The sequence below is a fragment of the Pseudomonas asplenii genome (assembly GCF_900105475.1).
Classification (GTDB): Bacteria; Pseudomonadota; Gammaproteobacteria; order Pseudomonadales; family Pseudomonadaceae; genus Aquipseudomonas; species Aquipseudomonas asplenii.
The window spans coordinates 5,445,032-5,501,874 of record NZ_LT629777.1 but is presented as its reverse complement, the minus strand read 5'-3'; the positions used below and the strand labels follow the sequence as shown (position 1 = coordinate 5,501,874).

General features: G+C 63.0%; 50 protein-coding genes (2 of these 50 running past the window's edge). 33 read left to right on the top strand and 17 right to left on the bottom strand.

Annotated features, from left to right (window positions below; translation table 11 throughout):
* Together BLU37_RS24325 and BLU37_RS24320 are read left to right on the top strand one after the other, a co-directional pair.
* Positions 1 to 535 carry the 3' portion of a TetR/AcrR family transcriptional regulator gene (locus BLU37_RS24325; protein WP_090209751.1) on the top strand. It extends 14 nt beyond the left edge of the window, so the window shows 535 of its 549 coding nt (coding positions 15–549); its start codon lies off the left edge, out of view; its stop codon occupies positions 533 to 535.
* Positions 536 to 682: 147 nt separating this feature from the next.
* Positions 683 to 1,282: a flavin reductase family protein gene (locus BLU37_RS24320; RefSeq protein WP_090209749.1), complete on the top strand. Its 600-nt coding sequence runs from the start codon at positions 683 to 685 to the stop codon at positions 1,280 to 1,282.
* Between the two features lie 127 nt (positions 1,283 to 1,409).
* Here the strand turns inward: BLU37_RS24320 and BLU37_RS24315 are convergent, their stop codons facing one another.
* From BLU37_RS24315 to BLU37_RS24305, 3 genes are read right to left on the bottom strand one after another with little or no spacing between them, the layout of a single operon-like run.
* Entirely contained in the window at positions 1,410 to 2,837 is a 1,428-nt protein-coding gene (locus tag BLU37_RS24315; RefSeq protein ID WP_090209747.1) for an efflux transporter outer membrane subunit, read from the bottom strand.
* Entirely contained in the window at positions 2,821 to 3,984 is a 1,164-nt protein-coding gene (locus tag BLU37_RS24310) for an efflux RND transporter periplasmic adaptor subunit (RefSeq protein ID WP_010445427.1), read from the bottom strand. The genes BLU37_RS24315 and BLU37_RS24310 overlap by 17 nt, the downstream gene beginning before the upstream one ends.
* Positions 3,977 to 7,198: an efflux RND transporter permease subunit gene (locus tag BLU37_RS24305; protein WP_090209745.1), complete on the bottom strand. Its 3,222-nt coding sequence runs from the start codon at positions 7,196 to 7,198 to the stop codon at positions 3,977 to 3,979. Before BLU37_RS24305 ends, BLU37_RS24310 begins: the two co-directional genes overlap by 8 nt.
* Before the next feature lie 220 nt (positions 7,199 to 7,418).
* Here BLU37_RS24305 and BLU37_RS24300 point away from each other — a divergent pair, with 220 nt between their 5' ends.
* Together BLU37_RS24300 and BLU37_RS24295 are read left to right on the top strand one after the other, a co-directional pair.
* A complete protein-coding gene (locus BLU37_RS24300) occupies positions 7,419 to 7,823 on the top strand; it encodes a PA0061/PA0062 family lipoprotein (protein ID WP_090209743.1) in 405 nt (134 codons plus the stop codon).
* Between the two features lie 29 nt (positions 7,824 to 7,852).
* Complete coding sequence (locus BLU37_RS24295) at positions 7,853 to 8,263, top strand: PA0061/PA0062 family lipoprotein (protein ID WP_010445421.1); 411 nt, start codon at positions 7,853 to 7,855, stop codon at positions 8,261 to 8,263.
* A 173-nt stretch (positions 8,264 to 8,436) separates the two neighbouring features.
* Here the strand turns inward: BLU37_RS24295 and BLU37_RS24285 are convergent, their stop codons facing one another.
* From BLU37_RS24285 to BLU37_RS24270, 4 genes are all read right to left on the bottom strand, one after another.
* Positions 8,437 to 10,446, bottom strand: coding sequence for a protein kinase family protein (locus BLU37_RS24285; RefSeq protein ID WP_090209741.1), 2,010 nt, complete (start codon positions 10,444 to 10,446; stop codon positions 8,437 to 8,439).
* 82 nt (positions 10,447 to 10,528) lie between these two features.
* Positions 10,529 to 12,223, bottom strand: coding sequence for an alpha-keto acid decarboxylase family protein (locus tag BLU37_RS24280; protein WP_090209738.1), 1,695 nt, complete (start codon positions 12,221 to 12,223; stop codon positions 10,529 to 10,531).
* A complete protein-coding gene (locus BLU37_RS24275; RefSeq protein WP_090209736.1) occupies positions 12,210 to 13,967 on the bottom strand; it encodes a flavin monoamine oxidase family protein in 1,758 nt (585 codons plus the stop codon). The genes BLU37_RS24280 and BLU37_RS24275 overlap by 14 nt, the downstream gene beginning before the upstream one ends.
* Before the next feature lie 179 nt (positions 13,968 to 14,146).
* Positions 14,147 to 14,839: a YoaK family protein gene (locus BLU37_RS24270; protein WP_090209732.1), complete on the bottom strand. Its 693-nt coding sequence runs from the start codon at positions 14,837 to 14,839 to the stop codon at positions 14,147 to 14,149.
* A gap of 696 nt (positions 14,840 to 15,535) precedes the next feature.
* On the opposite strand from BLU37_RS24270, the gene BLU37_RS24265 reads away from it, so the two are divergent.
* The 4 genes from BLU37_RS24265 (at position 15,536) to BLU37_RS24255 (ending at position 21,012) form a co-directional block, all read left to right on the top strand.
* Entirely contained in the window at positions 15,536 to 16,531 is a 996-nt protein-coding gene (locus BLU37_RS24265) for an MFS transporter (protein WP_232000385.1), read from the top strand.
* Positions 16,500 to 16,748, top strand: a complete 249-nt coding sequence (locus BLU37_RS29585; RefSeq protein ID WP_232000384.1) for a hypothetical protein — start codon at positions 16,500 to 16,502, stop codon at positions 16,746 to 16,748. Before BLU37_RS24265 ends, BLU37_RS29585 begins: the two co-directional genes overlap by 32 nt.
* Positions 16,749 to 16,875: 127 nt before the next feature.
* The gene (locus BLU37_RS24260) at positions 16,876 to 18,522 is read left to right on the top strand and encodes a phospholipase D-like domain-containing protein (protein ID WP_090209730.1); all 1,647 of its coding nucleotides are present in this window, start codon (positions 16,876 to 16,878) and stop codon (positions 18,520 to 18,522) included.
* 105 nt (positions 18,523 to 18,627) lie between these two features.
* Positions 18,628 to 21,012, top strand: a complete 2,385-nt coding sequence (locus BLU37_RS24255; protein ID WP_172833052.1) for a P-loop NTPase fold protein — start codon at positions 18,628 to 18,630, stop codon at positions 21,010 to 21,012.
* A gap of 8 nt (positions 21,013 to 21,020) precedes the next feature.
* Here the strand turns inward: BLU37_RS24255 and BLU37_RS24250 are convergent, their stop codons facing one another.
* On the bottom strand, positions 21,021 to 22,253 hold the full coding sequence (locus BLU37_RS24250) for an NADH:flavin oxidoreductase/NADH oxidase family protein (RefSeq protein WP_090209726.1): 1,233 nt from the start codon (positions 22,251 to 22,253) through the stop codon (positions 21,021 to 21,023).
* A gap of 78 nt (positions 22,254 to 22,331) precedes the next feature.
* On the opposite strand from BLU37_RS24250, the gene BLU37_RS24245 reads away from it, so the two are divergent.
* From BLU37_RS24245 to BLU37_RS24235, 3 genes are all read left to right on the top strand, one after another.
* Positions 22,332 to 22,748, top strand: coding sequence for a MerR family transcriptional regulator (locus BLU37_RS24245; RefSeq protein WP_090209724.1), 417 nt, complete (start codon positions 22,332 to 22,334; stop codon positions 22,746 to 22,748).
* Positions 22,749 to 23,102: 354 nt separating this feature from the next.
* A complete protein-coding gene (locus BLU37_RS24240) occupies positions 23,103 to 24,695 on the top strand; it encodes a TerC family protein (RefSeq protein ID WP_090209722.1) in 1,593 nt (530 codons plus the stop codon).
* Between the two features lie 104 nt (positions 24,696 to 24,799).
* Positions 24,800 to 26,887: a putative bifunctional diguanylate cyclase/phosphodiesterase gene (locus BLU37_RS24235; protein WP_090209720.1), complete on the top strand. Its 2,088-nt coding sequence runs from the start codon at positions 24,800 to 24,802 to the stop codon at positions 26,885 to 26,887.
* Between the two features lie 31 nt (positions 26,888 to 26,918).
* Here the strand turns inward: BLU37_RS24235 and tal are convergent, their stop codons facing one another.
* The 3 genes from tal to BLU37_RS24220 all read right to left on the bottom strand — a co-directional run bounded on the left by tal (position 26,919) and on the right by BLU37_RS24220 (position 29,052).
* The gene (gene tal, locus BLU37_RS24230) at positions 26,919 to 27,839 is read right to left on the bottom strand and encodes a transaldolase (RefSeq protein WP_010445400.1); all 921 of its coding nucleotides are present in this window, start codon (positions 27,837 to 27,839) and stop codon (positions 26,919 to 26,921) included.
* 183 nt (positions 27,840 to 28,022) lie between these two features.
* Positions 28,023 to 28,472, bottom strand: coding sequence for a hypothetical protein (locus tag BLU37_RS24225; RefSeq protein ID WP_090209718.1), 450 nt, complete (start codon positions 28,470 to 28,472; stop codon positions 28,023 to 28,025).
* Positions 28,473 to 28,731: 259 nt separating this feature from the next.
* Positions 28,732 to 29,052, bottom strand: coding sequence for a hypothetical protein (locus tag BLU37_RS24220; RefSeq protein WP_090209716.1), 321 nt, complete (start codon positions 29,050 to 29,052; stop codon positions 28,732 to 28,734).
* Positions 29,053 to 29,258: 206 nt separating this feature from the next.
* Here BLU37_RS24220 and BLU37_RS24215 point away from each other — a divergent pair, with 206 nt between their 5' ends.
* From BLU37_RS24215 to BLU37_RS24205, 3 genes are read left to right on the top strand one after another with little or no spacing between them, the layout of a single operon-like run.
* Complete coding sequence (locus tag BLU37_RS24215) at positions 29,259 to 29,933, top strand: STN domain-containing protein (protein ID WP_232000529.1); 675 nt, start codon at positions 29,259 to 29,261, stop codon at positions 29,931 to 29,933.
* Positions 29,930 to 30,475: a sigma-70 family RNA polymerase sigma factor gene (locus BLU37_RS24210; protein ID WP_090209712.1), complete on the top strand. Its 546-nt coding sequence runs from the start codon at positions 29,930 to 29,932 to the stop codon at positions 30,473 to 30,475. The genes BLU37_RS24215 and BLU37_RS24210 overlap by 4 nt, the downstream gene beginning before the upstream one ends.
* A 37-nt stretch (positions 30,476 to 30,512) precedes the next feature.
* Complete coding sequence (locus BLU37_RS24205; RefSeq protein ID WP_090209710.1) at positions 30,513 to 31,463, top strand: FecR family protein; 951 nt, start codon at positions 30,513 to 30,515, stop codon at positions 31,461 to 31,463.
* A 12-nt stretch (positions 31,464 to 31,475) separates the two neighbouring features.
* Here BLU37_RS24205 and BLU37_RS24200 read toward each other — a convergent pair whose 3' ends face one another.
* Together BLU37_RS24200 and gspH are read right to left on the bottom strand one after the other, a co-directional pair.
* Positions 31,476 to 32,084 carry a prepilin-type N-terminal cleavage/methylation domain-containing protein gene (locus BLU37_RS24200; RefSeq protein ID WP_090209708.1) on the bottom strand — a complete coding sequence of 203 codons (609 nt, stop codon included), beginning with the start codon at positions 32,082 to 32,084 and terminating at the stop codon, positions 31,476 to 31,478.
* On the bottom strand, positions 32,081 to 32,536 hold the full coding sequence (gene gspH, locus BLU37_RS24195; RefSeq protein WP_090209706.1) for a type II secretion system minor pseudopilin GspH: 456 nt from the start codon (positions 32,534 to 32,536) through the stop codon (positions 32,081 to 32,083). The genes BLU37_RS24200 and gspH overlap by 4 nt, the downstream gene beginning before the upstream one ends.
* 163 nt (positions 32,537 to 32,699) lie before the next feature.
* Between gspH and BLU37_RS24190 the strand changes: the two genes are divergently transcribed.
* A complete protein-coding gene (locus BLU37_RS24190; RefSeq protein ID WP_090209704.1) occupies positions 32,700 to 33,131 on the top strand; it encodes a general secretion pathway protein GspC in 432 nt (143 codons plus the stop codon).
* Here BLU37_RS24190 and gspI read toward each other — a convergent pair.
* Positions 33,091 to 33,504, bottom strand: coding sequence for a type II secretion system minor pseudopilin GspI (gene gspI, locus BLU37_RS24185; protein WP_090209702.1), 414 nt, complete (start codon positions 33,502 to 33,504; stop codon positions 33,091 to 33,093). The two genes, BLU37_RS24190 and gspI, sit on opposite strands and share 41 nt — an antisense overlap.
* A 148-nt stretch (positions 33,505 to 33,652) precedes the next feature.
* Here gspI and gspG point away from each other — a divergent pair, with 148 nt between their 5' ends.
* Genes gspG through gspF form a run of 7 tightly spaced genes read left to right on the top strand, consistent with a single transcriptional unit; the run spans position 33,653 to position 41,781 of the window.
* Positions 33,653 to 34,102 (top strand): type II secretion system major pseudopilin GspG, encoded by a 450-nt coding sequence (gene gspG, locus BLU37_RS24180; RefSeq protein WP_090209701.1) that lies wholly within the window; start codon positions 33,653 to 33,655, stop codon positions 34,100 to 34,102.
* 8 nt (positions 34,103 to 34,110) lie between these two features.
* A complete protein-coding gene (gspK, locus tag BLU37_RS24175) occupies positions 34,111 to 35,085 on the top strand; it encodes a type II secretion system minor pseudopilin GspK (protein ID WP_090209700.1) in 975 nt (324 codons plus the stop codon).
* Positions 35,082 to 36,242 (top strand): type II secretion system protein GspL, encoded by a 1,161-nt coding sequence (gspL, locus tag BLU37_RS24170; RefSeq protein ID WP_090209698.1) that lies wholly within the window; start codon positions 35,082 to 35,084, stop codon positions 36,240 to 36,242. Before gspK ends, gspL begins: the two co-directional genes overlap by 4 nt.
* The gene (gene gspM, locus BLU37_RS24165; RefSeq protein ID WP_090209696.1) at positions 36,235 to 36,777 is read left to right on the top strand and encodes a type II secretion system protein GspM; all 543 of its coding nucleotides are present in this window, start codon (positions 36,235 to 36,237) and stop codon (positions 36,775 to 36,777) included. The genes gspL and gspM overlap by 8 nt, the downstream gene beginning before the upstream one ends.
* Positions 36,774 to 39,167, top strand: coding sequence for a type II secretion system secretin GspD (gene gspD, locus BLU37_RS24160; protein ID WP_090209695.1), 2,394 nt, complete (start codon positions 36,774 to 36,776; stop codon positions 39,165 to 39,167). Before gspM ends, gspD begins: the two co-directional genes overlap by 4 nt.
* Positions 39,164 to 40,570 (top strand): type II secretion system ATPase GspE, encoded by a 1,407-nt coding sequence (gspE, locus tag BLU37_RS24155; RefSeq protein ID WP_090209692.1) that lies wholly within the window; start codon positions 39,164 to 39,166, stop codon positions 40,568 to 40,570. The genes gspD and gspE overlap by 4 nt, the downstream gene beginning before the upstream one ends.
* A complete protein-coding gene (gspF, locus tag BLU37_RS24150) occupies positions 40,570 to 41,781 on the top strand; it encodes a type II secretion system inner membrane protein GspF (protein WP_090209690.1) in 1,212 nt (403 codons plus the stop codon). Before gspE ends, gspF begins: the two co-directional genes overlap by 1 nt.
* A gap of 72 nt (positions 41,782 to 41,853) precedes the next feature.
* Here gspF and BLU37_RS24145 read toward each other — a convergent pair whose 3' ends face one another.
* Together BLU37_RS24145 and BLU37_RS24140 are read right to left on the bottom strand one after the other, a co-directional pair.
* Entirely contained in the window at positions 41,854 to 44,946 is a 3,093-nt protein-coding gene (locus BLU37_RS24145; protein ID WP_090209688.1) for an efflux RND transporter permease subunit, read from the bottom strand.
* A 2-nt stretch (positions 44,947 to 44,948) separates the two neighbouring features.
* Positions 44,949 to 46,106 (bottom strand): efflux RND transporter periplasmic adaptor subunit, encoded by a 1,158-nt coding sequence (locus tag BLU37_RS24140; RefSeq protein ID WP_090209687.1) that lies wholly within the window; start codon positions 46,104 to 46,106, stop codon positions 44,949 to 44,951.
* A gap of 154 nt (positions 46,107 to 46,260) precedes the next feature.
* On the opposite strand from BLU37_RS24140, the gene BLU37_RS24135 reads away from it, so the two are divergent.
* The gene (locus BLU37_RS24135) at positions 46,261 to 46,962 is read left to right on the top strand and encodes a response regulator transcription factor (protein WP_010451618.1); all 702 of its coding nucleotides are present in this window, start codon (positions 46,261 to 46,263) and stop codon (positions 46,960 to 46,962) included.
* Positions 46,963 to 46,966: 4 nt separating this feature from the next.
* Complete coding sequence (locus BLU37_RS24130; RefSeq protein ID WP_010451620.1) at positions 46,967 to 48,265, top strand: ATP-binding protein; 1,299 nt, start codon at positions 46,967 to 46,969, stop codon at positions 48,263 to 48,265.
* Positions 48,266 to 48,407: 142 nt separating this feature from the next.
* Here BLU37_RS24130 and BLU37_RS24125 read toward each other — a convergent pair whose 3' ends face one another.
* Entirely contained in the window at positions 48,408 to 49,265 is an 858-nt protein-coding gene (locus BLU37_RS24125; RefSeq protein ID WP_090209685.1) for a LysR substrate-binding domain-containing protein, read from the bottom strand.
* Between the two features lie 244 nt (positions 49,266 to 49,509).
* On the opposite strand from BLU37_RS24125, the gene BLU37_RS24120 reads away from it, so the two are divergent.
* The 9 genes from BLU37_RS24120 to metC form a co-directional block, all read left to right on the top strand.
* A complete protein-coding gene (locus BLU37_RS24120; RefSeq protein ID WP_090209683.1) occupies positions 49,510 to 50,343 on the top strand; it encodes a transporter substrate-binding domain-containing protein in 834 nt (277 codons plus the stop codon).
* A gap of 157 nt (positions 50,344 to 50,500) precedes the next feature.
* Positions 50,501 to 51,322 carry a transporter substrate-binding domain-containing protein gene (locus tag BLU37_RS24115; RefSeq protein ID WP_090209681.1) on the top strand — a complete coding sequence of 274 codons (822 nt, stop codon included), beginning with the start codon at positions 50,501 to 50,503 and terminating at the stop codon, positions 51,320 to 51,322.
* Complete coding sequence (locus BLU37_RS24110; RefSeq protein ID WP_090209679.1) at positions 51,319 to 52,728, top strand: FAD-binding oxidoreductase; 1,410 nt, start codon at positions 51,319 to 51,321, stop codon at positions 52,726 to 52,728. The genes BLU37_RS24115 and BLU37_RS24110 overlap by 4 nt, the downstream gene beginning before the upstream one ends.
* The gene (locus BLU37_RS24105) at positions 52,725 to 53,939 is read left to right on the top strand and encodes an aminotransferase class I/II-fold pyridoxal phosphate-dependent enzyme (protein ID WP_090209676.1); all 1,215 of its coding nucleotides are present in this window, start codon (positions 52,725 to 52,727) and stop codon (positions 53,937 to 53,939) included. The genes BLU37_RS24110 and BLU37_RS24105 overlap by 4 nt, the downstream gene beginning before the upstream one ends.
* A complete protein-coding gene (locus tag BLU37_RS24100; protein WP_090209674.1) occupies positions 53,939 to 54,661 on the top strand; it encodes an amino acid ABC transporter permease in 723 nt (240 codons plus the stop codon). Before BLU37_RS24105 ends, BLU37_RS24100 begins: the two co-directional genes overlap by 1 nt.
* A complete protein-coding gene (locus tag BLU37_RS24095) occupies positions 54,651 to 55,334 on the top strand; it encodes an amino acid ABC transporter permease (RefSeq protein ID WP_090209672.1) in 684 nt (227 codons plus the stop codon). Before BLU37_RS24100 ends, BLU37_RS24095 begins: the two co-directional genes overlap by 11 nt.
* Positions 55,321 to 56,139: an amino acid ABC transporter ATP-binding protein gene (locus BLU37_RS24090; RefSeq protein WP_090209670.1), complete on the top strand. Its 819-nt coding sequence runs from the start codon at positions 55,321 to 55,323 to the stop codon at positions 56,137 to 56,139. The genes BLU37_RS24095 and BLU37_RS24090 overlap by 14 nt, the downstream gene beginning before the upstream one ends.
* Positions 56,140 to 56,161: 22 nt before the next feature.
* Positions 56,162 to 56,758 carry a cysteine dioxygenase family protein gene (locus BLU37_RS24085; RefSeq protein WP_090209668.1) on the top strand — a complete coding sequence of 199 codons (597 nt, stop codon included), beginning with the start codon at positions 56,162 to 56,164 and terminating at the stop codon, positions 56,756 to 56,758.
* A gap of 71 nt (positions 56,759 to 56,829) precedes the next feature.
* Positions 56,830 to 56,843, top strand: partial view of a cystathionine beta-lyase gene (gene metC, locus BLU37_RS24080; protein ID WP_090209665.1) — the 5' portion only. It continues 2,719 nt past the right edge of the window; only the first 14 of its 2,733 coding nucleotides appear in the window; its start codon is at positions 56,830 to 56,832; the stop codon falls past the right edge of the window.

Genomic DNA, 56,843 nt, shown 5'->3' with positions numbered 1-56,843 from the left:
CGAACAGGTTGCGCAGAATCGCCTGAAGATCCTCGAGGTCGCCGGTCGGCTGTTTCGGGAGCATGGCTACGAGGCGGTCACCGTCGCCCAGGTGATGAAGGCCGCCGGCATGACCCATGGCGGTTTCTATGGCTACTTTGCCTCGAAAGATGAGTTGGTAGCCGAGGCTCTGGCCCATGTGGCGTCGACATCACCGCCAGTGGGTGACGACCTGGCCGGTTATATCGAACAGTACCTGAGCGCTGCCCATCGTGATGACTGCGCCGGTGGCTGTCCGCTGGCTGGACTGGCTGCGGAAACCCGCCGTCAGTCTGCCGAGGCACGAGCGCAGATGACCCGCAGCATAGGCCGGCAACTCGAGCGCCTGGAGCAGGGCTCATCGGGCGTTTCTGAAGAAAAACGCAGGGCGGCCACCGGCCGCCTGGCGACCATGGTCGGCGCCCTGGTGTTGGCGCGGGTCTGTGACGACCCGCAATTGGCCGAGCGGCTGCTCGACGACAGCCGTGAATGGCTGTTGACGAAGACGGCTACTTGAAGATGAGTAGGCGAATCAGCCCTATAGGCGACTGGCGCTTCGACAGGTTTTCCCGCGAGCCCAAGGTAGAGATCCGTATCGTGGGGCTGTGTTTATCCTGCGCGCTGCCCTAGGATATTTCTTTTACTCCGTCAGGTTTTTGCACTCATGTCCGCCGCCCACCGCCTTGCCGTGCCCTTGTCCAAAGCCTACCGCCTGCTCAATCACGGTCCGACCGTACTGGTCAGCGCGGCGCACGATGGTCAACGCAATATCATGGCGGCGACCTGGGCCATGCCACTGGATTTCGATCCGCCCAAGGTGGCGGTGGTGATCGACAAATCGACCTGGACCCGGCGCCTGCTGGAAGCGTCGGGGACCTTTGTGCTGAACGTGCCCTGTGTCGCCCAAGCGGATATCGTGCAGACCGTGGGCACCACCTCTGGCTTGGAACTGAGCCAGAGTCATGGTCGTGACAAGTTCGATGCCTACGGCCTGGAGACGTTCAAGGGCAAGCACCTCGCTGCACCGCTGGTGGAAGGTTGTGTGGCCTGGCTCGAATGCCGCCTGCTGCCGGAGCCGCGCAACCATGAACTGTACGACCTGTTCCTCGGCGAAGTGATTGCGGCTCAGGCCGATTCACGGGTGTTCAGTGACGGGCGCTGGCATTTCGAAGGCCACGACGCCCTGCGTACTTTGCATCATGTCGCTGGTGGGCATTTTCTCACGATCGGCGACGGGGTGGAGGGTGAGGTACTGCAAATGTGAATAGGGCTTTGTCTGGCACGGTCGCTGTGGGAGCCGGCTTGCTGGCGATAGCGGTGTATCAGGTAGCAAAGATGCTGACTGAGAGTACGCTATCGCCAGCAAGCCGGCTCCCACAAGGTTGGCTGCATCAACTCTGGTCTGGAGAAGTCCAGCCGCCGCCCAAGGCCACCATCAACCCGACACTGGCTTGCAACTGTCGTGTCTGCAGCGCCTGTAATTGTCGTTGTGCCTGCAAGGCGGCGGTCTGTGCCGTCACTACATCCAGATAGTTCACCGCACCGGCCTGGTAGCTGTTCATCGCCAGGGTCTGGGTGTGTTCTGCGGCATTCACCGCCGCCTGTTCGTCCTGGGCCTCGCGCTGCAGGTCGCGCAGTTGCGCCAGGTTGTCCTCGACCTCGCGCACCGCCCGCAACACATGGCTGCGGTACTGGGCTGAAGCTTCCTCGAACTCGGCCTTGGCCTGTTTCTCCTGGGCACTGATCCGCCCACCCTCGAAGATCGGCAGGTTGACCAGCGGCCCCAGCGCCCAGTAGCGGTTACCCGCCGAGAGCAGGTTGCCGACGCCCTGGGTCTGGCCGCCGATCAGACCCGTCAGACTGAAGTCGGGGTACCACGCCGCCTTGGCTACGCCGATCCCGGCATTGGCGGCAAACACCCGGCGCTCGGCGGCGGCGATATCCGCCCGGCGTTGCAGCAGGTTGCTCGGCAAGGCGCCCGGCACCTGGGGAATCGTCAGGATCTGCGTGGTCGGCGCCAGTTGGAAGTTGCTCGCCGACTCGCCGACCAACTCGGCAATGGCATGTTCGGCCAGGTTGCGCTGGCCATGCACTTCATCCAGTTGCGCTTGGGCTTCGGCCAGTTGGCTCTGGGCGCGGGTCAGGTCGAGTTCCGAGGCGATCTTGCCTTGGTAACGATCGCGGGTCAGTTGCAAGGCCTGGCTGTAATCGTCCAGTGAACTGGAGAGGATCCTGCTCTGGGCATCGAGGCCGTTGAGCTGGATATACAGGCTTGCCAGTTGCTGTTGCAGGCTCAGTCGGGCCACTGCCAGGTCGTCGCCCGAAGCCTGGGCCTGGGCGTCGCCGGCGGCGACCTGGTTGCGGATGCGGCCCCACAGGTCGAGGTCGAAGTTCAGCGCGAAACCGGCGGTGTTGCTGTTGTACACCGAGGGTTGGCTTGTGCCGCGCAGCGGACGGCTGTCCGATTGTCGCTGGCGTTCGGGCTGGGCGCTGGCGCTGATTTGCGGGAACAGTGCGGCATGCAACTGGCTGGCGTAGGCCTGGGCGCCGTCATAGTGGGCCAGAGCCGCAGCCAGGTCCGGGTTGGCCTGGAGCAGGCGTTGTTGCAAGTCGTTCAGGTGTGCGTCCTTGAGCAACAGCCACCACTGGCTGGACAACGTGTCGCCAGGCTTGGCCAAGTGCCAGGGACCGTCACTGGTCTGTTCGCGATAGTGTGCAGGCAGGTCGATCTGCGGCACCTTGTAGGTCGGGGCCAGCGAGCAGCCTTGCAAACCGGCGATCAACAGCAGCCAGGTACCGAGTTTAAGCTTTGGCGGCATGGGGGACTCCGGCATCGGCGAGTTTCACCAGGTCGCCTTCGCGCAGGGCGTCGGGCGGGTTGTCGATCACGGTGTCGCCGGGCTTCAGGCCCTGATCGATCACCAGGCGTTCACCCAGGTCGAGGCCGATATGGATATCGCGCAGGTGGACGTGTTTCTGCGCGTCGAGCAGTGCCACCTGGGTGCCTTTGGCCCGGAAGATCAGGGCGCTGGCAGGAATGCTCACACCATGGGTGTCGGCTGGTATCGGGATGGTCGCCTCGGCGTAGTCGCCAGGCAGCAGGGCGTTGTCCGGGTTGTCGGCGACGAACTGCGCGAGCAGGGTGCCGGAGCGTGCATCCACCGATGTCGAGTTGCCCACCAGGCGTGCGCTGAAGCTCATGCCCGGATGCTCCGGGACGCTCAACTGCACTTGCAGGCCAGGTCGGATGACGCTGGCGTAGTTCTGCGGTACCGGCACATACAGCCGCAACTGATGGGTGTCGGCGATATCGAACAGTTCCGGATCGCTGTCGCTGTCGGCCTTGACCAGTTGGCCGATGTCGGTGTTGCGGGCGGTGATCGTGCCACTGAACGGCGCGCGAATGGTCTTGTAGGCTTCCAATGCCGACAGCCGTGCGTAGTCGGCCTGTGCTGCCTCGGCATTGGCTTGGGCGGCGGCGGCGTTGGAACTCTTTTCGTCGGCTTCCTGTTGCGAGACCGAGTGGGTACTCACCAGGTTTTTCCAGCGGGTCGCGGTGGTCCGTGCCAGGCGCGCATTGGCTTGCTCCTGCAGCATATGCGCGTGAGCCTGGGCGACCTGTTGATCGAGGTCCGGGCTGTCGATCTGCGCCAGCACCTGACCGGCCTGGACCTGGCTGCCGATATCGCTTTTCCAGTCCTTGAGGTAGCCGCTGACCCGTGCATGGATCGGTGCCTTGCTCCAGGCCTCAAGACGGGCGGGCAGGCGCAGGGTGTCGCCGGCGGCGTTCTGCTTCGGTTGGAACACGCTGACCATCGGCACTGCAGCGGCCTCGGTCCAGGCCGTGACGGCCCGTTCGTGGCGGGTTCGCGCGGCAATCCCGTTGGCCACCAGCAGCGCTGCCAGGGTCAGGCCGCCGACGCCCAGGTAGAGCAGGCGTTTGCCCGAGGGTTTGCGGTCAGTCATGAGTCATTTCTCCAGCTAAGGCGCGAAGGGGTTGGCGACGACCATGCACCAGGCTGAACACCACGGGGACGAACAGCAGGGTGGCAGTGGTCGCCAGAATCAGACCGCCGATCACGGCGCGTCCGAGGGGGGCGTTCTGTTCCTGGGAGATGGCCAGCGGCAGCATGCCGATGATCATCGCCAGGGCGGTCATGCAGACCGGGCGGAAACGGGTGTAGCCGGCCTCCAGGGCAGCCTTGAGGGCATCGCCGTGTTCGGCCAGGCGTTCGCGGCAGAAGCTCACCACCAGGATCGAGTTGGCGGTGGCCACGCCCATGCACAGGATGGCCCCGGTCAGGGCCGGTACCGACAGCGAGGTGCCGCTGAGGAACAACATCCAGACGATCCCGGCCAACGCCGCAGGCAGGGCGGTAATGATCACGAACGGGTCGATCCAGGACTGGAAGTTGACCACGATCAACAGGTAGATCAGCACTACCGCGCCGAGCAGGCCGAAGCTCAGGCCGCTGAACGCTTCATGCAGCGCGTCGATCTGGCCGTGCAGGCTGACCACCGCCCCCTTGGGTCGCAGCGACGACGCATCGTCGATGACCTTCTGGATGTCATGGGCCACCGCGCCGAGGTCACGGCCCTGGACGTTGGCGTAGATATCCAGGGTCGGCTGGATGTTGTAGTGGGTCACCACCGCCGGGCTCGCTACCCGATTGATGGTGGCCAGGCCGCCAAGAATCTGCGACTGGCCGTTGCTGCCGGTCACCGGCAGGGCTTCCAGCGCCGGCAGGCTGTCGAGACGGTATTGCGGAGTCGCCGCGACCACGCCATAGGACACACCGTTGGCCGGGTTGAGCCAGAAGGTCGGGGCCACCTGCGAACTGCCGGCCAGCGAGGCGACCATGCTGTTGGTGACGTCACGTTCGGTGATCCCCAGGCCCTTGGCGCGCATCCGATCGACGTTCACTTGTAGCGACGGATAACCCTCGGACTGCTGGATACGCAGGTCGGCGATACCCGGTACGTGTTGCAGGCGGCGCTGCAGTTCCACGGCGAACAGCCGATTCTCCTCGGCACTGCGACCGGAGATCTTCACGTCCAGCGGCGCCGGAGCCCCGAAGTTGAGGATCTGGCTGCTGATGTCCGCCGGCAGGAAGGCGAAGTGGCTGCCGGGGAAACTTTCCGGCAGGGCGCTGCGCAGTTGCTTGACGTAGTTGGCGGTTGGCTGATGGCCGGGCTTGAGTGTCACCTGGATATCGCCGTCCTGCGGGCCGATGGTGCCGCTGCTGCTGTAGGCCATGTCGATGCCGCTCAACGGAATACCGATGTTGTCGACGATATGGTCCAGTTCCTCGGCGGGAATGATCTCGCGGATCCGTGACTCGATGCGGTCGAAGGCCGCCGCGCTTTCCTCGATCCGCGAACCCAGTGGCAGGCGCACATGCAAGGCCAGGGCGCCGGCGTCGGTGGCGGGGAAGAAGTCTTCACCCAGGCTCGGCAGCAGGGCGAAGGACGCCAGTACACAGCCGAGGAAGCCCAGCAGGAAGCGTCGACGGCAACCGAGGGCAAGGGTCAGCAGGCCGTGGTAGGTGTCGCGCACTGTGGAGAAGCCGCGTTCGAAAGCCTGCTGGAAATTCAGCAGGCCTTGCAGCAGCGCGTTGCGCTGGCGGCCGTGCTGGTCGCCTTCGTGGTGATTGAGGAAGGCATCTTCGGGATGGTGTCCGGCGCCGCCTTCGAGCACATGGGGCTTGAGCAGGAACATCGCCAGGGTCGGCACCAGGGTCCGCGACAGGATGAACGAGCTGGCCATGGCGAAGATCACCGCCAGGGCCATCGGCCGGAACAGGTAGCCGGCGATGCCCTGCAACATGAACATCGGTACGAACACGATGCAGATACACAGCAGCGAGACGAACGCCGGGCCGACGATCTGTTTGGCACCGTCGAGAATCGCCGTCTTTACGGCTTTGCCCTGTTCCAGGTGCCAGTTGATGTTCTCGATGGTCACCGTCGCATCGTCTACCAGGATACCGACCGCCAGCGCCAGCCCGCCGAGGGTCATGACATTGAGGGTCTGCCCGGTGGCGGCCAGCAGCGCGATGGCCGAGAGCACCGCCAGCGGAATCGAAGCGGTGATGATCAGGGTCGAGCGCCAACTGCCGAGGAACAGCAGGATCATCGCACTGGTCAGCAGCGCGGCGATGATCCCTTCACGGGCCACGCTGCCCACCGACTCCTTGACGAACACCGAGGCGTCGCCCAGCAGCGAGGTTTTCAGCTCCGGCGGCAGGGTCTCGTTGATCAGCGGCAGCATGTTGCGGATACCGTCGACGATCGACAGGGTGGAGATATTGCCGTTCTTCATCGCCGGCATCAGCACCGCCCGGCGGCCGTCGACCCGGACGATGTTGGTCTGCGGCGGCGAGCCATCACGCACGTGGGCGACCTGGCCGATGGTGATCAGCGCGCCGTCGACGGTCTTGATGGGCAGGTCGTTGAGTTCATCGATCACCTGCGGACTGTTATTGAGCAGTACGGTGTATTCATAGGGGCCGAGCTTGGCGGTACCGACCGGAATGATCTGGTTCTGTGCCGCCAGCGCGTTACCCACGTCCTGTGCCGACAGGCCCTTGGCGGCCAGCGCCTGGGGATCGAGGTCGAGGGTGATCTGGCGTTGTTTGCCGCCCATGGGTGTCGGTATTGCCAGGCCGGGTACGGAGGTCAGTGGCAGGCGGATGCTGTTCTGCACCAGGTCGCGGATCTTGGCTTCCGACAGCGTTGGGCTGGAGAACGCCATCTGCAGAATCGGCACTGTCGAAGCGCTGTAGTTGAGGATCAGCGGTGGGGTGATACCGGGTGGCATCTGTTTCAGCACGGTCTGCGAAACCGCCGTGACCTGGGCGTTGGCGGTACGGATATCGACGCCGGGCTGGAAGAAGATCTTGACGATGCCCATGCCCGGCAACGATTGCGACTCGATATGTTCGATGTCGTTGACGGTGGTGCTCAGCGAGCGTTCATAGGTGTAGATCACCCGGCCAGCCATGTCGTTGGGCGACAGGCCGTTGTATTGCCAGACCACCGCGACCACCGGGATACCGATATCGGGAAACACGTCCGTGGGCGTACGCAGGGCCGCCAGCGGCCCGATGATGCAGATGAAAATCGCCAATACGATAAATGTGTACGGCTTGAGCAGTGCGGTCTTTACCAGCCCTAGCATGCCTTGAACCTCCGGAGAGTGGAATTGCAAACCCCGGCAGTCTTGCCGTTGGAACTTAACGTTTGGCTTTCACCGACATGAAGGATCTTTTAGATAAGGACTGAAATTCTCTTCATTTCCATTCATTTGTCGAAAACGCTCTGTATCGCCACTCTTGGCGGCAATTGGACGGTGTCTCCGTCTGCCGAAGCGACAGATGAACATGAGAGGAATTCATACGATGAACCTGAAACCACTGCTGCTGATTCCGACCCTTGGCCTGGTGTGCCTGCTCTCGGCTTGCGCCGGACCCATGCCCAAGGCTGATTCGAGCGAAGCCTGGATCGGTCTGCAGGGCCAGTCGAGCGACAACCTGATGGCAGAGCGCGTGGATGGCCAGCGAGTGGGGGACGGCCGCTACTTCGAGGTGGCGCCCGGCAAGCACAACCTTGAATTGACCTTGATCCAGGGTGCCAACGGCGACTCTGATCAACCCGAATGCACCGGGCACGTCGAGTACGACCAGTTCAAGGCTGGCAAGCAGTACCACCTGGTTGAATCGGGTTCGGGATCCGACGTCGGGGCGATCCTGGTCAATGACCACGGCAAGCAGGTGGCCCAGTCCCATCTGTTCTCCTGCATCTGACCCCTTTTTCATCTTCGAGGTAACCGCGCATGACACTCAAGCCACTGATGCTGATTCCAACCCTCGGCCTGGCCGTCTTGCTCTCGGCTTGTGCCGGTCCACTGCCCAAGGCCGACCCGAGCGAGGCCTGGATCGGTTTGCAGGACGAGGCGCCAAATGATCTGCTGGCCGAGAAGGTCGATGGCAAGTCGATCAATGACGGGCGCTTTTTCGAAGTGACGCCGGGCGCGCACAAGCTGGACGTGATGCTGGTGGAGATCCCGGTGGGTGACGGCAACCAGGAAGACTGTTCCGGGCAGGTTTCCTATCAGCAGTTCCGGGCCGGTGAGCACTACAAGCTGGTGGAGTCGAGCCTGGGCCAGGAGGTCAGCGCGCGCCTGGTGGACTCCCATGGCAAGGAAGTGGCCCACACCGGCGACTTCCAGTGCATGCCGGGTTGAGGTGCCAGGTCTTGGACCGTCTATCCCATCAGGGGACGCGTTCACGGTAAGTTGATGTCACGGGGCGATCTTTTCTCTGGCAAGGATGCGCCCCGTGAATCTACTGCACCGGGCCCCGTGGCGGGGTCTACTGTCTGAGACCCGGTGGCAGCAAGCGCTACAAGCGCAAGTAGTCAGTACGGTGCGGCACTGATGGTCGCGTTACGCCAGGCGGTTTGCAGTTGCTCGTCGAGCAGTGCCGGTACGCTCTTGCCCGGCTGTTTCTCCAGGCTCAGTTTCAGCCCGTTGAGCGAGCGGCCGCTGAGGCGGTTCTGGGCCAGGTCCTCACGGAACACCTGTTCGGCGTCGGCGTACTGGTTCTGCTCCAGCAGTGCATAGCCGAGGGATTCACGCAGGGTGTAGTACCAGTCCGGCGGTTCGTTGTAGGCCAGTTGGTCCTGGATCTCGACCGCCTTGCGCCAGGCGGCGATCACCTGAGTCGGGTTGTCGCCCTGCAGGGCCTTCAGGTCGGTGAGCAGTTCTGGTGGTGATTCCTTGCTGAACACCTGGGCGGCATTTTCCTTGAGGGCCATAAGGTCCAGCTTGCCCTGGCTGCTGGCCTGGGCCTTGTTCAGCAGGATCAGGTTGGCGATCCGGAACAACTGGACGGCATCGTTGTTGCCGTATTTGAGGGGGGTATCGCCCTTGAGTGTCTCGTTGGCTGCCTGCCAGTAGCGCTTGAGGGCCTCGCCGATTGCTGCGTTGTCGAGCCCCGGCCGGGCCAGTTCTTTATAGGCGTTGGCGTAGGCCCTCATGACCTGCGTGTAGGGGGCGGTCAGTTCCACCCAGGGCGTCTTGCTGTCCTTGGTCGCAGCGGTGCAGGTGTCGTTGATGGTCTTGAGACCTGCGATGATTTTCGGTTCGATCCGATTCAGTGCGTCCCAGTCCTGGAATCGCACCGCGAAGTAATAGGGCACGGCGTAGAAATAGTCGGACTTGGTGGCGATCTCGTCCGGGTACTGCTTGCAGAGAAATTCCAGCGCGGCGTAGCGGGTGGTGTTTTCCACCAGTTCCTCGGCCATGTTCATCGTTTCGTTCTGCCTGCCCTCGATGGACAGGGTCCAGGTCAGGAAGTGGATATTGTGCCCCAGGTAGTGCAGCGGGTAGGGGCTCTGCGGGTTGACCTGATGGGTGTAGGCGCGGTCGACCGAAACGGCGGTGTAGTTGGTGACACTGGCCAGGGCGTTATTGCCCGTGCGCTGGTAGATGTGCGAGGCCATGTGCACCAGGTGGCCGATCGCCGGGTTCTGCTCGCGAAAGCGCTCGGCCATGGGCAGGCCGCTGGCGGGGAAGGGCGATTCTTCGATGGCATGGATGTAGAAGTGGTTGGCACCGGTGTGGAGCTGGTCCTGTACCAGCACCCTGTTGAGCACCTGCAACGCCTCGTAGGCGTTCTTGGTTGGCTCGACGTTATTGGAGGTCGCTGCGGAGCCCTTCCACCATTTCCAGGGTTCCAGGTTGAGCAGCGCATCGGCATACAGGGTCGCGGCATCGAGGTCGTCGGAGTAGGTCTGCGACAGTGTCTTCATGGCCTGGGCATAACGTTCGTTGCCTGCCTTGTCCAGGAACACCCTGCCGTCCTTGGGCGTATACAGGGCCATGAAGGCGTTGGCGTAGTCGACCTCGCGCTGCAATTGCTGTGGGCTGAACCTGTCCTTGGCGGACTGATCGTTCTGGCGTGCCTTGGCGTTGTCCAGCGCAATCTGTGCCGAGCGATAGGCCAGGCGATCACAGCCGGCGGTGGCGTCGCTGTTGATGTTGGAGTTGGCCGACAGGGCGATGCCCCAGTACGGCATTGCCGAACCTTCGTCAGCACGGCTGGCCTGGTAAAAGGCGCGGATGGCCTCGGAGAAGTTGAAGCCGTACTGCAGGGCAATACCCTGGCTGTAGAAGGCCTCGACCTTGTCGGCGTCCTTGAGCGCGACCATTGGGTAGCGGGTGCCGCCCAGGCCCGAGAGCAGTTGGGCGGGGCGGGTGTCCTGCTCGCTGACACACTCAAGCAGGCTTTGCTCGTAGGACTCACCGGGCGGGGCCGGGATGAAACTCTTGGATTCCTCGGCGGCGCCGTGGACATGCGCCTGGGCGGTGCCAGACAGCAGGCACAGAGCGACCAGCGATGGTTGGAACAGGTGGCGTACATCCATGCAGCGGTTACTCCAAAAGGTACTTCAATTGAGTGTGTGGCGATGCGGCTGACCGCTGAAACGAGCGCCAGGGTCAGGCCTGTCAGCTGGCGAGGGCCTTGATCTGCGGTGCCAGGTCCTTCTGTGGAATGATCACCTGTACCAATGTGGTCTTGCGGCTATCGTTCAGTTTCGGTAGCAGCTCGTCCAATTCGGCCTGGGTCGACACTTGGTAGCCCTCGGCGCCGAAGCCTTTGGCCAGCGCCAGGTAATCCCAGGTGGGCAAGATGTCGAACGGAGCGAACTTGCCGTCTTCATCGAACGCATGGATATCCACGAACGCCTGTTCGATGGCATACACCTCGTTGCTCACGACGAACACCACGGCGTTCACCTGATTGCGTACCAGGGTCGACAATGACTGACACATCATCATGAAGCCGCCATCGCCAGCTACCACGAAGGGACGGCGACCGCTGCCCAGGGCAACGCCCAATGCACAACCGGTTTCATGACCCAGCGAGCCCCAGATCGCATCGGCGACGAAGCTGTCGCGGGGCATGTCCATCAGGTTGCTCGCGACATACAGGGATGAGCTTTCGCCGAGAATCAGGCTGCCGTTTTCCCACCAGTGATGCTCACGGGCAAACTGGTCGAGGCTGTTGAACAGGCGGGTGTAGCTCAGCGGTTCGCTGCCGTCCTGGGTACCTTGCAATAGCGCAGGCAAGGGTTCGCGGGGGACCCGTGGTTGCGGGAAGTGCTTGTCCAGGCGCAGCGCCTGCGTCAAGCCCTCCATATAGTTCGGCAGCGGCACGCGAGGGTGGTAATACTGCAGGCCGGTGCGAGTCAGTTGGGAGGTGACCAGGGTAATCTTGTCGAACTTCTGGTCATCCACCAGCAACGGCAGGTAGTCGTCGGTGAAGATCACCCCCAGGGCCAGAATGCACTCGGCATCGTTCATCAATGCCTGGGTCTGGGGTAGCGAGGCATCACCGGCGTAGGTGCCGATGAACTGCGGATGTTTTTCATCGAGAACGGTCTTGGCTTCCAGCGAGGTGGTAAAGGGCAGGCCGCTGGCCTCGATCAGATGCAGGGCCTGTTGTTGCAGACCGAGGCGGGCTATCTCGATACCGAGCATGATGATCGGCTGCTTTTTCGCTGCCCGCAGGCGCTGCACCGTGGTTTCGATCGCCGCTTTCAGCGAGCCTTTGTCGAACCGTGCGGGTATCGCTGACAGCCTGCCGACCGGCGGCTGACAGGGCTCGCCCCAGACGTTCTGCCAGGCTTCCAGATAGATCGGCCGACGCTCGGTAATGGCGGCCGTCAGTGCCTTGTCGATCAGCGCAGGTGCCGCGCAGCAGTTCCCCAGCAGTTCGCAGGCGACCGTGACGTTCTCGAAAACCTTGCGGCCGACCTCCAGGTCGCCGGTGGAGTGATGAAACAGGATGTCCCTGCTCCAGATCAGATCGCGATTTTTCTTGTTGGGGCTGGCGCTGATCACCACCACCGGATTGCGTTCTACATAGGAGCCGGCGATGGCGTTCAGCGCGCTGAAGGTGCCCACGCCATATTGCAGCGAAACCGCGCCGATCCCTGTGTAGCGGGCATAGCCATCGGCGGCGTAGGCGGCGCTCATTTCATTGACTTCACCGACTGCATCGATCTCCGGGTCTTGTTCCAACGCATTCATGAAGTTCGTGACATAGTCGCCGGGCACCTGGAAGACCTTTTTCACGCCCAACTCCTTGAGTCGGGCGAGCAGGTAGTCGGCGACGGTGAAGCCGTTAGGTGTTGCCATGATCAATCCCCTTGTAGGCAAACTCGGTCACTTCATTGAGGGTCGCTGCGCAATTCTTGACGGGCGGGCGCTGGCCCGGTTCGAGGCTGCAGCCGTCGGGGGTGGGGATTGGCAGGAGGTGGTAGTCCTTGGGCAGCCAGTTCGGGCGCTTGAGGCCGAAGAAATCCTGCAGTGTCGATTCGGCCACGGTCACCGCGCCTTCGACCCAGCCCTGGCCAATGGAATAGGCTTCGCCGACGATATAGATCTGTTGTTTTTCCACCGGGTGACGCATGCGGCAGATGATCTGGTCGATCCGGTAGTTGGCCTTCCACTCATGCCAGCCGCCACCGTACGGGTCACTGTCCCAGGCGTGATAGACCGCCGAGTAGGGACGGGGCAGTTCGACCTGATCGTGGACCTGGGTGACCTGCATCTGCGCGACCCGGACCATCTCGTCGCTGACCTGGAACTGGGTCCTGGGCACCACCGGCTCGGCCTTGAGCTTGCCGGCCAGGCTGGCCGGGGTGAAGCCGACGAAAGGCGCGCCATCCTCCAGGCCTTTCCAGAACGGGACGGTACCGATGTCGTTGTAGGAGGCCATCAACAGTGAGTTGAGCGTTGGTTCGCCGCCTTTCTGCTCGCCCTCGGTGCCCATGTAGTAGATCTGCCGCACCGGCAGGTCGGTGACCGAACGCCCGGCCACCAGGCCCAGCGCCCGCCACCAGGGTTGCTCGTAGGCGAGGAACAGCTTGAACGCCGATTGCACCAGCACCGAGCCGAGGTTCTCCTGCAGCCATGGGTCCTTGAAGAAGGGCGACTCGATCAGCTCCAGTGAGCGGCGTGGCATGGCCAGGATGATTTTCCTGGCCTTGACCACCTGGCCGCCGCTGCTGTCGCGGGTGGTCCCGTCGACGCTGACGGTATTCTGGAAGTGCAGGCGATAGGGAAACTCGGTGTCCTTGGCATAGCTGATACTCGCCAGGCGCTGGTTCATCTGCACCCGCTGCTTGCCGGGCAGTTTGCCCGGCAACTTGGCGAACTTCTCGGCCAGGGTCAGCGGCAGGCTCTGGAAACCCTTGGTCAACGTCAGGAACTCGGTGGTGTCCTTGTATTCGGTGGCCGGCAGTTGCGTCAGGGCGCTGGCGTTGGCGACGTTGGCTTCATAGCCGCCGGCGTCCTTCATGAACTGGTAGCCTTCGTTGCTCATCACCCGGTACAGCAGGTCCCAGAAACCGTACTTCCAGATTTCCTTGCCAAACACCTTGACCTGCATCTGCTGGCACAGGCTGAGCTTGTCGAAGCCTGGGTAGACGTAGTTCATCACCTTGACCTGCAGGTCTTCGGGGCAGAAACCGCGCTCCGACCAGGCCATGTCATAAGGGATTTTTTCCGGCGCTTCGACGAAGTCGCGATAACGGAAACGCTTGCCACGCAGATAGAACAGGTTGTTCTTCGAGTACACCGGCTTGGGCGCGCCCATGGGGAAATCCTGGCTGGGCAGCTTGAGGTGCTTGACCAGGTTGTCCACCAGCACGTGGCCGTCCTTGCCGGGGATGTAGCGCATGCCGCCGACCTCGGCGACCACGTTCGGCAGTCCTGGCAGGTTGATGCTGAAGAGCCGCCCGCCGATGCGGTCACTGTATTCGAAGAGGGCGATGTGCTGCGTGTCGCCGTGGGTCTGTTGCAGACGCCAGGCGCTGTAGGCACCCGAGACTCCGCCGCCGACCACGGCAACGTCCAGTTCCAGTTCTTGCGATTTCATGAAGAACTCCATTTCGGGGGGGAGGGGTACCGCGTTTTCCAATCGCGACCAAGTATTGTTGAGTTTTGGCGGAATGCCAGTTTGCCACTACGGTATTCGCTGACGGCCAGTGGCCTGACCGTCAGGGTGGCGAAAAACAGGCGAGGGAGTGCCAGACAATCAGCGCGTCGAGCGGCGGTTCAGGGCTGCAGTGTGTCCTTGCGATGGGTATTGAGGCAGACCCCGATGGCGATGACCAGCGGCAGCAAAAGCCCCCACAGGCCTGTCACCAGATAGAGCAGCGCGGCGCTGATACAGCCGCTGGCAAAGGCCAGCAGGGTGATGCAGACGGGTTTCAGACGCAGGCGGATCGTGGCCCGCTGCGCCGGGTCGCGCTCACCCCACAGGGCAAACACGTCGATGGCGAACTGGGTGACATTCCCGGTCATCAGGGTGGTGGGGGGCGCCCCTTTGAGGTGTTGGCGGGAAATCGCATTCTGAATCGCCATGGCGGCGACACCCGTCATTCCGGTGATCAGCGCTTTGGTGCTGTCGCTATCGGCGAAGGGGCCCCAATAGATCGCCAGTCCGGCGAAGGCGGCGAGCATCAGCGTGTGCGCTACCAGCAGCAGACGCAGAGGCACCAGGCCACGGCGATGAATCGCCACGGCGGCCAGGTGCGTCAGGCCCACCACCAGGACGAACACCGGCAAGGCGATCAGTTTGGACAATGCGCCGGAGGCTCCATTAACGATGCTGACCCCCAGGGTCACGAAGTTGCCGGTGACATGGGCGGTAAACAGACCTTGCAGGGCAAGAAAGCCCAGGGTGTCGACGAAACCGCCATTGAAGCTCAGGGCCGGGGCCACGCTGGGGTGCAAGGGAGATTCCATGGAAGGTCCTTTTGGGTTCGGGTAGGAAAACAGCAGATCGCGCTCGAAGTCAGTTCGCCGTGGATCATCGATCAGGGTAGGGGCTTACGCGACCATATGCTTGTGTCTGGGTGCTGAAAGTTAAATTTCGTAGCAACGGATGCAGAACATCGAAGGCTGCCAGTGTGGCAGGGGTCTTACTGCACTGGGCACCAGGGCGGGGTGGTCGCTACCCGCACTGGTTTCTCTTTTTGTATCTGGCGAGCCCGTTCTATTCCGGAGCCTGAGCTCGGGACGGTATTGCTTAATAATCGCGCTGGTTTTCATGCCCTGTTACTCGTGTGGGGCTACTGCATGTCTTTGTACATATTTTGTTGCAGATTGGGTGGAATCTATATCTTTCGTTATTTTGAAGGAATAATCCTACTTGTTGTGTGGAGGCTTCGTGAGTGATTGGGCGTTAGTGGAATATTTCCGGACGCTACCGTGTTGCAGGTGTTGGGGAATGGCTTCGAGGTCAGGGAGGGTTTTGTCAGTTAATACTGACGCAGTATGTATGCTGTTGTCGGTTTTAAAGTTGGAATTCCCGGTAGTCGCGGTAAAGGCTATGGGCTATCGCGCATAGCGTTAACTTGCACTGGCTAGGATTGCCTGCTAATTGTTGATCTGTCGTTGTTCAGGTGGTTTGAAAGAAAAGATGCATGATGAGCCCTCAGGATGAGTACTCTATTTTTCAGCTTTTTGTTCCTGGTACTGACCGCTGACGCCTTGATGACCTTCATGGTGCCTGTAGTCGTCTATCTGTTGACTGGCAGCATTGAGTACTCTGGATTGTCGTATGCGGTGTGGTGGCTGCCGAGGCTGTTACTCATTCCCATGATCGGCCAATGTATCGATAACGTCGGGATCAGGCCTCTGTCAATTATTTCAGACATCATAAAGACTGCAGGGTGCCTGTTTCTCATATTTCAGAACTCTGCCGATCCCTTGGTCATTTCCATCACGTTTGGTGTAATAGGCAGTCTTGTTTCCATAGGCAATTCGCAGACACTGATTGCCTATGAGAAAATTATTGCAACCTTGAGTCGTGCCAGGGAACATCACATCAACCTGATGTCCAGGATGGATTTTCTTGCGATGGTCATCGGTCCTGTTGTTGGTATATTGTTGATAGATTTTGGTTATAAATATCTGCTGATCATTCCTTGTCTTCTCTATTTCCTCAATGCCGGCTATTTTTCCTGGGTGAGGCTGAATCCTATTAAAAAGGTAAACAGCAAGAACTCTGGCTCGGCCGTGGGTCGGCAGGCTGTTTCATCTATGGGGTTTATTGCTTCGGTGCCCGTCCTTCTTGGTGTGATTTTCCTGTCTATGGGGAATAACATGTTTGATGGCTTGATAGAGTCGTCAGGGGCGGCGCTTGTCGAATTGAACATGAATATGCCCGTGAAATATTTTGGTGTGATTGATATCGTGGCAGGTGTTTTTTGGGGTGCTGGGTACTTATGCCTATGGTGCCACGCGTATCAGGATGAAGCGCCCTCGGCTCTTGCTGATGGGGCTATTCTTTGTGGTTTTTCCTTCGCTTTTTTTGATTGCCTTTCCTGCGTCGTTCGTGATCTTTGTCCTGTGTTATGCCATGAGCATATTTGGCAAGGTTGTATGTGGAAATGTCGGTCGAATGATAAGAATCGAAGTGATTCCTTTGCATAGACTTGCAAGCACCTCTTCAGTCATCGTGATGCTTAACCAGTCGGTTTTGCCTATTGTCGGTATGTCGCTTTTCTTCTGGGGTAAAAGCACCGACGTGGTTTATTTCCTGATGATGTTTTCTGTCATGGTGACGTTGGCTTCAGGCTGTTTTCTGGTCAGGGAACTGAGCAAGGCAGTGGGCCAGCCTGGTCGGTTTCCAGGTGACGCACCGGGTTAGGGAGGCCGCCACGTGTATCAAGGGTTTCATGGAAGATTTCATCAAGGAAATCGGTGCGTGATGCTCTCGGCGGCATGAAAGTTCGCTACGCTCGACCATCACGATCAATCGCTCAAGGATGTGATGCATGCGCGTACTTCAAAGCAATGCCCAGGACGATTTCCGGGTCAAGGCGTATGCCGGCACCAGCGGGGTGCTGCTGGCAATGGATCTGGCCGAGTCGAAACGCGCCGGTCTGCTCGGTTTTGCCATCGAGCGCCAGACAGGAACCAAGCCCTGGCGGTTTCTGTTCAACAGCCTGACCTTTCCCGGCAAGGAGCACACCTTTCCCCAGTATCACGCCACCCCCAGCGACTTGGCGCCACTGCAGAAATTCCGCTGGGCCGACTACAACGTCGAACCCGGCACCACCTGCAACTACCGCGTGCACCTGGCCTATGGCTCGGCCGATGCGCCGCAACTGGGCGAGTCGCTGGCGATCAGCGTGACCACCGATAATGGCCTGCCGAAGAACCAGCGGGTCATCTTCAATCGCGCGGTGGCAGCGAGTCAGGGTTTCGAACGCAAGTTTCCCGAGCTGAACCAACTGCTTACCCAGCAGAACGACCTGTCTATCGAGGACTGGCCGCAAGCTGCCCGTCTGTGGCTGGAAAACGGCCTGCTGGAAGAGCTGCTCGGTTTCATTGCGCGTGCCAAGGATGGGCAATGGGGCCTGGATATCGCTATCTACGAGTACCAGTTGCCGGCTATCGTCAGTGCGGTGAGTGCGGCCAAGGACCGCGGCGCGCGAATTCGTGTGCTGTATCACGCCAAGGTCGGCGACGAGGACACCGCCTACAACGAACGGAGCCTGGCGGCGATTCCTGCCGAGAGCAAACGCGGGCGTGTGACCAGCAAGATTTTCCATGACAAGTTCATCGTCCTCAGTCAGCGTGACGGCGCTGGCCAGTACCAGCCTGAGGCGGTGCTGTGCGGCAGTACCAACTTCACCGCCAATGGCGTGTACCGTCAGGCCAATGTGATTCATGTGCTCGACGACAGCCGTCTGGCTGCCGAGTACACCCAGGTCTTCGAGCAGATCTGGGCCAGCCCGACGGACGTGTCGGCGACCCGCAAGTGGATCACCCGGAACAACCCCATGGACCCCGGTCAGCCGCTGTTCGCCGGATTTTCCCCGCGTAGCGGCCAGGGCGATCTCGAGGCTTTCGTGCAGATCATCACGGCCGCGCGCAAGGATGTGCTGTTCGCCACGGCCTTTGCCTTGCCCGAGTCGATTCTCGAGGCTCTGCTCGGCCAACCCCATGACGACGTGCTGCGTTTTGGCCTGCAGAACACCGCCAGCAGCATCTCCGGGATTCATGCCGACCGTACCGACGACTTCGTCGCCACGGCGTTGCTCGGTACCGGCCTGGAAGGCTGGATCAAGGAGGGTCTCAAGGGGCAGAAGGGGCGCCTGCTGGTGCACACCAAGGCGGTCGTGACCGACTTCACCAGCGACACCCCCACGATCATCAGCGGCAGCCATAACCTCAGCGTCGGCGCCAGTGAAGGCAACGACGAAAACTACCTGGTGATTCGCGGCGATACCGACCTGGCGGATCGCTATGGCCTGGAGATCCTGCGCTTCTACGAGCACTATCGGTTCCGTTATTACGCGAAGAAGCTGGCGCTCAAGGAAGTGCAGCCGCTGGCACCGAATGACAGCTGGAGCGATGGGTACTACAAGGCAGGCGATCTGAAAATGCTCTCGCGGCTGCGGTTTGCAGGGCGGTGAGCGCGGAGCTGTTACAAAACCGGGGTGCTTGATGTTAAATGGCTACCTTTGTTCGCGCATCCCGGTGATCTGATCGTTACAGTCGCCCATACAGGAATGGAATCAGTGCTGAAAGACGACAAGGGCGACCCGCTGAAGCTGTCTGGTTATGCCACGCAATTGGGTACCTCCTCATTTCCTCATGACCCCTACAGCTCGCCGGGAGAGGGGGAGCCCTCCGGGCCAATCATTCACCTTGATAGCATTCAGATTGCAACCACCCACAGCGACGACCCCTGGGCGGTTGGGCTTGATGACCAGTTGGATGTCGCAGACGAGGCCAAGGCCTTTGCTCGAATGGCGGCTTCCAAAGCCTTCGTGCCGCCGTTGGCGGTCGGCATCTTTGGTGATTGGGGTAGCGGCAAGTCTTTCTTCATGAGACTGGTTCACGAACATATCGAGCGCCTGTGCGCAGGTCTCCCGCAAAGCGGAGCTTCAGAGGCCGGATCGCCTGACTTTCACACACAGATCGTACAGATTCGTTTTAATGCCTGGCACTATGCGGAGACCAATCTCTGGGCCAGCCTGGTCAATCACCTGTTCACGGAGTTGGACCGCTGGTATGGCGAGCACAATCCCGGGAGTCCCGACGGGTTGCTGGACACCCTGTCCACTGCCCGCACGCTGACGCTCGAGGCTGCCCAGGAGTTGGTTGACCGTCGTAAGGAACAGCGAAACGCTGCCAATGATTTGCAACTGGCTGAGCAGCAACTGACCGATGCGCGCGAGGCGCTTGGTACATCACCCCGGTTTTACTGGAATGTACTGACGTCGGTTATATCCGAGGCCAAACCGGGCAGTGACCTGGCCAAGAGTGAAGAGCAGTTGAAGAGCGCTGCACAGGAACTCGGCATGACCGATCTTGTGGGGAGTGCCGACTCGCTTCGTCAAGTGATGACCGACCTTGAGAACGAGTCCAGGCGAGCAGGCTTGTTGGCCAGGGGATGGAAGCGCCAGCTTCAAGGTTGGCCTTTTGTCATATCCACAATGCTGGTCATCCTGTTTGCGCCGGTGGTGGCCACGTATGCACAGAAATTGCTGGCCAACTGGTTGCCCACGCTTGGAGGTCTGCACCAGGCGATCATTTCCGTAAGCGTAGGCTTGGCAAGCATTAGCGGTTTAATGGGGTTGTTTCTAGCAAAGACCAGGAAAATCCTGGGGCGACTGGAGGCAGCCAAGAGCGTCATGGACAGGGCAGTGGATGGCAGGTTGAGTGCTCAGGCCGATACCCTGAAACGCACACAGGAAAGCCTGTCCCAGGCCAATGCCCATGTCGAGGAAGCGCAGGCGCGGGTCAAGGCCAGCAGTGAGCGGTTGGCAGAGGCCTCGCATAATTACTCCCAGGGAACCGGGGCGAGTCGTCTGAAAACATTTGTCCGGGCTCGTGCCGTCGATGGCGATTATGCAAAGCATTTGGGACTGATCGAGACTATTCGCAAGGACTTTGAGGAGCTGTCTTCATGTGTCATGGCTGATGGACGCTCCGATGAGCGAGTCCAGCAGGAACGAGAGGCGTTTGGTAAACGCTTGCAGCAGTTTCTGGGTGACCATGAGGGGCTGTTGACAGATGGCGAGGTCAGCGAGCTGAAACGGACTTTGACTCACCTTTCAAATGACAAGGGCAGTGGAGGGGAAGAGCCTGAGTCTTTCAAGCGGATTGTTCTTTACATTGACGACCTGGACCGTTGCCCACCGGAAAAGGTTGTTGACGTCTTGCAGGCGGTTCATCTGCTTCTGACGTTCCCGATCTTTGTTGTCATGGTGGCGGTGGATGCTCGCTGGGTCCGCAATGCACTCCTGAAAGTGTATCCCGGCTTGATCGGCACAGCAGGTAATACGGCTGAGAAGATGGCCTCGGCGAATGATTATCTGGAGAAGATTTTCCAGATACCTTATTGGATGAGCCCAATGAAGGGTTATGCCAGCGTAAACTTCCTGGCTGATCATGTTCAGCGCCTCGATCCCCGGCCTGCTGCAGCAGTACCAGAAAAGGCCTTGATCAAACTGCCTATCGACAGGCTGTCGATAACGCCAGAAGAAGAGGCATTTCTCAAACAACTGGCGCCTTTTCTCGGGGGCTCGCCGAGGCGTGCATTGCGTTTTCTCAATACCTACCGCCTGATCAAGGCAAGTCTCAGTCTACGAGACTTGTCGAAATTGGAGGGCGGCAGGTTCAGGCATCTCCTGGTGCTGCTGGCATTGGCAACCGCCTCTCCAGCCATTTTCAGCAAATCGGCCACTTTGCTGGAGATGAACGATAACGGGGGGACGCTGGAAGGCCTCATTGCCCAGGTGATCGATGGTCAGAAGGATTCACCTGAGCTCCAGCGAGGCAAGCGCATCCTCAGCGCTTATCAAAATGAATTCCCATCAGGGCAAGCCATCTCTCTTTCCGGGCTTGGACGGTACGTTTCCATTGCTCGTCGGTACTCCTTCGCTGGCTGGTCATAGTTGGCGCATCAGCGCTGACTGGAGGCCATCTCCCGACGATACTGTCGTGTCCGCTTCCCTATGAACAGACGGTCCAGCACCAATGCCCAGGCAGGCGAAACCTCAGGTTTCGTCCGCCGTCCCTCGCTCAGGCGCTTCAACTGGAATTTGACCACTGCCATGGTCGCCAGGGCCGCCAGCGGCTTTTTCTTCCAGCGGATCGGTGGCAACTGAGGGTGGCTATCGCGGCCTTCGCGCCAGTGGCGGGGCAGGTTGGGCTCCACGGCCAGTGCGGTAGCGATACCGGCCATGGCGACGCCGCTGTCCAGTACCTGTTCGACGACGGGCAGTCGACGGATGCCGCCAGTGACCATCAGCGGCATCTGCGCCACTTTCGCCAGGTCAGCGGCCATCTCCAGGAAATACGCCTCCCGCGCCAGCGTCCGACCATCGCGCGCCTCGCCCTGCATGGCAGGCGCCTCGTAGCTGCCACCGGACAGTTCCACCAGATCCACCGCCTGTGTGTTGAGCCATTCGATCACCTGGCGGGCATCGTCGGCATCGAAGCCACCTCGCTGGAAGTCCGCCGAGTTGAGCTTGACCGCCACGCAGAACCCCGGTGCCACCACCGTGCGAATGGCCTTCACCACCGCCAGCAGCAGGCGGGCACGATTTTCCAGGCTGCCACCCCAGCGGTCACTGCGTCGGTTGCTCAGCGGCGAGAGGAACTGGCTGAGCAGATAACCATGCGCGGCATGGATCTGCACGCCGCTGAAACCCGCCTGTTCGGCCAGTTGGGCGCTGCGGGCAAACCGTGCGATCACGGCTTCGATATCGGCTTCACTCATGGGCCGCGGCTCGGCGAACAGCTTCGAGAACTCGCCCATCTCCAGTGCGACTGCCGAAGGCGCCAGGCTGGTCTGGCCAAGGTTGGCCAGGGTCTGGCGACCGGGGTGGTTGAGCTGCATCCAGACTTGCGCACCCTTGGCCTTGCCGATGGCCGCCCACTGGCGGAATTTCTCCAGATGGCGCTCATCTTCCAGCACCACGCCGCCGGGGCCGGTCATTGCGCGGCGGTCGATCATCACGTTGCCGGTCAGCAGTAGGCCCGCCTCGCCGTCGGCCCAGGCGCGATAAAGCTCCATCAGTTGGCGGGACGGTGCGTTGTCCTGATCGGCCATGTTCTCCTCCATGGCAGCCTTGGCAATGCGGTTGGGGATCAGTACGCCGTTGGGTAGCGACAGGGCCTGGAAGGGTGACATGCTTGACTCCGGGGTAGTGGGGAGTTCAGGCTAAGGTTAAAGTAAGGTTTAATGTCAATAGTCGTGGCGAGGATTTCCATGAAGATCGGTGAACTGGCCCTGCGCAGTGGCCTGGCAGCTTCGAAGATCAGGTTTTACGAGGCGCAGGGGCTGATCCGCAAGGTTCATCGCCAGGCAAACGGTTACCGTGAATACCCGCCCGAGGTACTGCAGACGCTGTCGATCATCCAGTGTGCGCAGCAGGCCGGTTTCAGCCTGGAGGAGTTGCGTGCACTGGTGCCAGCGACCGAGTCCGAAGTCTGGGATCATGCTGAAATGATTGCCAGTCTGGAGCGCAAGATCGGCCAGATCGAGACCATGCAGGCGCGTCTGGCCCAGAGCAAGTTGCAGTTGCTCGGGGTGGTGAACAGCATCCGGAACAAGCCGGCGGAGGTCTCGTGCCGGGAAAATGCCGAACGCATGATGGCGTCGCTGGGTGGCCAGATAGAGGATTGAACGGCTTGTCCCCTCGTCCTGTGGAGCGCTAGGGACAGGCGGTCGAACGGGTGGCGATATTCGTCGAATTTCCGCGTTTTCATGATTTGAAATAGTTTGTCTGTCGGTCAGATTCTGGCGGTCATGTAGGATTTATCTCCCTACTAGCCACTCAGGTTGTTCATGAACACCCTCGCGGAACCTCCCGGTCGTCCCCTCACGCTTTTCTTCACGCACGTGCCGCTCTCGTGCGATCAGCCCGGCAATCCCCCTGTCGAGCTTCTTTTCAAGTCTTGCCGCGCTGTCTCCGTGCCGTTTTCCGGCCTGGTATTGCCGTGCGCGCGTGTTCGAATTCATTAAGGGAGCGCATTTTTCATGGAATGGTTGGCTGACCCCACGGCCTGGCTTGGCCTGTTGACCCTGATTTTCCTGGAACTGGTACTGGGTATCGACAACCTGGTGTTCATCGCGATCCTGGCGGACAAACTGCCGCCCGCACAGCGCGATCGCGCGCGGGTTATCGGCTTGTCCCTGGCATTGCTGATGCGCCTGGGCCTGCTGGCGAGCATCGCCTGGATGGTGACCCTGACCCAGCCGCTGTTCGAGGTTCTGGGCAAGAGCTTCTCCGGGCGGGACCTGATCATGCTGTTCGGCGGCATATTCCTGCTGTTCAAGGCCACCATGGAGCTGCATGAACGGCTGGAGGGCCACGTCAGCCAGCGTTCGGCCAACGGTACTTATGCGCTGTTCTGGCCCATCGTCGCGCAGATCGTGGTGCTCGATGCAGTGTTTTCCCTGGACGCGGTGATTACCGCTGTCGGCATGGTCGAAGAACTGTCGATCATGATGATCGCGGTGATCGTTTCCATTGGCCTGATGATCGTTGCCAGCAAGCCGCTGACGCGCTTCGTCAACGAGCGGCCGACGGTGATCATGTTGTGCCTGGGTTTCCTGATGATGATCGGCTTCAGCCTGACCGCCGAAGGGCTGGGGTTGCATATTCCCAAGGGTTACCTGTACGCGGCCATCGGTTTCTCGGTGTTGATCGAATTGTTCAATCAGGTGGCCCGGGCCCGGCGCAAGCAGTCGGCCCACGGCGAGCGGCCGCTGCGTGAACGCACCGCCCATGCGGTGCTGCGCATGCTGGGCGGACGCCGGTTGTCCAGCGAGGAGGTGGGAGAGGAGATTGCCGATCTGCTGGAACCTTCGGCGGATGACGCCGAAGTGCCGTTCGAGCGTAGCGAGCGGGTGATGATCAGCGGCGTGCTGCAACTGGCCGAGCGGCCGATCCGCACGCTGATGACGGTGCGTACGCAGGTCGACACCCTGGATGTCGCCGACAGCCCTGCGGTCATTCGGCAGAAACTGATCCGTTCGTCCTACTCGCGCCTGCCGCTGATTCGCCAGGGCGCGGTCGACGAGCCTCTGGGCTTCGTACACAAGAAGGAACTGCTCAAAGCGTACCTGGACGGCAGTGAACCGGGACTGGAATTTCTCGCTCGGCGGGCGATAAACCTGTTAGACAGCTACTCTGTGCTCAACGCGCTGGAACAGATGCGCCAGGCTTCGACCCATATCGCTTTTGTGGTCAACGAGTTCGGCGATTTCGTCGGCCTGCTGACCATGACCGACATCCTCGAATCGATAGCCGGCGAGTTGCCGGATGCCAGCGAGGTCGAAGGTCCCGAGGTAGTCGAGCACGGCAATGGTTTTCAGGTCAGCGGTGCCATGACCCTCAGTCGCGCACGTCAGCGCCTCGGGATCGAGGCCAAGGCCACCGAGGACTACCAGACGTTGGCCGGGCTGGTGATGAGCCTGTTGGACCGGCTGCCGATGATTGGCGACCAGGTGCAATGGGCCGGCTGGCGAATGAACGTCGTCGCGGTACAGGAGCGGCGGGTGACCCGCTTGTTCCTGGAGCGGTTGCAGGACGGTGTCAGAGCGGCGGCCCACGATTCGTCGCAATGATGGCCATTGGCCAATTTTTCCCGTGCGTTCGCTGATGGAGCGGGTAGAATCGGCGCCTTCTGGTAGGCTGGGAGTAGTTCCGGCGTGGGTTTCAGGGTATTTCGATGCTTATTGGCAGTTACTCGTCGTCGCTGGTCTTCATCTCTCTGTGTGTGGCGATCCTCGCGTCCTATACCGCCCTCGACCTCGCTGGACGGATCGCCACGGCCAGGGGGCGGGCGGTCTACCTGTGGATCGGCGGAGGTGCCCTGGCCATGGGCGTGGGCATCTGGTCGATGCACTTCGTCGGCATGCTCGCGTTCCGCCTGCCAATCGAACTGGGCTACGACGGGCTGATCACGGCCTTGTCACTGCTGATTGCCATCCTGTCCAGTGGTTTCGCCCTGTGGCTGGTCAGCCAACCCAGCCTGCCGCTGACGCAACTGGCGTTCGGTGCGCTGATCATGGGCGCCGGCATCAGCGCCATGCACTACACCGGCATGGCGGCATTGAGGATGCAGCCCGGTATCGACTACGACCCGACCCTGTTCTCGGCTTCGCTGCTGATCGCCGTCAGTGCCTCGGCGGCAGCGCTGTGGATTGCCTTTCACCTGCGCCACAACACGCCGCATATCCGCCTGGCCCGCAGTGGTGCGGCGGTGATCATGGGGGGGGCGATCGTTGGCATGCACTACACCGGCATGGCCGCGGCGAACTTCGCCGAGGGCAGTTTCTGTGGCGCGGCGGCCAGCGGTCTGGCGGTCAAGGGCCTGGACAACCTGGTACTGGTGACCAGCCTGGCAGTACTGTCGATCGCCTTGCTGACGTCGGTGCTCGATGCGCGGCTGGAAGAACGTACCGCCGATCTGGCCGACTCGCTGACCCTGGCCAATCGGGAGCTGACCCAGCTGGCGTTGCACGACAACCTCACCGGTCTGCCGAACCGGATGTTGCTGGCTGACCGTATCGACCAGGCGATACACAAGGTGAGTGCCGAGGGTGGCTGCTTTGCACTGATGTTCATAGATCTGGACGGTTTCAAACCGGTCAACGATGCGTTCGGCCACCATGTGGGCGACCAGTTGCTGCGTGCCGTTGCCCATCGCCTGCGTGATGAACTGCGTTCTCAGGACACCCTGGCCCGGATCGGCGGTGACGAGTTCGTTCTGCTGACGCAGTTGGCCGAGCCGGATGATGCGCTGCAGGTGGCCTCGCATCAGGTCAGCCTGATGGCCCAGTCGTTCCAGGTGGCCGAGCAGGATCTGCAGATCTCCGCCAGCATCGGCATCGTGTTGTATCCCGGCAGTGGCCGGACCGCTGAAGAACTGTTGATGAACGCCGATGCGGCGATGTACTACGCCAAGAGCGCGGGCAAGAACGGCCACTGTTTCTTCGATGCTTCCATGAATGGCGATGCGCGCAGGAAACTCAAGCTGCAGCAGGATCTGCGCCAGGCGCTGGAGAGTGGCGAACAGTTCCATCTGCATTACCAGCCCAAGTTCGATGCCCTGAGCGGCCAGCCGATTGGCGCCGAGGCTCTGGTGCGTTGGCAGCATCCCGAACAGGGGCTGATGATGCCGGACACCTTCATCAACCTGGCGGAGAAGAGCGGGCTGATCATCCCGCTCGGTGAGTGGGTGCTGAACGAAGCCTGCCGGCAGATGCGCGAATGGTGTGATCATGGCTACCAGCACTGGCGTATCGCCGTGAACCTGTCGGCCCAGCAGTTCTGCCATTTCGGCCTGGTGGACAGCGTCGCCAGTGCTTTGGCCCGGCATGATTTGCCGGCCAACAACCTGACATTGGAAATCACCGAGAGCACTACCATGAGCGATGCCGATGCGAGCATGACGGTATTGCGCCGGCTCTCGGAAATGGGCGTGGATTTGTCCATCGATGACTTCGGTACCGGCTATTCGAGCCTGATGTACCTCAAGCGGCTGCCGGCCAAGGAGTTGAAGATCGACCGGGGGTTTGTCCGTGACCTGGAGCACGACTCCGATGATGCCGCGATTGTCTCGGCAATTGTCGCGTTAGGTCAGGCATTGGGGCTGCGGATCGTTGCCGAGGGGGTCGAGACCGAAAAGCAGCGTGACTTCCTCACCCACCTGGGCTGCGACTCGTTGCAAGGTTATCTGCTGGGACGGCCGATGCCGGCCGATCGGTTCATGGCGGATATCCGCGAGGCAGAGGCGCAACAGGCAATCTGCTGAAAAGGGGGCAAAGCTGCCCCCTCGGCAGGATTTAGCGGGTCAGCAGGGCTTCCAGTTTTTCCTGGTCGCGGGCGAACTGACGGATGCCCTCGGCCAGTTTCTCGGTGGCCATAGCGTCTTCGTTGGAAGCCCAGCGGAACTGTGCTTCGTTCAGGCTCTGGCGTGCTTCACCGGCGGTGCCCGGGGTCAGTTGGCGCACCAGGCTGCCCTGGTCCTGGGAGAGTTTTTCCAGCAGGTCGGGGCTGATGGTCAGGCGGTCGCAGCCTGCCAGGTGCTCGATCTGGTTGAGGTTACGGAAGCTGGCGCCCATGACCACGGTCTTGTAGTCATTGGACTTGTAGTAGTTGTAGATGCGGGTTACCGATTGCACGCCCGGATCGTCGGCACCGGTGTATTCGTTGCCGGTGGACTTCTTGTACCAGTCGTAGATACGGCCCACGAACGGCGAGATCAGGAACACCCCGGCGTCGGCACAGGCCACGGCCTGAGCGAAGGAGAACAGCAGGGTCAGGTTGGTCTGGATCCCGGCCTTCTCCAGTTTCTCGGCGGCGCGGATACCTTCCCAGGTGGACGCCAGCTTGATCAGCACGCGATCACGACCGACGCCGGCCTTGTCGTACAGCTCGATCAACTGGTTGGCCTTGGCCAGCAGCGCGGCCTCGTCGAACGACAGGCGTGCATCGACTTCAGTGGAAATCCGCCCCGGAATCGCCTTGAGAATACCGCTGCCGACCGACACCGCGAAGTGGTCGCAGGCCAGGCCGACGTCGCCCTTGGCGTGGGCCACAGCGCTCTTGAGCAGCTCGGCATAGCCTGGCAGGGCGGCGGCCTTGAGCAGCAGCGACGGGTTGGTGGTGGCGTCGACGGGCTTGAGGCGGGTGATGGCCTCAAGGTCGCCGGTGTCCGCGACCACGGTGGTGAACTGCTTGAGTTGTTCCAGCTTCGAAGTCATGAGCGTCTCTATCGGGAAGGGCATGGATCAATGCACTGATTGAGTGCCTGGGGCATAAAAAGTTCTGTCGCAGGAATCACTCAAGGATGCCGCGCCAGCGGGTGTTGTGCAACCCGCAACACGGGCTGATGCATGCCGCAGACATCGGCATCGGTGCGCGGCCGGTGCCGTGTGAACGTACGGTCAGTACTCTCCCCTGAGTTCAAATTTATTGATCGTTACCGAGTAGGCGGTGTTGTCGACTGCATCGGTTTCGAATTTGAAGTTGCCCGCCATGTAAAGTTCTTGTGGGCGATTGATCAGTACGAATTGGCCGCTCTTGGCGTAATAGGTCTTGATTGCATCATCACCTGGCCACTTAATTGCGTAGAGGACGTTTTTTATTTTGTCACTGGGAAGGGGGTAGGTGCCAGATGGCAGGTTTGCTTCAGCCAGGCTGAACTCCACTTTGGAATGTATGGCCGGCTCTGGGCCTTGCATATTCGCGTACACGTGGACTGGACTGCGATAAAGGAATGTGCTTTCAAAATGGAGCGCAAGGCCCTGCCTCATGGGAATGGCAAGACCGACCATTTCTCCGGTTGTTGCATGCAGCTCGCTTTCGCCTGGTTCAAAATCCTTGATGTCTGGCATGTCGGCTCACCCTTTCGTTGAAATAGTGAAGGTGCAGGTTTTCAGTCGTTGCTGAACTGCATGGGCGGACCCCCATGGCGTTGCCACTTGGACCGATAAACCAGTCTCTACCTACTCGGAAAGTGATGGCTACTGTCAGAAATGACAGTTCGAAGGACCTCTGGTCGGGAAACCGGCCGAGCCGCACGAGGGGCTTTTCTGGCTGGAGCCGGTTTCATGGGCTGAGGTCGGGATTGACTATCGGGTATCGGGTATCGGGCTAGGGCGTCGGCCGTTGCGGTTTCACCGAGGTGCCGAAGGTATTGCCCATGCGAATGCTGGTGGTCGCTGGCGTGGCGAGGCCGGCCTGGTTCGGTGCCTTTCTGCTGATATCCGGATTCAGTGCCTGCTGGTTGCGGCGCTTGGTTTCGCTGTTTGGCGGGCCGCTCATCTGTTGGCTCAGACAGTGGTAGTCCGCAGCCTTGTAGCCGTCGACGCTGACTTCGACGCAGCCGGAAGGCTCGCTCTCCTGAGCGGCGTGACCGAGGCCGGGCAGGGTGGCGAAGAGAAGGATACCGGCAAGACGCGAAAGGGCTTTCATGGGGGCCTCCTGGCTGGCCTCGCGATGGGGGGCGGGTGCCCTGCAGTCTAGTGCAAGGCCCGCCCCGCCTGGGTGATGGTTTTTTTGCAGGGCCCGTAACACCAGATTCATAAACAGCCCTCAGGATGACGGTTTTCGTGGATACGTCAGCAGTGCAGGGACTTCGATCCGTGGCCGTGCGTCTGTCGTTTTTTCGCCTTGGGCCGATGCTGGTAGCACTGGCTGTGCTGCTGGCGGGTCAGCCGTGCGCGGGCCTCGCGGCCGAGCCGCTGAAGGTCGACCCGCAGGCCCGCGTCGAGCTGGATATTGCCGCCCAGGACCTGGCGGGTGCGCTGGATGCCTTCAGTCGCCAGACCGGGATGGCGGTGCTGGTCGACCGTGACCTGACCCGCGCCCGCCGCTCCCTGGAGGTGCACGGACGCTACCGGGCTGGCGAAGCCCTGGAGCTGTTGCTCACCGGCAGTGGATTGATGGCGCGGTATGCCCGAGCCGATGCCTTCACCTTGCAGGTGGCCCAGGTCAGCGAACCGTCGGCCCACGGGCTGGCCGGCAAGGGTGGGGCGTTGGCCGGCAGCTACGCGCAGGCGCTCCAGCAGGCGATCGAACAGGCCCTGTGCGCCGTGCCCTTGACCCGTCCCGGCACCTACCGGGCGGTATTGCAGGTGTGGATCGGCGCTGATGGCGGTTTGCAGCACAGCCGTCTGGTCAGTTCGACCGGGGACGTTCAGCGCGATGGGGCGCTGGTCGAGCGTTTGCGCACGGTGCGGGTCGAGCGCTCGGCCCCTTCGTCGCTGCGCCAGCCCGTAACCCTTCTTTTAACGCCGGATTCAGCAGGAGCGAGCATGGATTGCACAGAACGTAAGGGAGCCTCCGGAGCATGAAGAATGTCGGGCACAGTCCGATGGTCCGGTTGTTCCTGACCTCCTACGACGATTTCAAGCTGCGCCTGCGTCGCCGCCTGGGGTCGGAGGAATTGGCCAATGACGTTCTGCATGAAACCTACCTGCGGGTCGACCGCATGGAAACGCCGCTGAACCTGACCCAGCCCAACGCCTACCTGTACCGCATGGCCCTGAACATCGCCGCCGACCGACGCCAGGCCGATGCGCGGTTGCTGACAGGCGAGGAGGTCGAAGAGCTGCTGCAGATCGGTAGCGAGGCCCTTGATCCGGAACGTGTCGTCGGGGGCCAGAAGGAAATCCAGTCGTTGCTCAAAGCGTTGTACGAACTGCCGGCCCGGCGTCGGCGGATCTTCATCGCCGCGCGTCTGGAAGAGGCGCCCCATCTGGAGATCTCCCAGCGTTTCGGGATTTCCACGCGCATGGTCGAGAAGGAACTGAAGGCTGCCCTGGGACACTGTGCGGCGCGTCTGGAAAGAAAAGTGATTCAGCGGTTCGGTCCCGGTGCGGGAAAACCGTCTTAGTAATACATCAGCGAAATCTTCGTGAGTACCTGTACGCTTGAACACGACTTCCATCACCGATTTGCCGGTCGGCCCAGCCGCCCGCTTGCAGAGCGAAGCCCGGGATTGGCTGATTCTCCTGACCTCCGGCCAGGCTACCGTCGCCGATGCGCGGGCCTTGCGCCATTGGTGCGAACAGAGCCCCGAGCACGCCCGGGCCTTTGAACAGGCCAAGCTGTTGTGGCAGTCCCTCAAACCGGCCCTCGAACAACTGCAGCACCCGCCACGCGCCCGGCATTTCGGGCGTCGGGCCTTTCTGGGCGGAGCCATTGCCGCGTCGGCGGCGTTTTTCCTGATTCGCGGCACCGTGCCGGGTGGCTTCTCCGGCCTGGACGCCGACTACCGTACCGATGTCGGTGAACAACGACGGATCGAACTGGGCGAGGGCATCAGCCTGGAACTCAATACCCAGACCCGTATCAACCGTCTGCCGTCGGTCAATGGCGATTCGCGCATCGAACTGGTCACGGGTGAAGTGGAAGTGCTGGCGCGGACCCAGGCACCGGTCCAGGTCCAGGCTGGCGGCGGGTTATTGACTGCCGAACAGGCCCGCTTCAATTTGCGTAACCTTGACCAGAGTGTCTGCGTCACCTGTATCGAAGGGGTGTTGACGGTGGATGTGCTCGGGCGCCATTTCCGTCTGGAAAGTGGTCGCCAACTGGTCTACGACACCCGCCAGGCCAGCGAACCGCAGGCCGTTGACCCGACGGCGGTGATCGCCTGGCGCAACAAGATGCTGGTATTCAACGATGCGACCCTGGCCAGCGTGATCAGCGAGATCAACCGCTATCGTCCGGGCATGCTGGTGCTGCTCAACAGCGAGCTGGGCAAGCGCAAGGTCCAGGCGCGGTTCAGCCTGGATCAGTTGGCGGGCGTGGCACTGCTGATTCGCGATGCCTATGGGGCCAAGTGCACCGAGTTGCCGGGTGGGGTAGTGCTGCTCAGCTAAAAATCCCCAGGTTCACTCCAGTGGCCCCAACACCTGGCGATAGTGTTCCACCCCCTGCGGTGTATTGCGCACCAGATTGATCTCCAGCCCCAGCGGATTATCCTGGCGATCACCGCTCAGTCGCCGCCAGCCCTTGCCCGCTTGCCACACCCGCAAGTCCATCGAGGTGATTTGCTCCAGTACCGCCACGCCGCCCTTCGGTGCCGGCAGCGGAAACTGCGTGCGCGCCGCCGCCACTGCCCGATACAGGGTGCCGCCCTGCAACCACCAGCGTACCCGCTGCAGGCTGCCGTCTTGCTGGGGCGATGTGCGAATCAGGTCCAGCCGAAACCCTTTGCCCTCGGCACTGCGTACACTGATCGCCACCGGTCCAACGGCCGGCCGTTGCTCCTGATCGGCAGGTGCTGGTTCGACCAGCTCGATGCCGCCGCGCAGGGCCACGTCGCGCTCCAGTTGGCCGAGTGCCGCCAGCAACTGGTGGGTCTGCGCGGTGCTGCGCCTGAGGTGTTCGTCGGTGCGGTTGACGCTGTCCAGGCCGCGCCAGGCAATGATGCTGACCACCGCCATCAGCATCAGCGCAATCATCACTTCGATCAGGGTGAAACCGGCCTGGCGTTTCATTGCACGCGAACCTCGCCGGTGCTGTCACGGACCACGCCAATGCTGTGCTGCCCATCGGAGAGCGACAGGTGCAACGGGGGAGCGATCCATTCGGCGTCGAGCAGCAGGGTCTTGCCACGCTCCAATTGCACCTGCATCGGTGTACTTTGCCAACGGGTCGGGCGCAGTTGCGGGTCGTTGTTGAACTGCTCGCTGCCACCCTGGCCGTCGGCTCGACTGAAGCGGTAACCCTGGCTGTCGCTCAACCAGCGGATCGGCCGCCCATCGGCCCGGGCCTCGGCCTGGGCCACCTGGAGGGCCTGGGCCAGGCGCTCGGCATCCTTGCGCAGCTGTTGCAGCGGGTCGGGCTTGATGCTGAGGCTGATGGCTGCACTGGCGATGCCGACGATCACCAGCACCACCATCAGTTCGATCAGGGTAAAACCCGCCTGGGCGGGACGTAGGGCATCCATTCGACAAGACTCCGGGGGACTGGCTCCATGCTGCATGGTGAAGATGATGGGCGTGTGAAATAAAAACGTGAGAATTGCCCGGTAGGCTGGTTGGGCATGTCCTGGCGGACTGCCGCCGATCATTCATCCCTGTTGCGTAGATAGACCCAAAGGAGCCTCAAGCATGCAATGGACCTCGCGCTTTTCCCCGGTACAGATCGTTCAGTCGGCGGCCTTGCTTGCCGCCCTGGCCGGTGTGCTGGTCTGGTCTACTCTGCTGCTGACCCCGGCCATCTCCCAGGTGCCCGAGGGCCAGCCGCCAGTGGCCCTCGGGCGCACTGACAATCCGGCCTTGCAGTGGTTTTCCAACCAACCGGCACGGCTCGACATCAAGGTGTCCGGGGTCATGGCCGCAGGGCATGGCGCGGTGGCGATTCTCAGTCTCAACGATGGCCCGCCGCGCAGCTTTCTGGCCGGTGAACGACTGGGGCAGGGCGTCCGGTTGTTGGCGATCGAGCGCGACGGCATCCTGATCGAGCAGGGCGCGCAGAAGCAGCGCCTGGCGGTGACTCGGCTCAGCGAAGCGCCGTTCCTGCCGTCGCTGACCCGACCTTGAATTCCGGCGCACTCATCAGGGTTTCCAGGCGCGCCAGCGGCGGTGCTTCGTGGCGCCGGTCCAGTACCCGGATCTCGACCCGAAACAGTTGCGAGCTGTTCCCCGGTCCGATCGACTGGTCGCAGCGCAGGGCCAGCCGGCCCTGATCGCACTCGAACGACTTGCGCCCCGTGACCAGCCGACCTTCCAGGCGCAACTCGGCCAGCCGGCTCTGGGCGGCCAGCAGGGCCACGGAACGGTCGCGCAACATGCCGTTGCTCTGGGTCATCAACCCGGCCACTCGCACCGCCGCCGACATCGCCACGGCGATGATCGCCAGCGCCACCAGCACTTCGATCAGGGTGAAACCCGGTTGGCGGGAAGGTCGCTGCATGGGGTGTCTCGAAGCCGGGAACCGAGTCAGGACTCTAGCGCGGCTTTTTGACCGCTTGCTGACCAAAGCACCCGAGGATTTTCCATATCGGTGACATATCTTCTTGCAACAATCCGCCGCGAACCGAATCAAGCCAAGGATTGTCGAGATGGATATCGCGCGCCGCAATTCCCGTTCCAGAGGTCGTCAGACACAGCAGGGATTTACGCTGATCGAGATCATGGTGGTGGTGGTCATCCTCGGGATTCTCGCCGCCATGGTCGTGCCCAAGGTGCTCGACCGTCCCGATCAGGCGCGGGCTACTGCGGCCAGGCAGGACATCGGCGGCCTGATGCAGGCGCTCAAGCTCTACCGTCTCGACCACGGCAGCTACCCGAGCCAGAATCAGGGCCTGAAGATCCTCGTCGAGCGTCCGGCCAACGCCAAGGACAGCAACTGGCGCTCGTACCTGGAACGCTTGCCCAACGATCCTTGGGGCCGCCCTTATCAGTACCTCAATCCGGGCGCCAACGGCGAAGTCGATGTGTTTTCCCTGGGCGCCGACGGCACGCCGGACGGTGACGGGGTCAATGCCGACATCGGCTCCTGGCAGTTGTAGTCGCGGCCATGCAGGCTCATTCGCCGACAGCGGCACAGCAAGGGGGCATGGCGATCATCAGTGCGCTGCTGATCGCCGCCGTGGTCGCGGTGATTGCCGCCGGCATGCTGACCCGCGAAACCGTATTCACCCGCAGCCTGGAAGCCGAGCAGTCGCGCGTCCGGGGTTCCTGGCAACTGCGCGGTGGCCTGGAACTCAGCCGCCAGTTGCTCTGGGAAGCACGCCAGCGCGATCCATTGACCCACCTGGCCCAGGCCTGGGCGCAACCGATCGTGAGTGAGCGCGGCGGCCAGTTCGACGGTCGCCTGGAAGATGAACAGGGCAAGTTCAACCTGCGCAATCTGGTGCGCGACGAGCGTGTCGATGCCGAGCAGATGGAGGGCTTCGCCCGGCTGTGCGAGTTGATCGGGGTCAAGGCGGCGGTCGGCCAGCGCATAGCCCAGCGGGTGATCAGCGCCTACCCGCGGCTGTTGAACCCCGAGCGTCAGTCCACCACAGCCGTGCAGGGCGTGTTCGACAGCGGCCGCCTGACCTCGCCGGGTGCCGCCGACAAGCCGCTGCCAGCCAGCCGGCCGATGCTGCGCAGCCTCGATGATCTGCGTAGCGTTGACGGCGTGGATGAGGACACCCTGGCCCGCCTGGCACCGCATGTGACGATCCTGCCGGCCAATACCTGGGTCAACGGCAATACCGCCACCGCCGAAGTGCTGGCCTCCCAGGTTCCGGGGCTGTCGCCACAGCGCGCCCGGAGCCTGATCAGCGAGCGTGACGCCGGTCGGTGGTTCATCAATCGGGGTGACTTCGTCAACCGTCTGCGCATGCCGCAACTGGCGGTCGCCGATATCAGGATCGGCATCACCAGCGAGTGGTTCCTGCTCATCGGCCAGGCACGCAACGACCGGCGTCAGGTCCACCTGGCCGCGTTGCTGCATCGCAGTGAGTTGCAGATGCCCCGGGTGATCTGGTCGCGGGTGGGCGTATGAGCCGCTTGCGTATCGCCTTGGCGCCGTTGGCGGTGCAGGATCTCGACAGCCCGCTGGCGTTCGCTCGGCTCGACCGCCACGGGCAGCTCGGGGAAACCGGTCGGGCCAGCCTGACGCAACTGGGGCAGGCCAACAAGGGCGTGGCCGTGGAGTGTTACCTGCATCCGCTGGACAGTCTGCTGGCGAGCCTCGAACTGCCGGCGTTGCCGCCGGCGAAGATCCGCTTGGCGGTCGAGTGCGCGGCCCAGGCGCTGATTCTCGGTAGCCGCGAGTCGATGCACATCGCCCACGGTCCACGGGATGCCCAGGGCCGGGTGCCGATTGCCTGGCTGCAACGCGAGGCGCTGGAGCGTCTTGGCGCGTTGCTGCGCCAAGCCGGCCTGGCGCTGCGTGGCCTCTATCCGGCGGTGTACTGCCTGCCAGTGATTGCCAGCGAGCCGGTGGTGGCGGTGCTCGATGAGCATCTATTGATTCGCCAGGGGGCGGACCTGGCCGAGGTGCACCCGGATGTCGACCAGGCGCTGACGCAGTTGCGCAGCCGTGGCGAGGTGCTGCATTGGCTCGGCGAGCCGCCGACGACGAATCCGCTGGTCCAGGTTGTGCCCGCCGACCACCGCTGGACCGGCAAGGCGCCGAGCTGGGGCTTGCAGGACGCCTTGCGCCAGCCTGGCGCCCATGCCGGTCACTGGGGGCGGGCAATGGCCTGCTGTGCACTGGCCGTGGCGGTCTGGACCGTGGGCCTGAACCTCCATGCGGCGCGGCAAGCCGAGCAGGGGCAGCAGCTCAAGACGTGGATGGTACAGCGGGTCAAACAGGCTTTCCCGGCTCTGCCGGTGGTGCTCAACCCGTTGCAGCAGGCTCGTCAGCAACTGGCCCGGCACCAGGCCGGCGGTGTCGGCGACAGCGAGTTTTCCCGACTGGTGCGACAGGCCGGCCTGGCGATGCCGTTCGCGGTCGGCGGGGTGCAAGGCCTGGTGTTCGAAAAGGGTGAACTGCAACTGCGTCTGCTGCCCGAAAACCGCAAGCCAGGCAGCGCTGGCGCCTGGCAGACCGAACTGGCCCAGGCCGGTGTGCTGGCGACTGCGGCCGCCGAGGGCTGGACGCTCAAGGCCCAGATCGAGCCGACCCCATCGGCGCAGGAGGCGGAAAATGAATAACCCCTGGTTGATGCGCTACCGAACCCGCTGGCAAGCCCTGTCGGCTCGGGCGCAGGTGTATTGGCGCAGCCTGGCACCTCGGGAGAAACGTCTGGTCGGCGCCATGGCCCTCGGCGTTTCGGGGTTGCTGATCTGGCTGGTACTGATTCAGCCACCCTTGAAAAAACTCGATTACTGGGCGGTCGAAACACCCAGGCTCAGAAGCCAGGCCCAGACCTTGGAGGGCCTGTTGCAAGGTCTGGCCCGACCGGCCACCGGGGATGTCGCAGCGGGGTTGCGTGCCAGCCTCGAAGCCAGTGGCCTGACCGGGCATTACCAGTTGCAAGGCAGTGGCGACGGCTGGTTGCTGACCGTCGAGGACGCTCCGGCCGACGCACTGGTGGACTGGCTGCTGGGCAATCCCCGTTCATTCACCCTGGAAGTGCTCGAGGCCCACCTGCAGCGCGCGGGCGTGGCCGAACCCGATGGCTCGGCGGGCAGACTGTCCGGAACCGTTCGCATGGATCAGGCGCTTGGCGCTAAGGAAGCTTCATGAAGTGGTCAGGTTCTTTGTATGGCTTGCGTTGCCGCCAGGCCGCCGCACCGTGGTTGCTGCTGGCATTGACCGCGTGCAGCAGCGGTAATGCGCCCCAGGCGCCTGCGCTGGTGGAAAGCGAGCTGGGGCGTCCGCTGGGGTCGACCATCAAGAGCGGCGACGTCCTGGCGGATCGGCAACGGGCCCAGGCCCAGGTCGAGCAGCAGCGGCGCGTGGTGCGCCCGGTGAGTGGCCCGGTGCGCACTGGTGCGGCGTCGGGCAGGAATGCCGCACCGAGTCAGCCGCTGGGCGATCAGCCGGTGCAGTTGAACTTCGTCGATGCCGATATCCAGGCGGTGGTTCGCGCCTTGTCGCGTTCCACCGGTCGACAGTTTCTGGTCGATCCTCGGGTCAAGGGCAACCTGACCCTGGTCTCCGAAGGCGAAGTGCCGGCCTATCGGGCCTACGACATGCTGCTGGCGGCGCTGCGCATGCAGGGCTTCAGCGTGGTCGATGTCGACGGGGTCGCCCAGGTGGTGCCGGAAGCCGATGCCAAGCTGCTTGGTGGGCCGGTCTACAGTACAGACAAACCGGCGGACAACGGCATGCTGACGCGGACCTTTCGCCTGCAATACGAAAACGCGGTCAACCTGATTCCGGTGCTGCGGCCGATCGTTTCGCCGAACAACCCGATCAATGCCTATCCGGGCAACAACACGGTGGTCATCACCGACTACGCGCAGAACCTGCAACGGGTGGCCAGCCTGATCGCCAGCATCGACACGCCGAGTGCCATCGATACCGATGTGGTGAGCATCCAGAACGGTATCGCCAGCGATATCGCGAGCATGGTTTCGGAGCTGCTGGAGAATCAGGGCAGCGACCCGACGCAGAAAATCAGCGTACTGGGCGATCCGCGTTCCAACTCGGTGATCATTCGCGCCAGCAGTCCGGAGCGTACGCAACTGGCCCGGGAACTGATCTACAAGCTGGATAACGCCCAGAGCAATCCGAGCAACCTGCACGTGGTCTACCTGCGCAACGCCCAGGCCAGCAAACTGGCCCAGGCCCTGCGCGGCCTGCTCACCGGCGAAAGTGACAGCAGCGAAGGGCAGGGTGATCCGACCCGGGCGATGCTCAGTGGTGGCGGCACCAACAGCAGCCAGAACAATCAGAACGGCAGCCAGACCAGCGGCACCCCCCAGACTGGCAACAGCACCAGTGGCAGCAATTCGCTCTACAGCCAGACCGCCCGCAACGGTGCCGGCCAGGCCGCCGGTACGGGGCAGGGCGGTGAACAGAACCTGGCGTTTTCCGCTGGCGGGGTGACTATCCAGGCCGACGCCACCACCAACACCCTGCTGATCTCCGCACCGGAGCCGCTGTACCGCAGCCTGCGCGAAGTCATCGACCAACTCGACCAACGCCGTGCACAGGTGGTGATCGAGAGCCTGATCGTCGAGGTCAGCGAGGACGAGGCCAACGAGTTCGGCGTGCAGTGGCAGAGCGGCAACCTCGGCGGCAGCGGGGTGTTCGCCGGCACCAACCTGGGCGGTACCGGCATTGTCACCACCGCCAAAAACAGCATCGATGCCTTGCCCCAGGGCCTGAACATCGGTGTGGTGCGCGGAGCGGTGACTATTCCCGGGGTGGGCCAGGTGATGGACCTCAAGGTGTTGGCCCGGGCGTTGAAGAGCAAGGGCGGCTCCAACGTGTTGTCGACGCCGAACCTGCTGACTCTGGACAACGAAGTGGCGAGCATCTTTGTCGGCCAGACCATTCCCTTCGTCAGCGGCAGCTACGTGACCAACGGCAGCAGTTCGAGCAGCAACCCGTTCCAGACCATCCAGCGCGAGGAGGTCGGGCTCAAGCTCAACGTTCGGCCGCAGATTTCCGAAGGCGGTACGGTGAAGCTGGACGTGTACCAGGAAGTCAGCAGCGTCGACGATCGCGCCACCGCGACGGCGGCCGGTACGGTGACCAAGAAACGCGCGATCGACACCAGCATCCTGCTCGACGACGGGCAGATCATGGTCATGGGCGGCCTGCTGCAGGACGGCTACAGCCAGAGCAACGACGGTGTGCCGTTCCTGTCGAGCATTCCCGGAATCGGTGCGCTGTTCCGCCATGAGCGACGCGACAGCAACAAGACCAACCTGATGGTGTTCCTGCGGCCCTACATCATCCGAGATGGGGCGGCGGGTCGGGCGATCACCTTGAACCGCTACGACTTCATCCGACGCGCCCAGGGCAGCCTGACGCCGGAGCGCAACTGGGCCTTGCCGGACATGCAGGCACCGCAACTGCCGGCTGCCAGCGAAGCGATTCCCGGTTCACGGCCGGTGCCGCAGACCCCAAGAGCGCCGATTCGCGCAGTGCCGGTGTCGCTGAATGAGCCGCAGCGGCCATGAGTGCGCTGCCCTACGCCTGGGCCAAGGCGCAACGGGTGGTACTGGCCGATGGCGTGCTCACCGCCTGCCCCTCGACCCCCGGCTGGGCCATCAGCGAGGTACGCCGTCAGTTCGGCCCGGCACGCCTTGAGCGGGTGCGCGACGAAGAGCTGGACAGCCTGCTCACCAGCGCCTATGCCGATACCGGCAGCGCCGCCGCGGTGGTCGGCGCGGCGGAAAACGAGGTGGATCTCGACCGTCTGATGCAGGACATGCCGGAAGTCACCGACCTGCTCGATACCCAGGACGGCGCCCCGGTGATCCGCATGATCAACGCCTTGCTGACCCAGGCCGCGCGCGATGAGGCCAGCGATATCCATATCGAGCCGTTCGAGACCCATTCGGTGGTGCGCTACCGCGTCGATGGCACCCTGCGCGACGTGGTTTCACCGCGCAAGGCGCTGCATGGCGCACTGGTCTCACGGATCAAGATCATGGCGCAACTGGACATCGCCGAGAAACGCCTGCCCCAGGACGGCCGTATCGCCCTGCGGGTGGCTGGTCGGCCGATCGATATCCGCGTCTCCACCGTGCCCACCGGCCACGGCGAACGGGTGGTGATGCGCCTGCTGGACAAACAGGCCGGGCGCCTGCAACTGGAAACCCTGGGCATGGACTCCGACGTGCTGGCCCGGCTCGATCACCTGATCCGCCAGCCCCACGGCATCGTGCTGGTCACCGGGCCCACCGGCAGCGGCAAGACCACCAGCCTCTACGCCGCCCTGGCGCGGCTCGACGCCAGCACCAGCAACATCCTCACCGTCGAGGACCCGGTGGAATACGATCTGCCGGGAATCAGCCAGATCCAGGTCAACACCAAGATCGACATGAGTTTCGCCCTGGCCCTGCGGGCGATCCTGCGCCAGGACCCGGACATCATCATGATCGGCGAGATCCGTGACCTGGAAACCGCGCAGATCGCCGTACAGGCCTCGCTGACCGGCCACCTGGTGCTGGCGACCCTGCACACCAACGACGCTGTGTCGGCGGTCAACCGCCTGGTCGACATGGGCGTGGAACCGTTCCTGCTGGCCTCGTCGATGCTCGGCGTACTGGCCCAGCGGCTGGTCCGGCGGCTGTGCACACACTGTCGCCAACCTGATCCGGCGACGCCGGGCACCTGGCGCCCGGTCGGTTGCAGTGCCTGCAACCACACCGGCTACAGTGGTCGCACCGGCATTCACGAACTGTTCTGCATCGACGACGATATTCGCACGCTGATCCACCAGGGCGCCGGCGAACAGGCCCTGCGCCAGGCGGCACGGGCGGCCGGCATGCTGAGCATGCGCGAAGACGGTGAACGCTGGGTGCGCAGCGGAGCCACGGCACCGGAAGAGATCCTGCGGGTGACGAGGGACGCCTGATGGATCGCTATCGCTTCGAAGCCGCCGATGCCAGCGGCAAGATCGAGTCCGGCCACCTGGAGGCCGACAGCCAGGGTGCGGCGTTCGCCCTGTTGCGTGGGCGCGGTCTGACGGCGCTATCGGTGCAACCGGAAAACAACGCCGCCCACGATACTGGCGGCGGGCTGTTCAGCGCCCGGATGTCGGACAACGACCTGGCCTGGGCCACACGGCAATTGGCGAGCCTGCTCGGTGCCAGCCTGCCGCTGGAGGCGGCGCTGAGTGCGACGGTCGAACAGGCCGAGCGCAAGCACATCGCCCAGGCTCTGAGTGCGGTGCGCGCCGACGTCCGTAGCGGCATGCGACTGGCCGAGGCGCTGGCCAGGCGACCACGGGATTTTCCCGAGATCTACCGGGCGTTGATCGCTGCGGGCGAGGAGTCGGGCGACCTGGCCCAGGTCATGGAGCGGCTGGCCGACTACATCGAGGAGCGCAACAACCTGCGGGGCAAGATTCTGACCGCGTTCATCTACCCCGGCGTCGTCGGGCTGGTCTCGATCGGCATCGTGATTTTCCTGCTCAGCTACGTGGTGCCGCAGGTGGTCAGCGCGTTTTCCCAGGCGCGCCAGGACCTGCCGGGGCTGACCCTGGTGATGCTCAATGCCAGTGATTTCATTCGCACCTGGGGCGGGTTATGTGCTGCGGTCATGGCAGGGGCTTTCTGGGGTTGGCGGCTGTACCTGCGCAAGCCCGCGGCACGGCTCTGTTGGCACAGTCGGATACTGCGTCTGCCGATGGTCGGGCGCTTCGTACTGGGGCTGAACACCGCGCGGTTCGCCTCGACCCTGGCGATCCTCGGCAGTGCCGGTGTGCCGTTGTTGCGGGCGCTGGAGGCAGCGCGCCAGACGCTGTCCAATGACCGCTTGAGCCTGAGCGTCAGTGAGGCCACGGCACGTGTGAGGGAAGGGGTTAACCTGGCGGCGGCGCTGAAGGTGGAGAAGGTATTTCCGCCGTTGCTGATTCACCTGATTGCCAGCGGTGAGAAAACCGGCGCCTTGCCGCCGATGCTGGAGCGGGCGGCGCAGACCTTGTCGCTGGATATCGAGCGGCGGGCGATGGGCATGACGGCGTTGCTGGAGCCGTTGATGATCGTGGTGATGGGCGCGGTGGTGCTGGTGATCGTGATGGCGGTGTTGTTGCCGATCATCGAGATCAACCAGCTCGTTCAGTAGTTGAATCTTGTGTTGTCTGGACGGGCCCCTTCGCGGCGGTGCGGCGAAGGGGCCCTCAAGCCCAGCGAAGGATCACCGGGCCTTGCGCCGCACCCGCTTCATCACCACCACGAAAAACACCGGTACGAACACCACCGCCAACGTCGCGCTGATCATCCCGCCGATCACCCCGGTACCGATCGCCTGCTGGCTCGCCGAGCTGGCCCCGGTGGCGATCGCCAACGGCACCACGCCGAGAATGAACGCCAGCGAAGTCATGATGATCGGCCGCAACCGCAACCGTGCGGCCTGCACCGTGGCCTCCAGCAGATCATGCCCTTCGTCGTAAAGGCTCTTGGCGAACTCGATGATCAGGATCGCGTTCTTCGCCGAAAGACCGATGATGGTGATCAGCCCGACCTTGAAGAACACATCATTGGGCATCCCGCGCAGGGTCACGGCGAGTACCGCACCGAGCACCCCCAGCGGTACCACCAGCAGTACCGAAGTCGGGATCGACCAGCTCTCGTACAACGCCGCCAGGCACAGGAACACCACCAGCAGCGACAACCCGAGCAGCAGCGGTGCCTGGGAGCCGGACAGGCGTTCCTGCAACGATAGCCCGGTCCATTCCAGCCCCAGGCCCTGCGGCAGCTGTGTGACCAGCCGCTCCATCTCCTCCATGGCCTGGCCGGTGCTGTAGCCGGGGGCCGACTCGCCGGAGATGGCAATCGCCGGGTAGCCGTTGTAGCGGGTCAACTGCGTCGGGCCCTGGGTCCAGCGGGCCTGGACGAAGGCCGACAGTGGCACCATCTTGCCGTTGCTGTTGCGCACGTGGATCCTCAGCAGGTCTTCGACCTGGGCACGCTGGTCGCCTTCGGCCTGGATCACCACCCGCTGCATGCGGCCCTGGTTCGGGAAGTCGTTGACATAGGCCGAGCCGACGGCGGTGGAGAGAATGTTGCCGATGTCGGCGAACGACACGCCCAGGGCGTTGGCCTGCTTGCGGTCGACCTCCAGTTGCACCTGGGGGGCTTCGGCCAGGGCGCTTTCGCGGACGTTGGCCAGCACCTTGCTCTTCTGCGCCGCTGCCAGCAGTTCGGTACGCGCCTGCATCAGCGCCTGATGGCCGACGCCACCACGGTCCTGCAGGCGGAACTCGAAGCCGCTGGACGTGCCGAGGCCATCCACCGGCGGCGGCAGAATGGCGTAGGCCACTGCATCCTTGAGTTCGCTGAAGGCGATGTTCGCCCGCTCGGCAATCGCCGCCGCCGAGTCATCGGCGCTGCGCTGCGACCAGTCCTTGAGGGTGGTGAAGGCCAGGGCGGCGTTCTGGCCGCTGCCGGAGAAACTGAAGCCGAGGATCATGGTGGTGTCGCCGACGCCGGCCTCGGTGGTGTTGTGGGCTTCGATCTGCTCGACCACCTTGACTGTGCGGTTCTTGCTCGCGCCGGGTGGCAACTGGATGTCGGTGATGGTGTAGCCCTGGTCCTCCACCGGTAGGAACGAAGCCGGCAGCCGACTGAACAGCAGCCCGAGCAGTGCCACCAGCAGGCCGAACAGCAGCATGTAACGGCCGCTGCGCTTGAGGGCACTGACCACCCAGTTCTGGTAGCCCTCGCTCATTTGCTCGAAACGCCGGTTGAACCAGCCGAAGAACCCACCCTTGGCATGGTGCTCGCCCTGGGCGATCGGTTTGAGCAGGGTGGCGCACAGCGCCGGGGTCAGGGTCAGGGCGAGGAATGCCGAGAACAGGATCGACGTCGCCATGGACAACGAGAACTGCTGGTAGATCACCCCCACTGAGCCTGGCATGAAGGCCATTGGAATGAACACCGCGACCAGCACCAGGGTGATGCCGATGATCGCGCCGCTGATCTGGCCCATGGCTTTGCGGGTCGCTTCCTTGGGCGGCAGACCCTCGTTGACCATGATCCGCTCGACGTTTTCCACCACCACGATGGCGTCGTCCACCAGGATACCGATGGCCAGGACCATGCCGAACATGGTCAGCACGTTGATCGAGAAGCCCAGGGCCAGCATGCTGGCAAAGGTCCCCATCAGGGCTACCGGCACCACCAGCGCCGGGATCAGCGTGTAACGGATGTTCTGCAGGAACAGGAACATCACCGCGAATACCAGCAGCATCGCCTCAAGCAGGGTGTAGACCACCTTGGTGATCGACACCTTGACGAACGGTGAAGTGTCGTAGGGGATCTTGTATTCCACGCCGGCGGGGAAGTAGCGCGCCAGTTCGTCCATCTTCGCCCGCACCAGGGTCGCGGTCTTCAGGGCGTTGGCGCCGGGCGACAGTTGTACGCTGAAGGCGGTCGACGGCTTGCCGTTCAGGCGTGTCGAGAACTGATACTCCTGGCTGCCGACCTCGACCCGGGCGACATCGCCGATACGCACGCTGGAACCGTCCGGGTTGGCCCGCAGGACGATATCGGCGAACTCTTGAGGCGTCGACAGTTGGCCCTTGACCAGCACCGCCGAGGTGATTTCCTGAGTCGAGGGGCCTGGCAGGTCGCCGATGCTGCCGGCCGCGACCTGGACGTTCTGCGCGGCAACCGCAGCGCTGACATCGGCTGCGGTGAGGTTGAAACCCACCAGCTTCTGCGGATCGATCCAGATGCGCAGGGCCCGTTCGGCACCATACAACTGGGCCTTGCCGACCCCGTCGAGACGCTTGATTTCGTTCATCACGTTGCGCGCAAGGTAGTCGCTGAGCGCGGTGTCGTCGTACTTGCCGTCATGGGAGGTGAGGGTTGCCAGCAGCAGGAAACCGGAGGAAACCTTTTCCACCTGCAGACCCTGCTGGGTCACTGCGGCGGGCAGGCGTGACTGGACCGCCTTGAGACGGTTCTGTACATCGACCTGGGCCATTTCCGGGTTGGTCCCGGGCTGGAAGGTCGCGGTGATGGTAGCGGTCCCCAGGCTGCTCTGGGACTCGAAATACAGCAGGTGGTCGGCGCCGTTGAGCTCCTGCTCGATCAGGCTGACCACGCTTTCGTTCAGGGTCTGGGCCGAGGCTCCGGGGTAGGTCGCGAGAATTTCCACCTTCGGCGGTGCGACATCGGGGTATTGCGCCACGGGTAACTGCGGGAGGGCAAGCATACCGGCCAGCAGGATGAACAGGGCGACCACCCAGGCGAAGATCGGCCGGTCGATAAAGAAGTGCGGCATGCTCACTGTCCTTTGGACTGGGCGAGGGGAAGGGGGCTGTCATCGATCTGCACCGGTTCGCCGGGGCGCGCGTGCTGCAGACCCTCGACAATGATCCGGTCACCGGGCTTGAGCCCGGCGTTGACGATCCAGCGATCGTTCTGCGCGGCACCGAGGCTCACCGGCTGCAGGCTGACCCGCAGTTGTGCATCCACCAGTAACACCTGTGGCACGCCGGCGCTGTCACGCTGGATTGCCCGCTGCGCAACGCTGATGCCTTGCTGGTTGAACGCCTGCTCGACGCGGACCCGCACGAAGCTGCCCGGCAGCAGGTCGAGGTCCGGGTTGGGGAACTCGCTGCGCAGGATCACCTGGCCGGTGCTCGGGTCGACGCTGATGTCGGTGAACAGCAACTTGCCCGGCAGCGGGTAGGCGCTGCCGTCGTCCTGGATCAGCGTGGCCTTGGCCTGGTTCTGCCCGACCTGCTGTAACTGGCCGGCCCGGAAGGCGCGGCGCAGGTCGTTCAACTCGCGGGTGGATTGGGTCAGGTCGGCGTGGATCGGGTTCAATTGCTGGATCAGCGCCAGAGCGGTGGTTTCGTTCTGGCCGACCAGCGCGCCCTCGGTGACCAAGGCCCGGCCGATCCGCCCGGAAATCGGCGCGGTGACGGTGGCGTAGCCCAGGTTCAGTTTGGCCCGCTTTACTGCCGCCTGGTTGGCGGCGACGTCGGCGGCGCTCTGGCGAGCGGCGGCCTGGGCGTTGTCGTAGTCCTGGCGGCTGATGGCGTTGCTCTCCACCAATTCGCGGTAGCGCTGGTGCTGCAGTCGGGTCTGGAAGGCGTTGGCCTCGGCCTTCTGCTGGGCGGCCATGGCGCTGTCGAGGTCGGCCTTGAACGGCGCCGGATCGATCAGGAACAGCACGTCGCCCTGCTTGACGTCGCTGCCTTCCTGGAACAGGCGCTTGAGCACCACCCCCGCGACCCGGGCACGGACTTCGGCGCTCCGCGGTGCAGCGATGCGCCCGCTCAGTTCGCTGCTGATCGACAGAGGTTGGGTCTGGATGGTCTCGACCCGAACCTTGGGCGCAGGCATGGCCTCGGGTTCGCCGACGGACTGGCCGCAAGCGGTCAGGGCCAGCGTCAGGGCCGACAGACAGAGTGGGGCAAACAGCTTCTTCAACATAATCGAGTCCCAATGATGACTCGGGCATGCTAAAGGCGGTCGTCAAGGGCTGCTGTTAAGTAATGTAGGCCGTTGGTGAAAAAGTGTGAAGCGAATGCTCGTGTGTGCGTGAGGGCGTATATCCTTCACCCTTTCCTTTATCTCGTAGTTATTTATGCCGACGATTCTCCTGGTCGAAGACGACACCGCACTGGCCGAACTGATCTCCAGCTACCTGGAACGCAACGGCTATCAGGTCAATGTCCTGGCCCGTGGTGACCAGGTGCGCGAGCGTGCCCGGCAGGCCCCGCCGGATCTGGTGATTCTCGACCTGATGCTGCCGGGACTGGATGGCCTGCAAGTGTGCCGCCTGTTGCGCGCCGACTCGGCGTGCCTGCCGATCCTGATGCTCACCGCCCGTGACGACAGCCATGACCAGGTGCTGGGCCTGGAAATGGGCGCCGACGACTACGTCACCAAACCATGCGAGCCACGGGTACTGCTGGCGCGGGTGCGGACGCTGTTGCGGCGCAGCAGCCTCGGCGAGCAGCAGGGGGCCAGCGACCAGATTCTCATGGGCAACCTGTGCATCGACCTGTCCGAACGCACCGTGACCTGGCGCGACCAGCCGGTGGAATTGTCCAGCGGTGAGTACAACCTGCTGGTAGTCCTGGCCCGGCATGCCGGCGAGGTGCTCAGTCGCGACCAGATTCTGCAGCGTCTGCGCGGTATCGAATTCAACGGTACCGACCGCTCGGTGGACGTGGCGATTTCCAAGCTGCGGCGCAAGTTCGACGACCACGCCGGCGAGGCGCGCAAGATCAAGACGGTCTGGGGCAAGGGCTACCTCTTCAGCCGTTCCGAGTGGGAATATTGAGTCGATGCTGAAGATCCTGATCCGGCTGTACCTGATGACCATCGTCACCTTTGGCGCAGCGATCTATCTGGTACCCGACTTTGTGGTCGGGGTGTTTCACGAACGTTTCCTGGACTACAACATCGACCTGTCGCGGGGCATGCAGAGCCTGCTGGTCAAGCAGTTCAAGTCGGTGCCGAATGAGGATTGGCCAGCGCTGGCGATCGAATTGGACAAGAGTTTCGCGCCTTTGCGGGTGGCCTTGATCCGTATCGATGACATGAGCTTCAGCGAGCCGGAGCAGAAGCGCCTGCGCCATGGCGAGAATGCCATCCGGATCGGTGACTGGGGCGCGCCGGACCTGGTGGCGTCGCCGCTGGATGGGCAACTGGCGGTGCAGGTGCTGGTCCCGCCCGATCCGCTGGACGTGAAGCTGCTGTACTGGAGCATGAATGTATTGGTCGGGGCGGCGTTGCTGGGCTGCCTGCTGTTCTGGCTGCGCCCGCACTGGCGTGACCTGGAGCGTCTCAAACAGACCGCCAGACGGATCGGTGGCGGTCTGTTGAGCGAGCGCACGCATATTTCGCCGCGCTCGAATATCGGCGAACTGGCCCAGGTGTTCGACACCATGGCCAGCGATATCGAAGGCCTGCTCAACCAGCAGCGCGACCTGCTCAATGCTGTCTCCCACGAACTGCGCACACCCCTGACCCGACTGGACTTCGGCCTGGCCCTGGCCCTGGCCGAGGACTTGCCGGCGGCGTCGCGCGAGCGTCTGCAAGGTCTGGTCGGGCATATCCGCGAGCTGGACGAACTGGTGCTGGAATTGTTGTCCTATAGCCGTCTGCAGAGTCCGGGACACCTCTCGGAGCGCGTGCTGGTGCCGCTGCACGAGTTCGTCGACAGTATTCTGGGCAGTTTCGATGAGGAGCTGGAAACCCCGGATATCGTGCTCGATGTGCTGATGCAAGGAGTGCAGGAGCACTTTGCGCTCGACCCGCGACTGACTGCGCGGGCGATCCAGAACCTGCTGCGCAATGCCATGCGCTACTGCGAACGGCGGATTCAGGTGGGCATTTGCGCCACTGCCGAGGGCTGTGAGTTGTGGGTGGATGACGATGGCATCGGCATTCCCGAGCAGGAGCGCGAGCGCGTCTTCGAACCGTTCTACCGCCTGGATCGCAGCCGGGATCGTGCTACGGGCGGCTTCGGCCTGGGGTTGGCGATCAGCCGGCGGGCGGCCGAGGCCCAGGGGGGGACATTGACGGTCGAGCAGTCGCCACTGGGTGGGGCGCGGTTCCGGTTCTGGTTGCCGGCGGCCTGAACGTGGTCTCGGAGCCGTGGTAGCGGGCTTTGTGGTAGCGGGCTTGCCGGCGAAGCTTTTGGCGGTTTTGAGGGCCTATTCGCGGGCAAGCCCGTTCCCACGGATCAGCATTTCCTACCGAAGTCTGTAGTGTTGCGGGCAGTCAGAGGCCCTGGCTGGCGCGAATCAGGTCATACGCCCGGCGCACCAGCGGGTTGACCGTGTTCGGTCGGATCCACAGGTGGTAGGTCACGTCCGGCAGCCGTGGCAACCCATCGTTTTCCCCCAGCACCCGCATATCCGGCCCCAGCAGTTCCATGCTGCGTGGCGTTACCCCCAGTCCCGCGCGGATCGCCGCCTTGATGCCGATCAGGTTCGAGGCCAGGTACGCCTGGCGCCAGGCAATCCCGGCGCGCTCCAGTGCCTCGATGGCATAGCGCCGATAGATGCTCGGCTCTTCCACCAGGATCAACGGCAGCGGTTCGCTGGGTACGTGGATGTACTGCGCCGAACAGATCCACCACACCGGCGAGGTGCGCAGGGCAAAACCCTGCAGTCGCGAGTCTTCGCGGGTGGAAATCACCATGTCGATCTTGCCCCGGTGCAGGTCGTCCATCAGGTACGGGCTGCGGCCCACGTCGATCTCCAGGCGCAGCCGCGGCGCCGAGCGGGCGATGTGGCTGAGGATCGGCGGCAGGATGGTGTCGGCGATGTCATGGGGCGAGCCGATCCGCAGCACCCCACTGAGGTGACTTTCCTGCAACGAATTCAGCACCTCATCGTTGAGCGACAGCATCTGCCGGGCATGACGCAGCAGTTGCCGGCCCGGCTCGGTGAGCTGCTTCTGCCGGCCCTGTTTGCGGAACAGGCTGACGCCCACCTGGTGCTCCAGGCGCTGCATCTGTTGGGTCACCGATGATTGGGTGCGGGCCAGGTGCTGGCCGGCTTCGGCAAAACTGTGGTGGTCGACCACCGCGACGAAGGTGCGCAGCAGTTCCAGATCGAGCAGAGAGGAGGGCATGGCGACTCGAATTCATATCAAGGGCGATCTTCAATAGATTACGGATTGTTATGTATATGGCCAGCGAAAAATGCCGAAGCATTTGAATCGGCCATAAAACAGGGGTTATTCCATTTTTTTAGAAAAGTAATAACCGAAAAGTTATAACAATATTAGATATTTGAATTTCCGTTCCAGGGGCGCGCTCCCTAGCATGCGGGGCAAATGAGGTCGGGACACGCCGACTGCCACCGAGGAGACATCCATGCCGTTCACGCGCACCCCGCTTCAACGCTTTCTGCCCACCGTGCTCGGTGCCCTGCTGGCCGTTGGCGCGAGCGTTGCCGCCCAGGCCGATGCGACCCTCGACAAGATCCAGCAGCGGCACAAGCTGGTGGTCGGCGTGGTGCTGTCCGGTGGGCCGTTTGGCTCGATCGACCCGGCGACCCAGGATCCCAAGGGCCTCAACGTCGACCTGGCAAATGCGCTCGGCAAGGACCTCGGCGTGGCGGTGGAGCTGGTGCCGGTACTGCCGGCCAACCGCGTGCAGTTCCTGCAACAGGGCAAGGTCGACCTGCTGATCGCCAACATGGAATGGACCCAGGAGCGTGATGCGATCCTCGGGCACGTACCGACACCGTTCTACAGGATCGGCGGTGCCGCGGCGTTGCCCAGGGACAGCAAGATCACCCGCTGGGAAGACCTCAAGGGCCAACCGGTGTGCACCTCCCAGGGCAGCAGCTACGTCAAGCCGCTGAGTGACTTTGGCGCGGACATCAAGGCCTTCAAGAGTTCTTCGGAGTCGCTGCTGGCCCTGCGCGGCAACAACTGCGTGGCCGCGGTGCACGACGCGACGCTGATCAACCCGCTGGTGGCTGGCAACCCGGAGTGGAAGGACTACCGTGTGCTGACCCCGGAGTTGAACCCGGCGCCGTCGGTGATCTGGACCCGCACCGGCGAGACCGACACCCAGAAACGCCTGGACAGCGTGGTGCAGGGGCTGCACCGCAGCGGCTGGCTGATCGAGGCCGAGACGCGCAACCACATCGCCCCGGCATCGCCGGCGTTGGTGGAGTTGCATGAGCAGTTCAAGGACTGATGTTTCGCCGCTGAATGTTTTGTCGGTCTCTGGGGCCTCTTCGCGGGCAAGCACTGCTCCTACAGGTGTTGCGTACACGCCGATAGAACACTGTGGGAGCCGGGCTTGCCCGCGAAGAGGCCCTCCCTGCCGCCCAATCTCCAAAGGACACCCTCCCATGTTGAAATACCTCCCATTGGCCCTGGCCCTGCTAACCGGCCTGGCTCAGGCCGACGCCACCCTGGACAAGATCCAGCAACGCCACCGGATCAGTGTCGGCGTGATCCTCAGCGGCCCGCCGTTCGGCACCATCGACCCGGCCACCGGCGCCCACCAGGGCTACAACGTCGAGTTGGCCAAGGGCCTGGCCGAGCGCCTGGGCGTGGAGTTGGAAACCGTCTCGGTCCTGGCCCCCAACCGCGTGCAATTCCTCCAGCAGGGCAAGGTCGACGTGTTGATCGCCAACATGCAACTGACCGAGGAACGGGCCGAGATCCTCGACTACGTGCCCACCCCCTATGAGGAAGTCGGTGGCGCCGCGCTGATCCGCAAGGGTGCCGGTATCACTCGCTGGGAAGACCTCAAGGGCAAGCCGGTGTGCGTGTCCCAGGGCAGCAACTTCATCAAGCCGCTGCAGGAAACCTACGGCGCGCAGATCAAGGCCTTCCGCAGCCAGTCCGAATCGCTGCTATCGCTGCGCGGCAACGGGTGCGTGGCGGCGGTGCATGTCAGCCCGACCATGCACACCCTGCTCGACGAGGCCGAGTGGAGCGGCTATGAGACTCCCCTGGCGGATGACCTGATTCCGTCGCCCTCGGTGATCTGGGTGCGCAAGGGCGAAAAGGACATCCAGGCCCGCCTTGATGCCATCGTCCGTGACTGGCACCGCAGCGGCTGGCTGATCGAACTGGGCAAGCGTACCGGCATGTCGCCGTCCCAGGCGCTGCTCAAGCTGCATGAGCAGTACCGCACGGCCGCGCCCTTGGCGAGCGCGCAATGAGCCAGCTGTTCAGCCAGTTGCAGCTGCTGCTGGGGGCGGCCCATGTGCGCCAGGGTTCCGACGAGTCGGTCTGGTTGAGTGACAAGCATCGCACCTACCACGGCAAGGTGATGGCGGTGGTGCACCCGGCCAGTACCGAGGAAGTCGCTGCGCTGGTGCGGGTGTGTGCCCAACACGGCGCGCCATTGGTGGTACAGGGGGGCAATACCGGGCTGATGGGCGCTGCCACGCCGGATGACAGCGGGCGCAGCGTGCTGGTACGCCTTGACCGGATGAACCGTATTCGCCAGCTCGATACCGATAACGATACGGTCACTGTCGAGGCCGGTTGCATCCTGCAGAACCTGCAGGACGCCGCTCGCCAGGCTGGACGCCTGTTCCCCCTGAGCCTGGGCGCCGAAGGCAGTTGCACCCTGGGCGGCAACCTCGGGACCAACGCCGGCGGCACCGGTGTGCTGCGCTATGGCAATACCCGCGAACTGACCCTGGGCCTGGAAGTGGTCACCGCCGACGGCGAGATCTGGAACGGTCTGCGCGGCCTGCGCAAGGACAATACCGGCTATGACCTGCGCGACCTGTTCATCGGCAGCGAAGGCACCCTGGGCATCATCACCGCCGCGACCCTCAAGCTGTTTCCCTTGCCCAAGGCCCGCAGCACCGCGTTACTGGCCTTCGACAGCCTGGCCCAGGCGGTCCGTTTCCTGTCCCATGCCCGGGCCGGCTTCGGTGCCGACCTGACCGCCTTCGAACTGATGTCCGCCGCCTGCCTGGCCTTGCTGCGCGAGCAGTTCCCGGAGGGGCCGCAGCCGTTCGCCACGGCCGCCCAGCCATGGTTTGCCCTGCTCGAATTGTCCGATAACCACAGTGCCGAGCACGCCCGCGAGGCGTTCGAACGGGTGCTGGGCGAGGCCTTCGAGAGCGATCTGCTGGCCGATGCGCTGATCGCCGAGAGCCTCGCCCAGAGCGAGGCACTGTGGCAGTTGCGCGAGAACATGAGCGAGGCCCAGGCCCGCGAAGGACGCAACATGAAGCACGATATTTCGCTGCCGATCTCGCACATCGCCGAGTTCGTCGCCAGCACCGACGCGCTGTTGCAGGTGCATTTTCCCGGCGTGCGCAACCTGACCTTCGGCCACCTGGGCGACGGTAACCTGCACTACAACGTTGCCGCCCCGGTCGGCCAGTCGATCGCGGCGCACATGGCCAACTATGCCGCCCTCAGCGCGCTGGTTCATCGCAATACCCACGCCTTCGGCGGCTCCATCAGCGCCGAGCATGGCATCGGCCAGCGCAAGCGCGAGCTGCTGGCGCAGGTCAAGAGCCCGGTGGAGCTGGAACTGATGCGGCGGATCAAACAGGCGCTCGACCCCCGCGGGCTGCTCAACCCAGGCAAGGTGCTGCCATGACCGTTCAACTTTCCCGGCGAGTGCAGAAGGTCTCGCTGTCAGCCAATGCCGCCGCCAAGTCTCGGGTAACCGAGCTGCGCGAGGCCGGGCGGGACATTCTCGACCTGACCACCGGCGAGCCGGACTTCGACACCCCTGACCACATCAAGCAGGCGGCCTACGCGGCCATTGCCGGCGGTGCCACCAAGTACACCGCCACGCCCGGCGTGCGAGCGCTGCGCGAAGCGGTACGGCGCAAGCTGGCCGGGGAGAACCGCCTGGACTATCCGCTGGCCGGGATCGTCATCGCCAACGGCGCCAAGCAGATCATCTACAACGCCTTCGCCGCGACCCTCGACGACGGTGACGAAGTGTTGGTGCCAGTGCCGTACTGGCCATCATTTCCCGACAGTGTGCGGATCAACGGCGGTGAGCCGGTGTTCGTGCCGTCGAGCCTTGAGCAGGGCTGCAAGTTGACCCCTGCGCAACTGGAGGCGCTGATTGTCGAACGCACCCGCTGGCTGATCCTCAACAGCCCCGGCAACCCCAGTGGTGCGGTGTACAGCGCCGCCGAACTGCTGGCACTGGCTGAGGTGTTGCGCCGGCATCCCAAAGTCTTGGTGCTGTTGGACGAACTCTACGAGCACATCCGCTTCGACGGCCAGCCGCCGCTCAATTTGCTCAATGTCGCACCCGACCTGCAAGGGCGTTGCCTGTTGGTGGGCGGCGTGTCCAAGACCTACGCCATGACCGGCTGGCGTATCGGCTTTGGCGCCGGCCCGCAGGCGCTCACCGCGGCCATGGCGGTGGTGCAGTCGCAGTCGGCTTCCGGGGCGTCCTCGGTCAGCCAGGCCGCGGCGCTGGCGGCCTATGAGGGCGGGCTGGGCTTCCTGCCGGCGCAAGTAGCGGCCTACCGCGAGCGGCGCGACCTGCTGGTGGCGGCGTTGAGCGGGGTGGACGGCTTGCAGGTGCTGGTGCCCGAGGGCGGCTTTTTCGTCTTTATCCGCTGTGCCGGACTGATCGGTCGGCGACGCCCGGACGGTGGCCTGATCGCCAGTGACAACGACGTGGTCGATTACCTGCTGGAGGAGGGCGTCGCCGCGGTGGCTGGCAGCGCCTATGGCCTGTCGCCCTGGTTGCGGCTGTCGATTGCCACGGCCACCGACAGCGTCCGTGAAGCTGGCCGGCGCATTGCCGTCGCCTGCGCCCGGCTGGCCGAGGACCGCGGTTGATGGAAACGTTCGTGCAATGGGCCGCGCAATTGGGCCTCAACTACCGCTTCCTGCTCGACGCCTACCAGCGTGGCAGCCTGGTCGACGGTGCCTGGACCACCTTGCTGCTGTGTGGCCTGACCATCATCGGCAGCCTGCTGGCCGGCTTTGCCCTGGCTGCCATGCTCACCAGTGGCAATCACTGGCTGGCGCGCCCGGCGCGGATCTTCGTCGAGGTGACGCGCAACACGCCGACCCTGGTCCAACTTTATTGCGCCTTCCTGGTACTGAACATGCTGCTGACCCAGGCCGTGGGGGCGGCCAACCCGCTGACGCCGTTCGCCTGGGTGGTGATCGTGATCTCCCTGCACAAGGGCGCGTTCCATGCCGAGGCCTTGCGCGCCGGCATCGAAGCGGTGCCGGCGGTCACCCTCGAAGCCGCCAGTTCCCTGGCCTTCAGCCGCAGCCAACTGCTGTGGAACGTGCAATTGCCGCTGGCTCTGCGTTTCGCCTTGCCGGCGCTGGTCAACAACCTGATCGACCTGGTGAAGATGACCGCCGTGGCCTCGGCCATTGCCGTCGGTGACATCACCTACGCCTCGATCATGATCTGGACCCAGAGCGACAACGTGCTGGAGCTGATGATTCTGATCCTCAGCTTCTTCGGCCTGTTGAGTTTTATCGTCAACTGTATCGGCCGCTTCCTCGAAGCGCGCCTGAGGATGCCCGGCTATGGCCATTGAAACGGCGCAAGCGCTGCTGCGCTGGACCCCGGCGCTCGTCGCGGGCTTTGGCCAGAACATCCTGATCAGCCTGCTGGCGATTGCCCTCGGTTCGCTGCTCGGCCTGCTGATCGGTGCCCTTGGCTTGTCGCCGCTGCGACTGTTGCGCCTGCCGGCGCGGTTGTGGGTGCAGCTGTTTCGCAACGCGCCGTGGCTGGTGCTGATCTACTTCACCACCTACGTGTTTCCGTTCGAGATCCACCTGGGCGGTTACTACCTGCCGTTCCCCGACTGGGTGAAAGTCACCCTTGGCCTGGCGCTGCCGGCCAGCGCCAATGTCGCCGAAATCTTTCGCGGGGCCATCGGCTCGATTCCGTCCACCCAGTGGGAGGCGTCGCGATCCCTGGCGTTCAGCCGCGGCCAGCTGTTCCGCTCGATCATCCTGCCGCAGTGCTTCAAGCGCATGCTGCCGCCGTGGATGAACCTCTATGCGGTGATCACCATGGGCACCGCGCTGGCCTCGCTGGTGGGCGTGCACGACCTGATCGACACCGCGCAGATTGCCAGCAACACCGTCAACCGTACCGCGTTCACCGTACTGATCTACTTCAGCGTGCTGGCGTTGTTCTTCGCCTATTGCTACCCGATCTCCCGCCTGACCCAACGCCTGGAGCGCCGCTATGCCTTCTACTGAAACCCTGGTCAGTCTGCGCGACCTGCACCTGTCGTTCGGCGCCAACTCGGTGCTCAAGGGCATCGACCTCGATGTGCAGCGCGGCCAGGCGGTGTCGATCATCGGCCCGTCCGGTTCCGGCAAGTCGACCATCCTGCGGTGTATCACCGGGCTGCTCAAACCCCAGCGCGGCAGCATCCGCGTTGGCGATACCGAGGTGCATCGGCTGCAGCGCGAGGCCGAGCTGATCGAGTTGCGCAAGCGGGTCGGTTTCGTCTTCCAGCAGTACAACCTGTTCCCGCACCTGTCGGTGCTGGAGAACCTGCTGATCGCGCCGTGCAAGGTGCTCGGCCGCAGCCGCGCCGAGGCCGAGCAGCAGGCCCGGCAACTGCTGGCCAAGGTGCGCATGGAACACAAGGCCGACGCTTATCCCGGCCAGCTCTCCGGCGGCCAGCAGCAGCGGGTGGCGATTGCCCGCGCCCTGGCGATGCGCCCGGAGTTGATCCTGTTCGACGAAGTTACCTCGGCCCTCGACCCGGAAACCGTCGGCGAAGTGCTGACGGTGATCCGCGAACTGACTGAGGAGGGCATGACCTGCGTGCTGGTGACCCACGAAATGCGCTTCGCCGAGGAGATCAGCGACATCGTGTATTTCACCGAGAACGGTCGGATCGTCGAGTCCGGCAGTGCCCGGCAGATCTTCCAGCAGCCGCACAGCGAGCGCACCCGCGAGTTCCTCCGGCATGCCCTCGGCGACAACCGTCGTCTGCCCCAGGCCGACCCGTTCCGCCTGACCAATATCAGCCCATTCAGCCTGTCCATCTGATGCACCCACAAGGAGCCTGCCCATGAGCACCACCGAACGCGCCAACGTGATCGAAACCTTCCTGGTGAAGATCCGCGCCATCCACCAGCGCGGCGTCGATCGCGCGGCCCTGGAGCAGATCGTCACGCTGCTGGAGGAACTGGCCGAGCGCCGCGACCTGTTCAACTTCGCCAGCTTCCCGGCACCGGTGGCAGGCGAGGGCAATACCGCATTCCGCTACCGCCTCAACGACGACGGCGAAACCCCGACCCTGTACCTGAACTCGCTGCTGCCGGGCAAGAACACCGTGGCCCACAACCACGAGACCTGGGCGGTGATCAGCGCCATCGAGGGCCAGGAACTGAACCGCGTCTACACCCGCCGCGACGACGGCAGCGACCTGACCCGTGCGGTGCTGGAGCTCGAGCGGGAAGTGGTGGTGCAGCCCGGCACCTCGATCGCCTTCCTCGGCGAGGACTTGCACAGCATCCGCGTCGATGGCGAACAGGCGACCTTGCACTTCCATCTCTACGGCCGTCCGCTGGAATCCCTCGAGGGCCGCTACGGCGTGCAGGACGACGGCACGGTGCTCAACTACAACAAGTCGCAGATGGCGCCGTCGATCAAGGCCTACGCGTAATCACTGTCCTTTGAAGATCGGCAGGCTGCGGTGCTGCCGTCCTCACCGCATTATTCCAAGACGAGGCTTTCGTGAGCACAACCCT

Coding starts and splice junctions, on each gene's coding strand:
- BLU37_RS24320 (WP_090209749.1), top strand. CDS start 683: ATGTCCGCCGCCCACCGCCTTGCCGTGCCCTTGTCCAAAGCCTACCGC.
- BLU37_RS24315 (WP_090209747.1), bottom strand. CDS start 2,837: ATGCCGCCAAAGCTTAAACTCGGTACCTGGCTGCTGTTGATCGCCGGT.
- BLU37_RS24310 (WP_010445427.1), bottom strand. CDS start 3,984: ATGACTGACCGCAAACCCTCGGGCAAACGCCTGCTCTACCTGGGCGTC.
- BLU37_RS24305 (WP_090209745.1), bottom strand. CDS start 7,198: ATGCTAGGGCTGGTAAAGACCGCACTGCTCAAGCCGTACACATTTATC.
- BLU37_RS24300 (WP_090209743.1), top strand. CDS start 7,419: ATGAACCTGAAACCACTGCTGCTGATTCCGACCCTTGGCCTGGTGTGC.
- BLU37_RS24295 (WP_010445421.1), top strand. CDS start 7,853: ATGACACTCAAGCCACTGATGCTGATTCCAACCCTCGGCCTGGCCGTC.
- BLU37_RS24285 (WP_090209741.1), bottom strand. CDS start 10,446: ATGGATGTACGCCACCTGTTCCAACCATCGCTGGTCGCTCTGTGCCTG.
- BLU37_RS24280 (WP_090209738.1), bottom strand. CDS start 12,223: ATGGCAACACCTAACGGCTTCACCGTCGCCGACTACCTGCTCGCCCGA.
- BLU37_RS24275 (WP_090209736.1), bottom strand. CDS start 13,967: ATGAAATCGCAAGAACTGGAACTGGACGTTGCCGTGGTCGGCGGCGGA.
- BLU37_RS24270 (WP_090209732.1), bottom strand. CDS start 14,839: ATGGAATCTCCCTTGCACCCCAGCGTGGCCCCGGCCCTGAGCTTCAAT.
- BLU37_RS24265 (WP_232000385.1), top strand. CDS start 15,536: ATGAGTACTCTATTTTTCAGCTTTTTGTTCCTGGTACTGACCGCTGAC.
- BLU37_RS29585 (WP_232000384.1), top strand. CDS start 16,500: ATGATAAGAATCGAAGTGATTCCTTTGCATAGACTTGCAAGCACCTCT.
- BLU37_RS24260 (WP_090209730.1), top strand. CDS start 16,876: ATGCGCGTACTTCAAAGCAATGCCCAGGACGATTTCCGGGTCAAGGCG.
- BLU37_RS24250 (WP_090209726.1), bottom strand. CDS start 22,253: ATGTCACCCTTCCAGGCCCTGTCGCTACCCAACGGCGTACTGATCCCC.
- BLU37_RS24245 (WP_090209724.1), top strand. CDS start 22,332: ATGAAGATCGGTGAACTGGCCCTGCGCAGTGGCCTGGCAGCTTCGAAG.
- BLU37_RS24240 (WP_090209722.1), top strand. CDS start 23,103: ATGGAATGGTTGGCTGACCCCACGGCCTGGCTTGGCCTGTTGACCCTG.
- BLU37_RS24235 (WP_090209720.1), top strand. CDS start 24,800: ATGCTTATTGGCAGTTACTCGTCGTCGCTGGTCTTCATCTCTCTGTGT.
- tal (WP_010445400.1), bottom strand. CDS start 27,839: ATGACTTCGAAGCTGGAACAACTCAAGCAGTTCACCACCGTGGTCGCG.
- BLU37_RS24225 (WP_090209718.1), bottom strand. CDS start 28,472: ATGCCAGACATCAAGGATTTTGAACCAGGCGAAAGCGAGCTGCATGCA.
- BLU37_RS24220 (WP_090209716.1), bottom strand. CDS start 29,052: ATGAAAGCCCTTTCGCGTCTTGCCGGTATCCTTCTCTTCGCCACCCTG.
- BLU37_RS24215 (WP_232000529.1), top strand. CDS start 29,259: ATGCTGGTAGCACTGGCTGTGCTGCTGGCGGGTCAGCCGTGCGCGGGC.
- BLU37_RS24210 (WP_090209712.1), top strand. CDS start 29,930: ATGAAGAATGTCGGGCACAGTCCGATGGTCCGGTTGTTCCTGACCTCC.
- BLU37_RS24200 (WP_090209708.1), bottom strand. CDS start 32,084: ATGAAACGCCAGGCCGGTTTCACCCTGATCGAAGTGATGATTGCGCTG.
- gspH (WP_090209706.1), bottom strand. CDS start 32,536: ATGGATGCCCTACGTCCCGCCCAGGCGGGTTTTACCCTGATCGAACTG.
- BLU37_RS24190 (WP_090209704.1), top strand. CDS start 32,700: ATGCAATGGACCTCGCGCTTTTCCCCGGTACAGATCGTTCAGTCGGCG.
- gspI (WP_090209702.1), bottom strand. CDS start 33,504: ATGCAGCGACCTTCCCGCCAACCGGGTTTCACCCTGATCGAAGTGCTG.
- gspG (WP_090209701.1), top strand. CDS start 33,653: ATGGATATCGCGCGCCGCAATTCCCGTTCCAGAGGTCGTCAGACACAG.
- gspK (WP_090209700.1), top strand. CDS start 34,111: ATGCAGGCTCATTCGCCGACAGCGGCACAGCAAGGGGGCATGGCGATC.
- gspL (WP_090209698.1), top strand. CDS start 35,082: ATGAGCCGCTTGCGTATCGCCTTGGCGCCGTTGGCGGTGCAGGATCTC.
- gspM (WP_090209696.1), top strand. CDS start 36,235: ATGAATAACCCCTGGTTGATGCGCTACCGAACCCGCTGGCAAGCCCTG.
- gspD (WP_090209695.1), top strand. CDS start 36,774: ATGAAGTGGTCAGGTTCTTTGTATGGCTTGCGTTGCCGCCAGGCCGCC.
- gspE (WP_090209692.1), top strand. CDS start 39,164: ATGAGTGCGCTGCCCTACGCCTGGGCCAAGGCGCAACGGGTGGTACTG.
- gspF (WP_090209690.1), top strand. CDS start 40,570: ATGGATCGCTATCGCTTCGAAGCCGCCGATGCCAGCGGCAAGATCGAG.
- BLU37_RS24145 (WP_090209688.1), bottom strand. CDS start 44,946: ATGCCGCACTTCTTTATCGACCGGCCGATCTTCGCCTGGGTGGTCGCC.
- BLU37_RS24140 (WP_090209687.1), bottom strand. CDS start 46,106: ATGTTGAAGAAGCTGTTTGCCCCACTCTGTCTGTCGGCCCTGACGCTG.
- BLU37_RS24135 (WP_010451618.1), top strand. CDS start 46,261: ATGCCGACGATTCTCCTGGTCGAAGACGACACCGCACTGGCCGAACTG.
- BLU37_RS24130 (WP_010451620.1), top strand. CDS start 46,967: ATGCTGAAGATCCTGATCCGGCTGTACCTGATGACCATCGTCACCTTT.
- BLU37_RS24125 (WP_090209685.1), bottom strand. CDS start 49,265: ATGCCCTCCTCTCTGCTCGATCTGGAACTGCTGCGCACCTTCGTCGCG.
- BLU37_RS24120 (WP_090209683.1), top strand. CDS start 49,510: ATGCCGTTCACGCGCACCCCGCTTCAACGCTTTCTGCCCACCGTGCTC.
- BLU37_RS24115 (WP_090209681.1), top strand. CDS start 50,501: ATGTTGAAATACCTCCCATTGGCCCTGGCCCTGCTAACCGGCCTGGCT.
- BLU37_RS24110 (WP_090209679.1), top strand. CDS start 51,319: ATGAGCCAGCTGTTCAGCCAGTTGCAGCTGCTGCTGGGGGCGGCCCAT.
- BLU37_RS24105 (WP_090209676.1), top strand. CDS start 52,725: ATGACCGTTCAACTTTCCCGGCGAGTGCAGAAGGTCTCGCTGTCAGCC.
- BLU37_RS24100 (WP_090209674.1), top strand. CDS start 53,939: ATGGAAACGTTCGTGCAATGGGCCGCGCAATTGGGCCTCAACTACCGC.
- BLU37_RS24095 (WP_090209672.1), top strand. CDS start 54,651: ATGGCCATTGAAACGGCGCAAGCGCTGCTGCGCTGGACCCCGGCGCTC.
- BLU37_RS24090 (WP_090209670.1), top strand. CDS start 55,321: ATGCCTTCTACTGAAACCCTGGTCAGTCTGCGCGACCTGCACCTGTCG.
- BLU37_RS24085 (WP_090209668.1), top strand. CDS start 56,162: ATGAGCACCACCGAACGCGCCAACGTGATCGAAACCTTCCTGGTGAAG.